Origin of the sequence: Dryocola baronae (genome assembly GCF_051297175.1) — a bacterium.
Classification (GTDB): domain Bacteria; phylum Pseudomonadota; class Gammaproteobacteria; order Enterobacterales; family Enterobacteriaceae; genus Dryocola.
In genome coordinates, this window is record NZ_JBINNY010000001.1 from 3764029 (window position 1) to 3821699 (window position 57671).

General features: G+C 57.1%; 51 protein-coding genes and 1 other annotated feature (2 of these 52 only partly in view). Of the genes, 22 read left to right on the plus strand and 29 right to left on the minus strand.

Annotated features, from left to right (window positions below; genetic code table 11):
• On the minus strand, window positions 1-289 hold the 5' end (the start) of the coding sequence (locus ACSPHG_RS17890) for an acyl-CoA synthetase FdrA (RefSeq protein ID WP_435954828.1). It extends 1379 nt beyond the left edge of the window; only the first 289 of its 1668 coding nucleotides appear in the window; the start codon lies at window positions 287-289; its stop codon lies beyond the left edge, outside the window.
• A 298-nt stretch (window positions 290-587) separates the two neighbouring features.
• On the opposite strand from ACSPHG_RS17890, the gene allD reads away from it, so the two are divergent.
• Both allD and allE read left to right on the plus strand, forming a co-directional pair.
• Window positions 588-1637 (plus strand): ureidoglycolate dehydrogenase, encoded by a 1050-nt coding sequence (allD, locus tag ACSPHG_RS17895; protein WP_435954829.1) that lies wholly within the window; start codon window positions 588-590, stop codon window positions 1635-1637.
• Between the two features lie 18 nt (window positions 1638-1655).
• Window positions 1656-2441 carry a (S)-ureidoglycine aminohydrolase gene (allE, locus tag ACSPHG_RS17900; protein ID WP_435954830.1) on the plus strand — a complete coding sequence of 262 codons (786 nt, stop codon included), beginning with the start codon at window positions 1656-1658 and terminating at the stop codon, window positions 2439-2441.
• A 468-nt stretch (window positions 2442-2909) separates the two neighbouring features.
• Here the strand turns inward: allE and glxK are convergent, their stop codons facing one another.
• From glxK to allA, 10 genes are all read right to left on the minus strand, one after another.
• Window positions 2910-4055 (minus strand): glycerate 3-kinase, encoded by a 1146-nt coding sequence (gene glxK, locus ACSPHG_RS17905; RefSeq protein ID WP_435954831.1) that lies wholly within the window; start codon window positions 4053-4055, stop codon window positions 2910-2912.
• 65 nt (window positions 4056-4120) lie between these two features.
• Window positions 4121-5482: an allantoinase AllB gene (gene allB, locus ACSPHG_RS17910; RefSeq protein WP_435954832.1), complete on the minus strand. Its 1362-nt coding sequence runs from the start codon at window positions 5480-5482 to the stop codon at window positions 4121-4123.
• A gap of 50 nt (window positions 5483-5532) precedes the next feature.
• On the minus strand, window positions 5533-6987 hold the full coding sequence (locus ACSPHG_RS17915; RefSeq protein ID WP_435956056.1) for an allantoin transporter: 1455 nt from the start codon (window positions 6985-6987) through the stop codon (window positions 5533-5535).
• Window positions 6988-7123: 136 nt separating this feature from the next.
• The gene (locus ACSPHG_RS17920) at window positions 7124-8371 is read right to left on the minus strand and encodes an MFS transporter (protein WP_435954833.1); all 1248 of its coding nucleotides are present in this window, start codon (window positions 8369-8371) and stop codon (window positions 7124-7126) included.
• A gap of 17 nt (window positions 8372-8388) precedes the next feature.
• Window positions 8389-9615, minus strand: coding sequence for an allantoate deiminase (allC, locus tag ACSPHG_RS17925; protein ID WP_435954834.1), 1227 nt, complete (start codon window positions 9613-9615; stop codon window positions 8389-8391).
• Window positions 9616-9752: 137 nt separating this feature from the next.
• Window positions 9753-10631: a 2-hydroxy-3-oxopropionate reductase gene (glxR, locus tag ACSPHG_RS17930; RefSeq protein WP_435954835.1), complete on the minus strand. Its 879-nt coding sequence runs from the start codon at window positions 10629-10631 to the stop codon at window positions 9753-9755.
• An 84-nt stretch (window positions 10632-10715) separates the two neighbouring features.
• Window positions 10716-11492 carry a hydroxypyruvate isomerase gene (gene hyi, locus ACSPHG_RS17935; RefSeq protein ID WP_435954836.1) on the minus strand — a complete coding sequence of 259 codons (777 nt, stop codon included), beginning with the start codon at window positions 11490-11492 and terminating at the stop codon, window positions 10716-10718.
• Window positions 11493-11504: 12 nt separating this feature from the next.
• Window positions 11505-13286, minus strand: coding sequence for a glyoxylate carboligase (gcl, locus tag ACSPHG_RS17940; protein ID WP_435954837.1), 1782 nt, complete (start codon window positions 13284-13286; stop codon window positions 11505-11507).
• 94 nt (window positions 13287-13380) lie between these two features.
• Window positions 13381-14199: an HTH-type transcriptional repressor AllR gene (allR, locus tag ACSPHG_RS17945; RefSeq protein ID WP_435954838.1), complete on the minus strand. Its 819-nt coding sequence runs from the start codon at window positions 14197-14199 to the stop codon at window positions 13381-13383.
• Window positions 14200-14306: 107 nt separating this feature from the next.
• On the minus strand, window positions 14307-14804 hold the full coding sequence (gene allA, locus ACSPHG_RS17950; RefSeq protein ID WP_435954839.1) for an ureidoglycolate lyase: 498 nt from the start codon (window positions 14802-14804) through the stop codon (window positions 14307-14309).
• A 218-nt stretch (window positions 14805-15022) separates the two neighbouring features.
• Between allA and allS the strand changes: the two genes are divergently transcribed.
• Window positions 15023-16012, plus strand: coding sequence for an HTH-type transcriptional activator AllS (gene allS, locus ACSPHG_RS17955; RefSeq protein ID WP_435954840.1), 990 nt, complete (start codon window positions 15023-15025; stop codon window positions 16010-16012).
• Here allS and ybbP read toward each other — a convergent pair.
• Window positions 15935-18349 carry a putative ABC transporter permease subunit YbbP gene (ybbP, locus tag ACSPHG_RS17960; RefSeq protein ID WP_435954841.1) on the minus strand — a complete coding sequence of 805 codons (2415 nt, stop codon included), beginning with the start codon at window positions 18347-18349 and terminating at the stop codon, window positions 15935-15937. The genes allS and ybbP overlap by 78 nt on opposite strands.
• A complete protein-coding gene (gene ybbA, locus ACSPHG_RS17965; protein ID WP_435954842.1) occupies window positions 18346-19032 on the minus strand; it encodes a putative ABC transporter ATP-binding protein YbbA in 687 nt (228 codons plus the stop codon). The genes ybbP and ybbA overlap by 4 nt, the downstream gene beginning before the upstream one ends.
• Here ybbA and tesA point away from each other — a divergent pair.
• The 5 genes from tesA to ACSPHG_RS17990 all read left to right on the plus strand — a co-directional run bounded on the left by tesA (window position 19000) and on the right by ACSPHG_RS17990 (window position 22905).
• Window positions 19000-19629 carry a multifunctional acyl-CoA thioesterase I/protease I/lysophospholipase L1 gene (tesA, locus tag ACSPHG_RS17970; protein WP_435954843.1) on the plus strand — a complete coding sequence of 210 codons (630 nt, stop codon included), beginning with the start codon at window positions 19000-19002 and terminating at the stop codon, window positions 19627-19629. The two genes, ybbA and tesA, sit on opposite strands and share 33 nt — an antisense overlap.
• 28 nt (window positions 19630-19657) lie before the next feature.
• Entirely contained in the window at window positions 19658-20428 is a 771-nt protein-coding gene (locus tag ACSPHG_RS17975; RefSeq protein WP_435954844.1) for an SDR family oxidoreductase, read from the plus strand.
• Between the two features lie 58 nt (window positions 20429-20486).
• On the plus strand, window positions 20487-21341 hold the full coding sequence (locus tag ACSPHG_RS17980) for a co-chaperone YbbN (RefSeq protein ID WP_435954845.1): 855 nt from the start codon (window positions 20487-20489) through the stop codon (window positions 21339-21341).
• A gap of 206 nt (window positions 21342-21547) precedes the next feature.
• On the plus strand, window positions 21548-22462 hold the full coding sequence (locus ACSPHG_RS17985) for an SPFH domain-containing protein (protein WP_435954846.1): 915 nt from the start codon (window positions 21548-21550) through the stop codon (window positions 22460-22462).
• Window positions 22459-22905: an NfeD family protein gene (locus ACSPHG_RS17990; RefSeq protein ID WP_435954847.1), complete on the plus strand. Its 447-nt coding sequence runs from the start codon at window positions 22459-22461 to the stop codon at window positions 22903-22905. The genes ACSPHG_RS17985 and ACSPHG_RS17990 overlap by 4 nt, the downstream gene beginning before the upstream one ends.
• Before the next feature lie 52 nt (window positions 22906-22957).
• Here the strand turns inward: ACSPHG_RS17990 and cueR are convergent, their stop codons facing one another.
• Complete coding sequence (gene cueR, locus ACSPHG_RS17995; protein WP_435954848.1) at window positions 22958-23359, minus strand: Cu(I)-responsive transcriptional regulator; 402 nt, start codon at window positions 23357-23359, stop codon at window positions 22958-22960.
• Window positions 23360-23468: 109 nt separating this feature from the next.
• On the opposite strand from cueR, the gene copA reads away from it, so the two are divergent.
• The 3 genes from copA to ybaK all read left to right on the plus strand — a co-directional run bounded on the left by copA (window position 23469) and on the right by ybaK (window position 27896).
• Window positions 23469-25976: a copper-exporting P-type ATPase CopA gene (copA, locus tag ACSPHG_RS18000; protein ID WP_435954849.1), complete on the plus strand. Its 2508-nt coding sequence runs from the start codon at window positions 23469-23471 to the stop codon at window positions 25974-25976.
• 431 nt (window positions 25977-26407) lie between these two features.
• On the plus strand, window positions 26408-27208 hold the full coding sequence (locus ACSPHG_RS18005; protein WP_435954850.1) for a TraB/GumN family protein: 801 nt from the start codon (window positions 26408-26410) through the stop codon (window positions 27206-27208).
• A gap of 208 nt (window positions 27209-27416) precedes the next feature.
• Complete coding sequence (ybaK, locus tag ACSPHG_RS18010) at window positions 27417-27896, plus strand: Cys-tRNA(Pro)/Cys-tRNA(Cys) deacylase YbaK (protein ID WP_435954851.1); 480 nt, start codon at window positions 27417-27419, stop codon at window positions 27894-27896.
• A gap of 106 nt (window positions 27897-28002) precedes the next feature.
• On the opposite strand, the gene ushA is transcribed toward ybaK, so the two are convergent.
• Window positions 28003-29655, minus strand: coding sequence for a bifunctional UDP-sugar hydrolase/5'-nucleotidase UshA (gene ushA, locus ACSPHG_RS18015; RefSeq protein ID WP_435954852.1), 1653 nt, complete (start codon window positions 29653-29655; stop codon window positions 28003-28005).
• A gap of 200 nt (window positions 29656-29855) precedes the next feature.
• Between ushA and ACSPHG_RS18020 the strand changes: the two genes are divergently transcribed.
• Together ACSPHG_RS18020 and ybaL are read left to right on the plus strand one after the other, a co-directional pair.
• Window positions 29856-31061, plus strand: coding sequence for an MFS transporter (locus ACSPHG_RS18020; RefSeq protein ID WP_435954853.1), 1206 nt, complete (start codon window positions 29856-29858; stop codon window positions 31059-31061).
• A gap of 235 nt (window positions 31062-31296) precedes the next feature.
• Entirely contained in the window at window positions 31297-32973 is a 1677-nt protein-coding gene (ybaL, locus tag ACSPHG_RS18025; RefSeq protein WP_435954854.1) for a YbaL family putative K(+) efflux transporter, read from the plus strand.
• A gap of 114 nt (window positions 32974-33087) precedes the next feature.
• On the opposite strand, the gene ACSPHG_RS18030 is transcribed toward ybaL, so the two are convergent.
• The 7 genes from ACSPHG_RS18030 to ACSPHG_RS18060 all read right to left on the minus strand — a co-directional run bounded on the left by ACSPHG_RS18030 (window position 33088) and on the right by ACSPHG_RS18060 (window position 40759).
• Window positions 33088-34395: an inosine/guanosine kinase gene (locus ACSPHG_RS18030; protein WP_435954855.1), complete on the minus strand. Its 1308-nt coding sequence runs from the start codon at window positions 34393-34395 to the stop codon at window positions 33088-33090.
• Between the two features lie 61 nt (window positions 34396-34456).
• A complete protein-coding gene (hemH, locus tag ACSPHG_RS18035) occupies window positions 34457-35419 on the minus strand; it encodes a ferrochelatase (RefSeq protein WP_435954856.1) in 963 nt (320 codons plus the stop codon).
• A 168-nt stretch (window positions 35420-35587) separates the two neighbouring features.
• The gene (adk, locus tag ACSPHG_RS18040; RefSeq protein ID WP_435954857.1) at window positions 35588-36232 is read right to left on the minus strand and encodes an adenylate kinase; all 645 of its coding nucleotides are present in this window, start codon (window positions 36230-36232) and stop codon (window positions 35588-35590) included.
• A 219-nt stretch (window positions 36233-36451) separates the two neighbouring features.
• Window positions 36452-38326 (minus strand): molecular chaperone HtpG, encoded by a 1875-nt coding sequence (htpG, locus tag ACSPHG_RS18045; RefSeq protein WP_435954858.1) that lies wholly within the window; start codon window positions 38324-38326, stop codon window positions 36452-36454.
• 114 nt (window positions 38327-38440) lie between these two features.
• The gene (gene recR, locus ACSPHG_RS18050) at window positions 38441-39046 is read right to left on the minus strand and encodes a recombination mediator RecR (RefSeq protein WP_435954859.1); all 606 of its coding nucleotides are present in this window, start codon (window positions 39044-39046) and stop codon (window positions 38441-38443) included.
• Window positions 39047-39152: 106 nt separating this feature from the next.
• Window positions 39153-39830, minus strand: a complete 678-nt coding sequence (locus tag ACSPHG_RS18055; protein WP_435954860.1) for an isochorismatase family protein — start codon at window positions 39828-39830, stop codon at window positions 39153-39155.
• 59 nt (window positions 39831-39889) lie between these two features.
• Window positions 39890-40759 carry a pirin family protein gene (locus tag ACSPHG_RS18060; RefSeq protein WP_435954861.1) on the minus strand — a complete coding sequence of 290 codons (870 nt, stop codon included), beginning with the start codon at window positions 40757-40759 and terminating at the stop codon, window positions 39890-39892.
• A gap of 103 nt (window positions 40760-40862) precedes the next feature.
• On the opposite strand from ACSPHG_RS18060, the gene ACSPHG_RS18065 reads away from it, so the two are divergent.
• A complete protein-coding gene (locus tag ACSPHG_RS18065) occupies window positions 40863-41774 on the plus strand; it encodes a LysR family transcriptional regulator (RefSeq protein ID WP_435954862.1) in 912 nt (303 codons plus the stop codon).
• Window positions 41775-41876: 102 nt separating this feature from the next.
• On the opposite strand, the gene ACSPHG_RS18070 is transcribed toward ACSPHG_RS18065, so the two are convergent.
• The 4 genes from ACSPHG_RS18070 to ACSPHG_RS18085 all read right to left on the minus strand — a co-directional run bounded on the left by ACSPHG_RS18070 (window position 41877) and on the right by ACSPHG_RS18085 (window position 45448).
• Entirely contained in the window at window positions 41877-42209 is a 333-nt protein-coding gene (locus tag ACSPHG_RS18070; protein WP_202302036.1) for a YbaB/EbfC family nucleoid-associated protein, read from the minus strand.
• A gap of 87 nt (window positions 42210-42296) precedes the next feature.
• Window positions 42297-44219 carry a DNA polymerase III subunit gamma/tau gene (gene dnaX, locus ACSPHG_RS18075; RefSeq protein ID WP_435954863.1) on the minus strand — a complete coding sequence of 641 codons (1923 nt, stop codon included), beginning with the start codon at window positions 44217-44219 and terminating at the stop codon, window positions 42297-42299.
• Window positions 42900-42964, minus strand: a sequence feature (DnaX frameshifting element). Its footprint overlaps the gene before it by 65 nt.
• Window positions 44220-44368: 149 nt before the next feature.
• Window positions 44369-44920 carry an adenine phosphoribosyltransferase gene (apt, locus tag ACSPHG_RS18080; RefSeq protein ID WP_435954864.1) on the minus strand — a complete coding sequence of 184 codons (552 nt, stop codon included), beginning with the start codon at window positions 44918-44920 and terminating at the stop codon, window positions 44369-44371.
• Between the two features lie 150 nt (window positions 44921-45070).
• Complete coding sequence (locus ACSPHG_RS18085; protein ID WP_435954865.1) at window positions 45071-45448, minus strand: DUF454 family protein; 378 nt, start codon at window positions 45446-45448, stop codon at window positions 45071-45073.
• Window positions 45449-45501: 53 nt separating this feature from the next.
• Here ACSPHG_RS18085 and priC point away from each other — a divergent pair, with 53 nt between their 5' ends.
• The gene (priC, locus tag ACSPHG_RS18090) at window positions 45502-46038 is read left to right on the plus strand and encodes a primosomal replication protein PriC (protein WP_435954866.1); all 537 of its coding nucleotides are present in this window, start codon (window positions 45502-45504) and stop codon (window positions 46036-46038) included.
• A 47-nt stretch (window positions 46039-46085) separates the two neighbouring features.
• Complete coding sequence (gene rsmS / locus ACSPHG_RS18095; protein WP_435954867.1) at window positions 46086-46244, plus strand: pleiotropic regulatory protein RsmS; 159 nt, start codon at window positions 46086-46088, stop codon at window positions 46242-46244.
• 9 nt (window positions 46245-46253) lie between these two features.
• Here the strand turns inward: rsmS and mscK are convergent, their stop codons facing one another.
• Window positions 46254-49613 (minus strand): mechanosensitive channel MscK, encoded by a 3360-nt coding sequence (mscK, locus tag ACSPHG_RS18100; protein ID WP_435956057.1) that lies wholly within the window; start codon window positions 49611-49613, stop codon window positions 46254-46256.
• 129 nt (window positions 49614-49742) lie between these two features.
• Entirely contained in the window at window positions 49743-50393 is a 651-nt protein-coding gene (gene acrR / locus ACSPHG_RS18105; protein ID WP_435954868.1) for a multidrug efflux transporter transcriptional repressor AcrR, read from the minus strand.
• A 143-nt stretch (window positions 50394-50536) separates the two neighbouring features.
• On the opposite strand from acrR, the gene acrA reads away from it, so the two are divergent.
• The 6 genes from acrA (at window position 50537) to ACSPHG_RS18135 (ending at window position 57512) form a co-directional block, all read left to right on the plus strand.
• Entirely contained in the window at window positions 50537-51736 is a 1200-nt protein-coding gene (acrA, locus tag ACSPHG_RS18110; RefSeq protein ID WP_435954869.1) for a multidrug efflux RND transporter periplasmic adaptor subunit AcrA, read from the plus strand.
• A 22-nt stretch (window positions 51737-51758) separates the two neighbouring features.
• Complete coding sequence (acrB, locus tag ACSPHG_RS18115; protein ID WP_435954870.1) at window positions 51759-54908, plus strand: multidrug efflux RND transporter permease subunit AcrB; 3150 nt, start codon at window positions 51759-51761, stop codon at window positions 54906-54908.
• 555 nt (window positions 54909-55463) lie between these two features.
• Window positions 55464-55838 carry an Hha toxicity modulator TomB gene (gene tomB, locus ACSPHG_RS18120; RefSeq protein ID WP_435954871.1) on the plus strand — a complete coding sequence of 125 codons (375 nt, stop codon included), beginning with the start codon at window positions 55464-55466 and terminating at the stop codon, window positions 55836-55838.
• A 31-nt stretch (window positions 55839-55869) separates the two neighbouring features.
• Window positions 55870-56088 (plus strand): hemolysin expression-modulating protein Hha, encoded by a 219-nt coding sequence (hha, locus tag ACSPHG_RS18125; protein ID WP_121265420.1) that lies wholly within the window; start codon window positions 55870-55872, stop codon window positions 56086-56088.
• A gap of 266 nt (window positions 56089-56354) precedes the next feature.
• On the plus strand, window positions 56355-56906 hold the full coding sequence (maa, locus tag ACSPHG_RS18130) for a maltose O-acetyltransferase (protein ID WP_435954872.1): 552 nt from the start codon (window positions 56355-56357) through the stop codon (window positions 56904-56906).
• A 132-nt stretch (window positions 56907-57038) separates the two neighbouring features.
• Complete coding sequence (locus ACSPHG_RS18135) at window positions 57039-57512, plus strand: YlaC family protein (RefSeq protein WP_435954873.1); 474 nt, start codon at window positions 57039-57041, stop codon at window positions 57510-57512.
• A gap of 76 nt (window positions 57513-57588) precedes the next feature.
• Here the strand turns inward: ACSPHG_RS18135 and ykgO are convergent, their stop codons facing one another.
• Window positions 57589-57671: the 3' portion of a type B 50S ribosomal protein L36 gene (gene ykgO, locus ACSPHG_RS18140; RefSeq protein WP_435954874.1), read on the minus strand. Its footprint extends 58 nt past the window's final position; only the last 83 of its 141 coding nucleotides appear in the window; its start codon lies off the right edge, out of view — the gene reads right to left on this strand; it ends in the stop codon at window positions 57589-57591.

Sequence of the window (57671 nt, forward strand, 5' to 3'; positions counted from 1 at the left end):
CGCTGCCCTGGGCAAGCGCGGCGAGCGCGCCTTCGAGCTTCTGATTGACCTGCTCGGCTATCGCCGCATCCTCGGAATGGCTGCGGATCGCGACGCAAATATCGTTCGGCGTTGCCTGCGCAAAGTCGTCGTGCCAGAAACCGGTGTTTTCCAGCAGCGATTTATTGGCCGGGGTGCCCATCATCACCGACACATCGTCAACGCCCTCTTCCTCACTCAGCTTGCGTGAAATAAGCATTAAGCTTACTGAATCCTGAAAGCATCCTTTCTTGATAAAGGCATGAATCATAATTATTCCTCGTGGCCCTTAATACACCTGTGTGATGGGCTACAGGCTAAGCGGCATGAAATAAAGTAAAGTTGACAGACGTCACACTCTATTTATTGATAAAGAGATTTGAACAGTTGGCGGTTAATTATTTAAATATCTGCCGCGCAGGCATTAATTAAAATTAGTTACAGAACCCACGCTGATTATCAAATTAATTCTAACGATGGAATTTTATTCGTCTGGATCACAATTTCAGATTATTTATTGCGTATGTTATCCGCAACAAAGCTCTTCGGGTCATAAAAAAGGAAGACAGATGAAAGTCAGTCGAGAAAAGCTTCATCAACTCATTCAGGACAAATTAACCGCGGCGGGCATTCGGGAAGAATATGCCGCGACGATGGCGGAAGTGCTGGTGTTTGCCGACGCGCGCGGCATTCATTCCCACGGCGCGGTGCGCGTGGAATATTACGCAGAAAGGATTTCCAAAGGCGGCACGAACCTGAACCCGGCGTTCCGCTTCGAACAGACCGGCCCCTGCTCTGCCGTTCTGCATGCCGATAACGCGGCGGGCCAGGTTTCCGCCAAATTGGGCATGGAACACGCCATCAAAATGGCGCAGGAAAACGGCGTGGCTATCGTCGGCGTTCGCCAGATGGGCCACAGCGGCGCGCTGTCCTACTTCGTTAATATGGCCGCGCAGGCCGGGCTTGTAGGGATTTCCGTCTGCCAGTCCGACCCGATGGTCGTGCCGTTTGGCGGCGCTGAAATCTATTACGGCACCAACCCGCTGGCCTTTGCGGCGCCGGGTGAAAACGACGACGTGGTGATCTTTGATATGGCGACCACCGTGCAGGCATGGGGCAAAATCCTCGACGCCCGTTCGCGCAACGAAGCCATCCCGGATAGCTGGGCGGTGGACGTCAACGGCAAGCCGACCACCGACCCGTTCGCCGTCCACGCGCTGCTGCCCGTCGCCGGGCCAAAAGGCTACGGCCTGATGATGATGATCGACGTGCTGTCCGGCATTTTGCTCGGCCTGCCGTTTGGCAAAGACGTCAGCTCGATGTATGAAGATTTATCCGCCGGCCGCAACCTCGGGCAATTACACATCGTTATTAACCCGGCCTTTTTCTCGGGCGGCGATACCTTCCGTAAAGCGCTGACGCAAACCATGTCCGAGCTCAACGCTATTACTCCGGCTCCGGGCTTTAAGCAGGTTTATTATCCGGGCCAGAATCTCGACGTTTATGAAAAGCAGACCGCCGAGCACGGCATCGATATCGTTGACGATATTTATAATTATTTAGTGTCCGATGATATTTATCAGCACTCTTATGAAACCAAGAACCCTTTCGCACAATAAACCAGGGAGAACTTAACTGTGGGATACCTTAATAATAATACCGGCTATATTTCAGATCTTCTTGCTTCACGCTCAATTATCAAACGCGGTAATTATGCGCTGATTACGCCGGACGGCCTGGTGAAAAATATCATTCCCGGTTTTGAAAACTGCGATACCACTATTTTATCGACGCCGAAGCTTGGCGCGACCTTTGTCGATTATCTGGTGACCCTGCACGCGCAGGGCGGCAACAGCGCGGGCTTCGGCGGTGAAGGCGTTGAAACCTTCCTGTACGTGATAGACGGTGCGATTACGGCGGGCGCGGGCGACGACAAATACAGCCTCACCAAAGGGGGTTACCTGTACTGCCCGCCGGGCGAGCTGATGACTTTTGTGAATGCGCAGGAAGCCGATAGCCAGCTGTTCCTCTATAAGCGCCGCTATGTAGCGACGCCGGGCCACGCGCCGTACCGCGTCACCGGTAATGAAAACCAGCTCGAGCGCATCGAATACGAAGGCATGAGCGACGTGATTCTGCTCGACTTCCTGCCGAAAGAGCTGGGATTTGACATGAACATGCACATTCTCTCTTTCGCGCCGGGCGCGTCCCACGGCTATATCGAAACGCACGTGCAGGAGCACGGGGCGTATATCCTGAGCGGCCAGGGCGTTTATAACCTGGATAACGAATGGATCCCGGTGAAGAAAGGCGATTACATCTTTATGGGCGCCTATTCCCTACAGGCGGGGTACGGCGTCGGGCGCGGCGAGGCGTTTAGCTATATTTATTCGAAAGATTGCCATCGCGATGTAGAGATTTGAGTTTTGTGATTTTGTCGGGTGGCGCTGCGCTTACCCGACCTACTCGAATGATTTCGTAGGGTGGATAAGCGAAGCGCCATCCACCGAAAGCAACAGTAACCGTTGTAGGGTGGATAAGCGAAGCGCCATCCACCAGAAGCAACAGTAACCGTTGTAGGGGGGATAAGCGAAGCGCCATCCACCAGAAGCAACAGTAACCGTTGTAGGGTGGATAAGCGAAGCGCCATCCACCAGAAGCAACAGTAACCGTTGTAGGGGGGATAAGCGAAGCGCCATCCACCGAAAGCAACAGCAACCGTTGTAGGGTGGATAAGCGAAGCGCCATCCACCAGAACCACCAGTACACGTTGTAGGGTGGATAAGCGAAGCGCCATCCACCAGAACCACCAGTACACGTTAGTACCCAAAGCACCAATACCCGTTACTTTAGCTAGTCGGTTTGGCCACGGTTAACCCCGTGGCCTTTTTTTATGCCGCGATAACCTGTCCGAGCTTAATGATGCGGGCGATATTACGCGCGCAATGCCGCAGGTTAATCTCCCCCTCCGCGAGCACCGCAGACAGCGGGGCCAGGCGCGGCAGGATGCTGAATACCGCATCGATGCCGTGCTGATGCACGATTTCGACGCCTTCGCCCAGCACGCCCGCCATGCCGATAACCGGCACGCCGTGACGCTGCGCCAGCCGGGCGACGCCCATCGGGGCTTTGCCGCCGACCGTCTGGCTGTCGATTCGCCCCTCGCCCGTCACCACAAGGTTTGCTCCGGCCAGCGCCTGCTCAAGGCCTACGGCGTGGATGATGATATCGATACCCGGCTTCAGCCTGCCGCCGAGAAAAACGTCCGCCGCCGCGCCCATGCCCCCGGCGGCACCGCCGCCGACGATAGCGTTGATATCCCGGCCCGTTAGCTCGCCCAGAACGCGGGCGTAGTTGGCCATTCCCGCCTCAAGCTCGTCGACCATCGCAGGCGTTGCGCCTTTTTGCGGGCCAAAGACGTGCGCCGCGCCGCGCGGGCCGGTTAGCGGGTTATCCACGTCGCAGGCGATTTCGATGCTGCACTGCGCGAGGCACGGGTCAAGATTTTGTATATCGACTTGCGCCACCCGTGCGAGCGCGGCCCCGCTGGCGTTGAGTTCCGCGCCCTGCTGGTCATAGAAGCGCGCCCCTAGGGCCTGGGCCATCCCCATTCCGCCGTCCACGGTGGCGCTGCCGCCAATGCCGAGGATGATGTGGCGTATGCCGCAGTCAAGCACGTGGCGGATAAGCTCGCCGGTTCCGACGCTGCTCGCCAGCAGCGGGTTTCGCTCGTCAATCGGCACGAGCATTAACCCGCTGGCGGCCGCCATCTCGATAACCGCGCTCCTGCCGTCGCCCGTCACGCCGTAAAACGCTTCCACCGGCGTGCCCATCGGGCCGGTCACCGTTAGCGCAAGCCGCTCCCCGCCGGTGGCGGCAATCATGGCTTCCACCGTGCCCTCGCCGCCGTCGGCAATGGGCAGGCAGACGTATTCCGCGTCAGGGAAAATTTCGCTGAAGCCCTGTTTAATCGCCTGCGCCGTGCGCTCCGCGCTCAGGCTTTCCTTAAATGAATCGGGCGCGATAACAATTTTCATCGTTTCATCCTTTTTAAAAACAAAAAACGATGCCCGTTAAAAACGAGCATCGCGGTCAGTGGAGGTTACTGCTGGTGTTTGAGAATGAATTTGCCGGTTGGCTTCGCCCCAAAGCCCCGCTCGATGTCGTAAATCACCTCGCCGCGCAGGATCGTTTTATGGATGCGCGCGCCGATGGTGCGGCCCACGTACGGGCTAACCCTGTGGCGATATTCGAGATCGTCGTTCTTCAGGACATACGCGGAGTCGGGCTGGATAAACACGAAGTCGGCGTCTTTGCCCAGCGCGATGCGCCCTTTGTGCTTCAGGCCGAAGATATCCGCCGCATTGGTCGCCATCAGCCTTGCGAACTGCGGCAGGGACATGCCGCGCTTTTGTACCGCTTCGTCAAACATCAGATCGACACAGTTTTGCAGGCCCGCAATGCCGCCCCACGCCTGCAGAATATTGCCCTCCTTCATTTCCGGCGGGCACGGCGAGTGATCGGAGCCGAGGCAGTCGATCTCGCCCTGGAACAGTTTTTCCCACATGCCCCGCTGGTTGGCCTCGTCGCGGATCGGCGGGGAGCATTTAGCCAGCGTGCCGATCTCTTCAAACTGGGCGGTGGTCAGGGCAAAGTAGTGCGGGCATGACTCACAGGTGACGTCCTGCCCGGCCCGGCGCGCACGGGTCACTTCCGCAACGCCTTCCGGGCTGCTGATGTGGCAGATGTGAATGCGGCAGCCCGCCTCTTTCGCCAGCAGCAGCACGCGGCGGATGGCTTCTACCTCGGTAAACACCGGGCGCGATGCCACGTAGTCATGGGCCGTTACCCGCCCTTCGGCCTTTGCCTCATCGCCCAGGCCGTCGCAGATTAGCGCGTTTTCACAGTGGACCAGCACCACCTGATCCATGCCCGCCAGCTGCTGAACGCCCTTGTAGAACTGGTAGTCGTTAACATCGCGGAAGTCATTGTCGACGCCGCGATCGCCGCAGGTTGCCACGAAGCATTTAAAGCCCACCACGCCGACCTCATCCAGCTCGTGCAGGCGGTCGAGGTTATAGGATACCAGGCCACCAAGCTGGGCCGCGTCGACGGTGAGCTTGCCCGCCGCCGCGTCAAACTTCATTTCGATGCTGGCGCGGTCAACGGTGGCGGGAAGCTGGTTGAGCGGCATTTCCACTATGGTGGTAATACCGCCTTTTGCCGCGGCGCGCGTTCCCGTTTCGTAACCTTCCCAATGGGTGCGGCCCGGCTCGGAAATATGGGTATGCGGGTCGACCATGCCGGGGGAAACCACCAGTCCGGACGCGTCGATAATAGTTTTGGCGTCATTTAAGTCGTCGCCTATTGCGGCAATAACGCCATCCTTAACGGCAATATTAGTCATTACCGCGTCGTGCTCTAAAATAACGGTGCCGTTTTTGATAATCAGATCGTAAGACATAATAATTTCCTTGTTGGGGTACAAAGCGTTTTTATATTGCCCGCTTAACGTCAGGCTGTTTTTTGCCGTGCGGCAACGTTAGTTCCCTCACGTTTTTTCAACAGAGAATAAAGAACGAAGGCGGTAATTACGCCGACAAACCACGAAACGCGTGATAACGGCTCAAGCAGCGGAATAAACTTGCCGCCGAGCGAAAGCACCACGACAATGAGCGTCACGGAGAAAGCCGTCACGTTAAAGCCATTTTCATAGAACTGATAATCGCCTGCCGCGGTATAAAGCGTGTCGAGATCGATAGTGCTGCGCATTACGATAAAATAGTGCGCCATCATTACGCCAATAACCGGCCCCAGCATGCCGCCGATAATATCGAGAAACAGATAAATACTGTCCTGATTCTCCATAAGCTTCCACGGGCAAATCAGCAGGCTGATAATGCTGGCAATCAGCACGCCATTTTTATAGCTCAGCTTCGACGGCGCAATGGCAGCAATTTGATAGCCGGCGGGAATAATATTACCCGTGGCGTTGGTGGAGATGGTGGTCATTAAGATCACCAGCACGGCAAAGAATGCGGCAAACAGGTTGTCCCATTTTTGCACGATATCCAGCACGTTCCAGGTGTCGACACCATAGTGAATGCTTGCTCCGGCAATGATGCACACCCCGGCGACGGCAAAAAGTATGTAAGCCACCACTAACCCTAGAGTCTGGCCGAGCGCCTGCTGGCGAAAGCTGCTCGCGTTCTGCGTAAAGTCGGAAGCGCTTACTGCGGGTGCAGCCCAGACGGCGACCACCGCGTTGATCACCACCAGCAGCAGGAAGCCGCTATTTTCCGCCTGTTCAACGCCTGTCGGCACGTAGTCCAGAATGGGGCCGATGCCGACCAGCGAAATGGCCCAAATCGCCATGCCGCCAAACACGATGTAGATGCACGGATTAAGCACGGCGGTAAACTTATTCAGCACCCCGCCGCCGCCGAAGCCAATGGCGACGTTCACGGCCCAAAAGAAGATAAAGGAGATAAGGCCCGGCAGGTTGAGGCCCAGAAGGTTAAAATCGCCGCCTAATAACAGAAAGTCCGGCCAGATTTTGCCGATCAATATTAATAGCGCCAGCGACCCGGCATAACATTGCAGTCCAAACCACATAATTGCCGCAATGCCGCCTCTTAAAATTCCCGGAAATAATGCGCCACGCACGCCGTAGGAGGCTCGCAAAATCATGGCAAACGGCACGCCATATTTTGTTCCCGCCGCGCCGTTCATCACCATGACAAAGGCGATAAAAAACGCGCTCAGAATAATAGCCAGCATGATGCCGATCGTGGACAAACCAAGAATAAAGAATCCGCCGACCATCACGTAATTCGGCACGTTGTGAACCGAGCCCATCCACAGGGTAAAGTAGTTAACGCTTTTCCAGGTTTTTTGTTCTGCTCCTTTCGGTAAGAGATCTTCGCTATATCCACGGGTACGGTATTTCTCTTTTTGCTGCTGTTCCATCCTTTCCATAACACCCTCTTATTTTCGTAACGGATAACGACTTTGGGTTTAGCTATGCGGAACACTTAATTTTATAATTTTTATGGAGAGCGCTGCGTAATAACGCGAATAACGCAGCGCCCTTATTTACGACAAATTATGCGTTAGCCAATCGATAAGACTTACGCGAAGTGACGAAGGCAAAGATAAGCGTACCGGCCACGACCAGGCAGGCGGAGATGACAAAGCTGATTTCCTTTGAACCGGTGAGGTCGGAAATAAATCCGGTCAGCGTCGGCGCAATGACCGCAGAACTCATGCCGAAGAAGTTAAACAGGCTGAATGCCCGGCCAAGCGTTTTACGCGAGGCGCGTTCGGAAACGTAGGAGATCAGAATCGGGTCGACCGCCAGCTTGCCCAGCAGGCCGTAGGCGATGAGGCTTGCCATCAGCATGGTGGAGTTCGGCGCCCAGACGGTCAGCAGCAGCATCAGCGCGGCCATGGATTCCAGAATCAGGATCATTTTCACTTTGCTGTTGCGGAACTTGTCCGACAGATTGCTGAAGAACAGCGCGCCTGGGATCCCCGACAGCGCAACCAGCGCAGAGGCAAAGCCAATCGCCCCGCCTTCAAAGCCGCGCTCGACCTGAAGGTAGGACGGCAGCCAGGTCACAATCAGGTAGTAGCCGTAGCAGGTGCAGAAGTAGAGGAAGTACACGCAGCACAGCAAAGGCGTAAACAGCGAGCCCGGCTTCTCATCCGTAGGGCTGTCGTTCACGGCCTGGCTGGCGTTGCCTTTCGCGCTGGCCGCGTCTTTCGTCGATTTTGAACGAACGATAAGCGTAAAGGTAATGAGCATCAGCACCAGGATAGCGGCGACGATGGTCAGCACCGTTTGCCAGGCCATGTGCATGTCTTTGACCAGCAGGCTGGAGCCAATCAGCCCGATCCCCATCCCCACGGCGGAGCCGCTGTTGATGATGGCGTTCGCCAGCGCGCGGCGTTCCTGCGGCACGTTCTCAGACGAGAGCGAGTAGGCCGAACTAAAGAACGAAGCGCAGCCTGCGCCCGCCATTATCGAACCGGCGTAAATCATCGTTAAGCCGGTGGCGTGGGCGATGCTTAGCGTGCCGAGAATAAACAGGCTAAAGCCGCACATCAGCATGATTTTCTGGCCGAATTTGTCGACCAGAATGCCGCAGGGGATTTGCATACTGCAGTAGGCAAAGAAGTAGAAGCTGGCGATAGCGCCGATTTGCGCGTCGCTGATGCCGCCAAGCGAGGCCTGGATTTCAGGATAAATCGGCGTCAGCACCGTGCGGTAAATCCAAATCGCCACCCAGCCGAGGCTCATGACAACAACGATTTTTTTCCAGTATTGAGAACCGCTATTTTGCGTAGTCATTTTGGTATTGCTCCCTGTTATTTATATGCCAGCTCATAAAGAACGTTTATGAGTGCTTCCACGCCCTGGACACGGTCTTTCAGCTGCGTTTCTTCCGCAGGGTTGTGACTGATACCGGCGATGCTCGGAATAAAGATCATTCCGGTTGGCACTCGGGGAGCAAAGATCTGCGCGTCGTGACCCGCGCCGCTGTGCATACGGCGGTAGTTGGCACCGGATTTAGCCAGCGCGGAGTCGATGAGGTCGGTCACCTGCGGATCCATTGGGATAGGATCTTCATCCATCCATAAATCCACCTCGCAGGCGATGCCCATTTCGGCGGTGAGTGTTTCGATATCGGCAATAATCGAGTCGCTGAATGCCACTAGCGCTTCTTTGTCCGTATGGCGGCAGTCCATGGTGAATAAAATATCGCCAGGCACGACGTTAACGGTGTTTGGCTTCGGCTCCACTTTGCCGAAGGTGAGCACCAGCGGATCGCCCAGCGCGCGGGCTTTATCGATAGACTGGTTGCATATTTTGCTGAAGGCGTAGACGGTATCTTTGCGATAGCTCATCGGCGTGGTGCCCGCGTGGTTGGCTTCGCCGTGCAGGGTAATGTTGTAGCGACGCTGGCCGACGATGCTGGTGACGAGGCCGATGCTTTTGCCTTCCGTTTCCAGCACTTTGCCCTGTTCGATGTGCAGCTCAACGAAGGTTTTAATATCTTTGCGCTGCGTGTTAGCGCCCGCGAAGTCAAATCCGCACTCGCGCATGGCGTCGACAAAACCAACGCCCTTGTTATCTTTGATGCCCTGCACGTCCGCCTGATTAGCGATGCCGAAGATGTTTTTGCTGCCCCAGAATACGTACGGGAAGCGGCTGCCCTCTTCTTCGGCCATCGACACCACTTCCAGCGTGCGGCGCGGCTTGCCGTATTTCTTATTCAGATAATCAATGGCGATATAGGCAGCCTCAATGCCAAACTGGCCGTCAAGATTGCCGCCGTTAACCACGGTATCGATATGCGAGCCCGACATAATCACCTCGTCCGGGAATTCAGTTCCCTCGAGGCGGCCGTATAAATTACCAACTTCGTCAAACCTGGCGTCCAGACCGCTGCTTTTGAATATTTCCAAAAGTTTATTTTGCGCCCCCAGCCAGCTTTCCGTGTAGAGTAAACGCGTCATGCCTTTGCCGGATGAATATCCGAAAGACGTGATTTCCCGTGAGATGTTTTCAACGCTGTGTGATAGATGTTCCATAATCCCTTCTTTCTTTATCAGCCTATTAAAATGTTTATTTACTTAGCTATTCGGAATAAGAAGAAAAGCAGCAAAACTTATAATTTTTATTAATAGCGCCGCGTGGTTATTTATTACCCGCAGCGCTTTATTATTGTTTAAGATATTTTATGATTGGCCATTAATTCTAATGACTGGACTAACGCTGAATGATCGAGCTGGCTGCCGCCGTTTGCGGCGCAGGTATTAAATAACTCCTGGCAGGTTGCGGTATTCGGCAGGTTAATCGCTAACGCTTTCGCGCTTTGCAGCGCAAGGTTTAAATCTTTCTGGTGCAGCGCAATTTTAAAGCCCGGCGCAAAGGTGCGTTTGATCATGCGCTCGCCGTGTACCTCAAGGATGCGCGAAGAGGCAAAGCCGCCCATCAGCGCCTGGCGCACGCGCGCCGGATCGGCTCCGGCTTTAGAAGCAAACAGCAGGGCTTCTGATACCGCTTCAATATTCAGCGCAACAATAATTTGGTTAGCGACTTTGCAGGTCTGACCGTCGCCGTTGCCGCCGACCAGGGTGATGTTTTTCCCCAGGATTTCAAATAATGGTTTAATGCGTTCAAATACTTCCAGCTCACCGCCAACCATAATGGACAGCGTGCCTTCGCGGGCACCGATTTCACCGCCGGACACCGGCGCGTCGAGGTATTCACCGCCCAGCTCAATAACCTTCTTCGCGAAGACTTTGGTTTCAATGGGTGAAATAGAACTCATATCCACAATCGTCTTGCCGCGAAGCGAGGTGTCCGCACAGCCTTCTTTGCCGAATAGCACCTCTTCTACCTGCGGCGTATCGGGCACCATAATAAAGATTACGTCTGATTTTTCTGTTACTTTGCGCGCAGTCCCGCTATTTTCCGCGCCCAGCTTGATTAATTCTTCCGAAACGGGGCCAATGGTGCTGACAAAAAGTTTATGTCCCGCCTGCGCCAGGCGCTGTGCCATCGGGGTGCCCATAATACCGAGGCCGATAAATCCTATATTCATTTTCTCTTCCTTTTCCTGAATTCGGGCAACAGAATGCCGCATCCTTTATTAAGGATTATTTTGTTGCCCGCTGAGTTTTAGCTATTAACGATAGCGGTTAAGCCATGCAATACCGGTTTCCGTCGTCTGTAACGGTTTATATTCACAGCCGACCCAGCCGTCATAGGCCGACTTTTCTATTACGCCGAACAGATAGTCATAATTAATTTCCCCGGTTCCCGGTTCGCCGCGCCCTGGATTATCTGCCAGTTGAATATGACCAATACGATCTAAATGTTTAGTGAGGGTATTGGCTAATTCTCCTTCCATGCGCTGCATATGATAAATATCGTACTGCAGGCGAATATTGTCGCAGCCCACTTCATCAAGAAGATCCAGCGTCTGCTGCGTGCCGGTCAGGTGGAAGCCCGGGATATCGAAATGGTTGATCGGTTCGATAACCAGCATGATGCCCTCTTTTGCCAGCGCGTTACCGGCATAACGCAGGTTGTTGACCAGCGTATTGTGGACGACATCGGCCCCGACGCCCGCCGGGGTTTTCCCCACCAGACAGTTAATTTTGCGGTTGCCTAACGCCTGCGCGTAGTGGATTGCCGCCGTCACGCCGCTGCGAAACTCCTCTTCGCGGCCCGGAATGCAGGCGATACCGCGTTCGCCTTTTTCCCAGTCGCCTGCGGGCAGGTTGTGCAGCGTGTGTTCGAGCTGGTTATCCGCCAGCTTCTCCCGCAGGGTGGCGATGCTGTAGCCGTACGGGAACATAAATTCTACGGCTTTAAAGCCCGCCGCCGCGGCGCGTTCGAAGCGGTCGAGGAAATCGTATTCCAGGAACAGCATCGACAGGTTGGCTGAGAAACGTAACATGGCCTTTTCCCCCTATTCATACTTCATGAAGCAGGTTTCGGTCGGCGCGTCCGCCGCGCTGTCCGCCGTGGCTTCGAATTCGTTGACGTTATCCAGCTCGCTGCCCATTGAGATATTGGTGACGCGCTCGAGGATCACTTCCACCACCACCGGCACGCGGTGCTGCGCCATCAGCTCTTTGGCTTTGGCGAACGCCGGAGCGAGATCTTCCGGCTTGAAGACGCGAATCGCCTTACAGCCCAGACCTTCCACCACCTTCACGTGGTCAACGCCGTAGCCGTTTACCTCGGTGGAGTTGATGTTTTCGAAGGCGAGCTGCACGCAGTAGTCCATGTCGAAGGCGCGCTGCGACTGGCGAATCAGCCCCAGGTAGGCGTTGTTAACCACGACGTGGATATACGGAATGTTGAACTGCGCGCCGACGGCCAGCTCTTCAATCATGAACTGGAAGTCGTAGTCGCCGGATAGCGCCACCACGTTGCGTGCCGGGTCAGCCACGCTTACGCCCAGCGCCGCAGGAACGGTCCAGCCCAGCGGGCCTGCCTGGCCTGCGTTGATCCAGTGGCGGTCTTTGAAGACGTGCAGCATCTGCGCCGCCGCGATCTGCGACAGGCCGATGGTCGTCACGTAGCAGACGTCGCGCCCGAACGCCTTGTTCATCTCTTCGTAGACGCGCTGCGGTTTGACCGGCACCTCGTCGAAGTGCGTTTTACGCAGCAGGGTACGCTTGCGCTGCTGGCAGTCGGCAACCCACTGCTGGCGATCCGGCAGGCGGCCCGCTTTCTGCATCTCTTCCGCGACGTCGATCAGCAGCTCCAGCGCGGCTTTTGCGTCGGAAACTATGCCTAAATCCGGGCACAGCACGCGGCCAATCTGGGTCGGCTCAATGTCGATATGGATGATTTTGCGGCCCGCGGTGTACTTCTCAATCGAGCCGGTGTGGCGGTTGGCGAAGCGGTTGCCGATGCCGAACACCAGGTCCGACGCCAGCAGCGTGGCGTTGCCGTAGCGGTGGGCAGTTTGCAGCCCGGCCATGCCCGCCATCAGCTCGTGGTCGTCCGGAATCGTGCCCCAGCCCATCAGCGTTGGGATGACGGGAACCTGCGTCAGTTCGGCAAAGCGTTGCAGCTGCGCCGCGGCATCGGCATTGATGACGCCGCCGCCGGAAACGATGACCGGGCGCTCGGCTTTGACCAGCATTTCCAGCGCCATTTCTACCTGGGCGCGTGAGGCGGCAGGTTTGTAGGCCGGCAGCGGCTCGTAGCTGTCCGGGTCGAATTCAATTTCGGCGACCTGGACGTCAAACGGCAGATCCACCAGTACGGGGCCAGGGCGGCCGGAACGCATTACGTGGAAAGCCTGTTGCAGCACGCGCGGCACCAGCGCAGGCTCCAGCACGGTTACCGCCATTTTGCTGACCGGTTTGGCGATGGCCTGGATATCGACGGCCTGGAAATCTTCTTTATGCAGACGGGCGCGCGGGGCCTGGCCGGTGATGCACAGAATAGGAATGGAGTCGGCAGAGGCGGAGTACAGCGCGGTAATCATGTCCGTACCCGCCGGGCCGGAGGTGCCAAGACAAACGCCGATATTGCCAGCTGTTGCGCGGGTGTAGCCTTCCGCCATATGCGAAGCGCCTTCCACATGACGCGCGAGGACGTGACGAATGCCGCCGTGTTGGCGCATCGCCGAGTAAAAAGGGTTGATGGCTGCGCCCGGCACGCCAAAGGCGGTCGTTACGCCCTCTTTTTCCAGTACATACATTGCCGCATCGACGGCTCTCATTTTGGCCATGGTACTCATCCTTATACATGTCATTGTTGGAAAGTTTTTCCAACTTGAAAATCATCCAAAAAAATCCCTCGCCCGCAGGCGGGGGATGACGAACCTAGCGTGCCGGAGCGTTCAGACCTAAAGCGGTACTGATGTCCTGCGCCGTTTCTCTAACCAGCTCGCCCAGGCTATCGAAGCGCTCGACCGAGAGGCGAGAGCTGGGGCCTGAAATCGAGATGGCGGCCACGACGTCCCCGGCGCTGTTGTAAATCGCCGAGGCGATACAGTTAAGCCCGACAACGTGCTCTTCTTTATCAACGACATAGCCGCGTTCCCGCGACAAAAGAAGATCTTTCTTGAGCTGGTGTAAATCCGCAAGCGTCCCTGGGGTAAAGCTTTTCAGTCCGGTTTTCACCATCAGATCCATCAGCTCTTCGTCCATCAGCGGATACAGCAAAGCCTTCCCGGCGCCGGAGGCGTGCAGCGGCAGGCGGCTGCCCAGCGGGGCGCACATTCTCACCATCGACTGGCATTCCAGCTGGCCTATCAGCACCGCTTCACCGCCGTTGCGGATCGCCACGTTCACCGTTTCGCCGGACAGCAGCATCAGGCGGCGCATAAAAGGCGCGGCGACCGAAAGCACGTCACGGTTGTGGATATACGCCGCGCCGACGTTAAAGACGCCAAGCCCGATGTGCCACCAGCCAAGCTGCGCGTCCTGGTAAATAAACTCTGCATTCTCAAGCACTTTCAGTAAACGAAAGGTGGTTGAAAGGGGCAATTCAAGATTCTCGGCAATGTCCGTTACCGAGGAGCTGCCGCCCGCTTTTGCCAGGTACTGCAAAATCGCAATGCCTCGTTCCAGGGCCTGAGCGCCTTTCTGCGCGCCCGACTCAGGCTGGCTTGGCCGCCCACGACGTCTTACTTCAGTCATTCTTAAGTTATCTCCCGCTCTCAGACTTTTCGAAAGCGCGCTGCGTCAGTGAATTAAACGCTGCCATCTTATTTAAGATGCCCTGAAGCGTCACGGTATTTGTCCGCTTAATGGTTGGCGCCGTCGCAGAGTTCAAGCTGATACGGCGGCAAATCCGCTACGTCACAGTTATTCTGACCGCCGCGGTCGACGGTTAAGAAATCCGTGGTGGTTTTCCAGGCGAACAGCGGGTGGTGCCAGACGTTACGGTTGTAGTTCACGCCCTGACGGCCGTTGGTTACAAAGGCGCGCAGCGTTTGCCTGTCGGGTTCGTCATCGCCCAGCGCAACCACGACCAGGAAGGGTTCGCCGTTCATCGGCACAAAGGCCTGCGACCCCAGCGGGTGGCGTTCCAGCAGTTTGACGGTAAGCGGAAAATCGAGCGGCTGGGCGCGGTTGATGCTGATAAGCGCGCGGTCCTGTTCGATAACGTCGATTTTCGCCAGGTCGTGGTAGCGCTCGGTTTGCCCGTCGTTGATGTGGAAGAAGTCCTTGCCGTGGGTTTCGATAACGTCGCCATAGGGCGCAAAATCGGCCTGTGTCAGAGGTAATACTTTCAGTTTCATGGTTTTTCCTTGCTGATTTCAATCCCTTTCGCTGCCCTTCCCGAGGGTTAAGCAACCTTCTGCCAGCAATCTAAAACCTAACGGGCGATCGATGCAATAATAAGTTGGAATATTTTTCCAAAAAAGAGATGCAGCCCACATCATTCCGGGAAGCCTTTTGCAAAAATAACACTAAATCATAGGGATAAAGATATCTTAACCCGATATGGGAGGCCGTAATGCTTGATCAAGAGACGATCCGCACCTTTCTGACCGTGGCTGAAACCGCCAGTTTCTCCAACGCCGCGCGCCGTTTGCATAAGACCACGGCGACCATCAGCTACCGCATCAAGCTGCTGGAAGAAAATACCGGCGTTCCCCTTTTTAGCCGCACGACGCGCAGCGTTTTTTTAACCCCCGCAGGCCAGCATTTGCTGGAGCGTTCGCGCGAGTGGCTGGCGTGGCTGGACGCCATGCCGGGGGAGCTGAGGCAGATTAACGACGGCGTTGAGCGGCAGGTAAATATCGTGGTGAATAACCTGCTTTACGAACCGCAGGCGATTGCGGCGCTGCTTGCGCACCTGGTGGCGCTTTTCCCGCTGACGCAGTTCACCTTTTCGCGGCAGATTTATATGGGCGTGTGGGATGCGCTGCTGCACGATGATTTTTCGCTGGCGATCGGCGTTTCGGGTGGAGAAACGCTGGCGGAAACCATCGAGCTTCTGCCGCTGGGTGAGATTGACTGGGTGTTTGTGATGGCGGCGCAGCACCCGCTCGCCGTGCAGGAGGGGCCGCTGACGGAGGCCAGGCTGCGGCAGTTTCCGGCCATCAATATTGAAGACAGCGCCCGCCACCTTACCAAACGCGTGGCCTGGCGGCTGGCGGGCCAAAAAGAGATTAAGGTGTCCGATCTCGACACCAAGCTTGCCGCCCACGTCGCGGGCGTCGGCATCGGCTTTTTACCGCGTTCGCTCTGCCAGCGCGACCTGGAGCGCGGCGCGCTGGTGACGCGCACGATCCCGGCGATGCGCCCGCCCTCGCCGCTGAGCCTCGCCTGGCACAGCGTGCAGAGCGGCAAGGCGGCGCTGGAGATCGTCCGGCTGTTTCAGGACAATTCCAGCACCGTTCAGGGCTTTATGGCTCCGCTTACATCAGGCCACAAACTGGCGGAAGAGCGCCTTGCCTTTCAGCAGGCGAACGCCCAGCCAGCCGCCGCAGGCCGAGAGTAGCACCGCGCCGCTGGCGGGCAGGATCAGCCATAGCCGCCAGTCCGGCTCCCACGGGAAGTCGAACACTTTGGTTTGCAGCACGCCCAGCGCGGTTTCCGCCCCGATGGCGGCCACCAGCCCGGACACCAGGCCAAGCACCGCAAACTCGCACCACAGCGTGGTACGCAGCAGACGCTTTCCGGCCCCCAGCGTGCGGTAGACCACCAGCTCCTGATGGCGCTGGCGCATGCCGACCTGCACCTGAGCCAGCAGCAGCAGCACGCCGCAGGCGGTCACCAGCACCACCATGACTTCGAGCGCGCGGCTCACCTGCCCAAGCACCTGCCCGACCTGGCGCAGGATCGCGCCGATATCCAATAGGCTGACGGTTGGGAACTCGCGGTTAAGCTGCGTCAGCAGGCCGTTCGTCCCCTCCCAGCGGAAGCTGGTCAGCCAGCTTTGCGGCTGGCCGTCGAGCGCGCCCGGCGGGAAGATAAAGTAGAAGTTTGGCCTCAGGCTCTCCCAGTCCACCTTACGCAGGCTGGACACTTTGGCCGTGAAGTCCTGCGTGTCGCCCATAAAGGTGACGGTATCGCCAAGCCCGATGTTAAGCCGCTTCGCCACGCCCTCATCCATCGATACCTCCCCCGCTTTTGGCGGCCACTGGCCTGCCAGAATCGGGTTGTGCTCCGGCCTGTGGCTTTGCCACGTCAGGTTCAGCTCGCGGTTAAGCGCCTCGTCCGGGTTGCCCTCGGTAGATTTGCCGTTGATAGCCGTCATGCGCGCGCGAACGATCGGGTAGAAGGATTCGGGGATCACCTGCTGTTCGGCCAGGAAGCCTTTCACCGGCTGAACCTGTTCGGGAGCGATGTTAAGCAGGAAATAGTTCGGGCTTTCCGGCGGGAGCTGCTGCTGCCAGCGGTCGAGCAGATCGCCGCGCAAAACCAGCAGCAGCGCCAGCAGCATGAACGACAGCGAAAACGCCGCCAGCTGGCTTAGCGTCGCCCACGGCTGGCGCAGAAGACGGTTCACCGCCAGGCGCAGCGCGAGGTTTTTCACCGTCAGCTTTTTCATCAGGCGAAGCACGCCCCAGCCGACGATGCCGCACAGCGCGGCGAGCACCAGCGTACCGGCCAGCACCGCCCACAGCAGCGTACTTCCGCCCATCAGCAGCGCCAGGAGCAGCACGACCACGGCGGTGACGATTGGTAGATAGATTTTCAGCGGCCAGACGTTGGCCACCGCATCGCGCCGCAGCACGCGCAGGGGCTGGGTCGCCAGCAGCAGACGATACGGGCGCAGCCCGACAAGCGCAGAAATCACCACCATCGAGCCTATCGCCCACAGCCACGGCCACAGGCTTGCGGGCGGCAGTTCGGCGGGCAGAACCGGCTTCAGCAGACGCATTAATATCGCTTCAAACACCATGCCGGCGGCACCGCCCGTAATCACCGCCAGCGCCAGCACCATCAGCCACTGCCCGATAATCAGCTTGCGCAGCGCGGCGCGCCCTGCCCCGAGGGTTTTCAGGATGGCAACCAAATCGTAGCGGCTGCGGCAGTAGTGGCTCATCGCCACCGCCACGGCGGCCACCGCCAGCAGCAGCGTGAGCAGCGCGGAGAGCAGTAAAAATTGCTGCGAGCGCTCAAGGGATTTGCCCAGCGCGCCTTCGTCCTGCTCCATGCCGTACCAGCGCTGTTCCGGTTTTAGCAACGGCAGGAGATAGTTTTCGTAGCTTTCGAGCTGCTGCGGCGTGCCGCCAAACTTGTAGCGCCAGGCGATGCGGCTGCCCGGCTGCACCGCGCCGGTTTTCTCGACGTCGGCCAGGTTCATCATCAGGCGCGGGGCCATCTGGAACGGGTTAAAGCCGGAGTCGGGTTCCTGCACCACTTCGCCCGCGATGCGAAGCGTGGCGTCGCCAACGTCGAGCGAATCCCCAACCTTGAGATTCAGCAATGCCATCAGGCGCGGCGCAAGCAGCACGCTGCCCGGCTCGGGCTTAAGGTGCGGCGGATTGGTTTCCAGCTCGCCGTACATCGGGTAAACGTCGTCGACCGCCTTCACGCTTGCCAGCTGCGGCGTGTCGCCCGCAAAGGTCATCGTCGCGAAGGTGAGCTGTTTACCGACCTTCAGGCCGTCTTTTCGCGCCTGCTCAAGCCATTCTTCCGGCACGGCGCGCGCGCTGCGCAGCGCCCGGTCGCCCGCCATAAAGTCGCGGCTTTGTTGATTTAGCCCCTGCTCCATGCGGTCGCTGATGTTGCCGAGCGCCAGCACGCAGGCTACCGCGAGGCTCAGCGCCAGCCAGACGATCAGCAGCGAGGGCGAGCGCCATTCGCGCCAGAACCAGCGGGCAATCATGCTTCCTCCCACAGCTTACCTTCACGCAGGCGCAGGCGGCGGTCGCAGCGGGCGGCCAGCTGTTCGTCGTGGGTGACGAGGATAAGCGTGGTGGCGAAATCGCGGTTAAGGGAAAAGAGGAGATCGGCGATGCGGTCGCCGGTTTGCCTGTCGAGGTTGCCGGTTGGCTCGTCGGCAAACAGCACGCCGGGCCGCCCGTTGAAGGCGCGCGCCAGGGCAACGCGCTGCTGCTCGCCGCCGGAAAGCTGCGCCGGGAGGTGATCCAGACGCTTGCCCAGCCCGAGCTGTTCGAGCAGGGCTTTGGCCTGGGTGCGGCTCGCCGAATCATTTTCGCCGCGCAGCAGCGCCGGAAGCTCGACGTTTTCAAGCGCGTTTAAGGTGGGCACCAGCATGAACGACTGGAAGACAAAGCCGACGTTTTTGGCGCGCAGCGCGGCCCGCGCCTCTTCGTCCATGCTGTGCAGCGGCTGTCCGCACAGGTGGACTTCGCCTTCGCTTCCGTCGTCCAGGCCTGCCAGAATCGCCAGCAGCGTGGACTTGCCCGAACCGGACTCGCCGATGAGCGCGATGGTCTGGGCAGGTTTGACAACCAGCTCAACTCCGGTAAGGATGGAAAGCTCGTGTTCTCCCTGACCCACGGACTTACTAAGATGATGAACTTCAACAATGTTTTCCGCTGGCATTTGCCCTTCCTGTTTCTGGCTTTGATGACCTTCCGCGCCGTGGCTTCCGACACGCTGTTGATTCTGGGTGACAGCCTGAGCGCCGGGTATCGCATGTCTGCGACCGCCGCCTGGCCCGCGCTGCTGGATTCGAAGTGGCAGCAGCAAAATACAAAAGTGATTAACGCCAGCATCAGCGGCGACACCGCTCCGCAGGGGTTGTCCCGCCTGCCGGGGCTGCTGAAACAGCACCAGCCGCGCTGGGTTTTAATTGAGCTTGGCGGTAACGACGGCCTGCGCGGTTTCCAGCCGCAGGCGATAGAGAAAAGCCTGCGCCAGATTATCACCGACGTAAAGGCGGCAAACGCGCAGCCCCTGCTGATGCAAATACGGCTGCCTGCAAACTACGGTCGTCGGTATAATGAATCGTTTAGCGCTATTTATCCGCAGCTTGCTAAAGAGTTTGATATTCCTCTGCTGCCCTTTTTTATGGAGGAGGTCTATCTGAAACCGCAATGGATGCAGGATGACGGCATTCACCCAAACAGTGATGCCCAGCCCTTTATCGCCGACTGGATGGCGACCCGTCTGGCTCCTTTAGTTAACCACGACTCATGAATGAACGGGGCACCCCTCGGGTAAAGTTATGCAAAAATCTATCTTAATTACAGGCTGTTCCAGCGGTATCGGTCTGGCATCCGCGCAGGCGCTGCACCGGCTGGGATACCGCATTCTGGCGGCCTGTCGTAAACCCGAAGACGTCGAACGCATGAACCAGGCCGGATTCACCGGCGTGCTGCTGGATCTGGACTCCCCGGAAAGCGTGGAGCGCGCGGCGGCGGAAGTCATCCGGCTTACCGACAATCGCCTGTATGGCCTGTTTAACAACGGCGGCTACGGCGTGTACGGCCCGCTGCAAAGCCTTTCCCGCGAGCAGATGGAACAGCAGTTTTCTACCAACGTTTTCGGCGCGCACCAGCTCACCATGCTGCTGCTTCCCGCCATGCTGCCGCACCGTGAAGGGCGTATCGTAATGACCAGCTCTGTGATGGGGCTAATCGCCACGCCGGGGCGCGGTGCCTACGCCGCCAGCAAATACGCGCTGGAGGCCTGGTCCGACACGCTACGCATGGAGCTGCACCATAGCGGCATTAAGGTAAGTTTGATCGAGCCAGGCCCGATTCGCACCCAGTTTACCGAAAACGTTAACCAGACCCGAGCTGACCAGCCCGTCGAAAACCCCGGCATCGCCGCGCGCTTTACGCTCGGGCCGGAGGCGGTGGTGGAAAAAGTGCGCCATGCTTTTGACAGCCCGAAGCCAAAATTACGCTATCCGGTGACCCTCGTCGCCCACGCCATGACGTGGTTACGCCGCCTGCTGCCTGGCGCGCTGCTGGATAAAATTTTACGTGGTTGAGTTGAAGCCTCGCCGCTTGCCCCCATGTAAAACCCAAATGCTTAACAGAGAGTGACCTATGTCCGCCCAATACATTATCGACATCAACGAAGCGAACCTGCACCAGACGCTGGAACAGTCCGTTACCACGCCAATCCTGTTTTACTTCTGGTCGGCACGCAGCCAGCACTGCGAAGAGCTTACGCCGGTGCTGGACAGGCTTGCCGCGCAGTATCAGGGGCAATTTATCCTCGCGAAGGTGGATTGCGATGCCGAGCAGATGGTCGCCTCCCAGTTCGGCCTGCGCAGCATCCCAACGGTTTACCTGTTCCAGAACGGCCAGCCGGTAGACGGCTTCCAGGGGCCGCAGCCGGAAGAGGCGATTCGCGCCCTGCTGGAAAAAGTGCTGCCGCGTGAAGAAGAGCTTAAGGCGCAGGAAGCCATGCTGCTGATGCAGGAAGGCAAGCACGCCGAGGCGCTGCCGCTGCTGAAGGACGCCTGGCAGCTTTCCAACCAGGCGAGCGAAATCGGCCTGCTGCTGGCGGAAGTGCAGATCGCCCTGAACCGCAGCGACGACGCCGAAGCGGTTTTGAAAACCATTCCATTGCAGGACCAGGATACCCGTTATCAGGGGCTGGTCGCGCAGATCGATCTGCTCAAGCAGGCTGCTGATACTCCGGAGATCCAGCTGTTGCAGCAGCAGGTTGCGCAGGATCCTGACAACGCGCAGCTCGCAAGCCAGCTTGCGCTGCAGCTGCATCAGGTTGGCCGCAACGAAGAGGCGCTGGAGCTGCTGTATACCCATCTGAAAAAGGATCTCGGCGCGGCCGACGGCCAGGTGCGCAAGATGCTGATGGAGATCCTCGCAGCGCTCGGCACCGGGGATGCCCTGGCGTCTAAATATCGCCGCCAGATTTATTCTCTGCTGTACTAATTTGTCATTCGGTAGCGTCGGGTGGCGGCTTTCGCCTTACCCGACCTACAAATTCCCGGTACTTGCGCCTTGCCCGACCTACAAAACCCCACCTTTCACGTCAAAAAACCTTATTTGCGGAAATAACCGATATCAAACACGGAAGAGACTGAATGTTTATGCTCTAGCGGTTAAACTAGCAGCAAACTAACAGGAGGTTATTTTTTATGCTTATCGTTATTCCCGTACTTATTCTCGTCGCGCTGATTATCGTCGGTGCCGGGGTAAAAATCGTGCCGCAGGGCTACCAATGGACCGTGGAGCGCTTTGGCCGTTACACCAAAACTCTGATGCCGGGCTTAAGCCTCGTGGTGCCGTTTATGGACCGCATAGGCCGCAAAATCAATATGATGGAGCAGGTGCTCGACATCCCTTCCCAGGAAGTTATTTCCAAAGATAACGCCAACGTCGCCATCGACGCGGTGTGCTTTATTCAGGTCGTCGACGCGCCGCGCGCCGCCTATGAAGTCAGCAACCTTGAGCTTGCGATCATCAACCTGACCATGACCAACATCCGTACCGTGCTGGGGTCTATGGAACTCGACGAAATGCTCTCCCAGCGCGACAACATCAACACGCGCCTGCTGCATATCGTGGATGAAGCAACCAATCCGTGGGGCATCAAAATCACCCGTATCGAGATCCGCGACGTGCGCCCGCCGGCGGAACTGATTGACGCCATGAACGCGCAGATGAAAGCGGAGCGTACCAAGCGTGCCTATATCCTTGAAGCAGAAGGGATTCGCCAGGCAGAAATCGTTAAGGCCGAAGGTGACAAGCAGTCGAAGATCCTGAAAGCGGAAGGCGAGCGCCAGTCGGCGTTCCTGCAGGCGGAAGCGCGTGAACGTAGCGCCGAAGCGGAAGCTCGCGCCACGCAGATGGTTTCCGAAGCTATCGCCAAAGGGGATATCCAGGCGATTAACTACTTCGTCGCGCAGAAATATACCGACGCGCTGCAGCACATTGGCTCGTCCAATAACAGCAAAGTGGTGATGATGCCGCTGGATGCCACCAGCCTGATGGGCTCGATTGCCGGTATCAGCGAACTTATCGCCCAAAGCGGCACCGAGCGTAAAAGATGATTGCCCTTCTGCTTACCCATCCGCACGTCTTCTGGCTTACGCTTGGCGGCCTGCTGCTGGCGGCAGAAATGCTCGGCGCAAGCGGCTATTTGCTGTGGAGCGGCGTGGCGGCGGTAGTGACCGGGCTGCTGGTCTGGATCCTGCCGCTGGGCTGGGAGCTGCAGGGCGTTTGCTTCGCCGTGTTAACTCTCGTCGCGGCTTTTCTGTGGTGGCGCTGGCTTTCCACGCGCAGGCAGCAGGAGCCGGGTGAAGTGCTTAACCAGCGCGGCCATCAGCTGGTTGGCCGCCGTTTACGGCTGGAAACCGCTTTAGTCAACGGGCGCGGGCATATCCGCGTTGCCGATAGCTCGTGGCCGGTCATGGCAGACAGCGATTTGGCCGCAGGCACCGAGGTAGTGGTGCTCGCAGTTGAAGGGATCACGCTGAAAATCAAGGCGCTTTAAGGCGATTTCGTCGGATGTCGCTGCGCTAATCCGACCTACAAAACCATGACCATTACTGGCGATGACAGCAGCCGGAGAGATTGTCGATAATCGGACAGTCGGCACCGTCGTCGCCGGGACAGGATTCCGCCAGCGCAAGCAGCTGCTGACGCATCGCCTGCAGTTCGCCGATGTGCTTTTCAATGTCGGCCACTTTTTGCAGGGTGCGGGTTTTGACATCGGCGCTGTGGCGAGCCGGGTCGTTAAACAAATTCACCAGCTCGCGACACTCTTCCAGGTTAAACCCTACCTGACGCGCCTGGCGCAGCAGGGTCAGCTCATCAAGATGCTTTTGCGTATAGGTCCGGTAGCCGTTATCCGAGCGAAACGGTGCGGTCACCAGCCCCTTCTCTTCGTAAAAACGAATCGCTTTGCTGGTCAAGCCGGTCTTTTTCGCCACGTCGCTGATATTCACTTTTCCCCCTTGACCTTCCCCTTGATGGAAGGTTTAACCTTCATTACACGTCATCGGAAACAATTTCGATGGTCAATATTTAATCTCACGATCATACAGGAGTCTAATGATGTCTCATATTATTGATCTTAACCTCGACGGCCTGACCTGCGGCCACTGCGTTAAGCGCGTCAAAGAAAGCCTTGAGCAGCGCAGCGACGTTGAGCAGGCGGAAGTGACGCAAACTCACGCCCGCGTAACGGGCAATGCCTCTGCCGATGCGTTAATTGAAACGGTCAAACAGGCAGGATACGACGCGGAAGTTGCCAGCCACCCAAAGGCTAAACCGCTGACAGATGAGTCATCCATCCCGTCGGAAGCACTGACAGCGGTCTCCCCTACGCTTCCGGCAGCAACTGATGACGATGACAGCCAGCAGCTGTTGATTGACGGCATGAGCTGCGCCAGCTGTGTGACCCGGGTTCAAAGCGCTTTACAGAACGTTCCGGGGGTCAGTCAGGCACGGGTGAATCTCGCGGAGCGCAGCGCCCTGGTGATGGGTTCTGCCTCCGCCGAGTCTTTGATTAAGGCGGTCGAGCGCGTCGGGTACGGTGCTGAAGCGATCGAAGACGACATAAAACGCCGCGAGCGGCAGCAGGAAACGGCGAACGCCGCCGCCAGGCGCTTCCGCTGGCAGGCCATTGTTGCGCTGGCCGTGGGCATCCCGGTGATGATCTGGGGCATGCTCGGTGACAACATGATGCTCACCGACGATAACCGCGCCATCTGGATGACCATCGGCGTGATAACCCTCGGCGTAATGGTCATCGCCGGCGGGCACTTCTACCGCAGCGCCTGGCGCAGCCTGATGAACCGCTCCGCAACCATGGATACGCTGGTCGCGCTGGGGACGGGAGCCGCCTGGCTGTATTCCATTACTGTGAACATCTGGCCACAGCACTTCCCGATGGAAGCACGCCATCTCTATTACGAAGCCAGCGCGATGATTATCGGCCTGATTAACCTCGGGCATATGCTGGAGCAGCGCGCCCGCCAGCGTTCCTCCAAAGCGCTGGAACGCCTGCTGGATTTAACCCCGCCGACCGCCCGCGTGGTCACCGATGAAGGCGAGAAATCCATCCCGCTGGCGGAAGTCACCGCGGGCATGACGCTGCGCCTGACCACCGGCGACCGCGTACCCGTCGACGGCGAAATCACCCAGGGCGAGGCCTGGTTCGATGAGGCGATGCTGACCGGCGAACCGGTGCCGCAGCAAAAGGCCGACGGCGATGCGGTACACGCCGGGACGGTGGTGCAGGACGGCAGCGTTCTGTTCCGCGCCACGGCCATCGGCAGCCATACCACGCTGTCGCGCATTATTCGCATGGTGCGCCAGGCGCAGAGCAGCAAGCCGGAAATTGGGCAGCTTGCCGATAAAATCTCGGCGATTTTTGTGCCGGTCGTGGTGCTGATTGCCCTGTTCAGCGCGGCGGTCTGGTACTTCGTCGGCCCTGCGCCACAGATCGTTTATACGCTGGTGATCGCCACCACCGTGCTGATTATCGCCTGCCCTTGTGCTTTGGGTCTTGCGACGCCGATGTCGATTATTTCCGGCGTAGGCCGCGCGGCAGAATTTGGCGTGTTGGTGCGTGATGCGGATGCCCTTCAGCGCGCCAGCACGCTGGACACTATCGTGTTTGACAAAACGGGTACGCTGACCGAGGGCAAACCGCAGGTCGTGGCGGTAATAACCCAGGGTGAGATGGTGGAAAGCGAAGCCGTGACGCTGGCGGCGGCGCTGGAGCAAGGCTCAAGCCACCCGCTCGCTCGCGCTATTTTAGAAAAAGCCGGCGAGGTTCAGCTTCCACAGGTGAGCGCGTTCCGCACGCTGCGCGGGCTTGGCGTTAGCGGCGAAGCGCAGGGGCATCAGCTCCTGCTCGGCAACAAAGCGCTGCTTGATGAGCAGGGCGTGGATACGCAGCCGCTGGCCGCTGACATTGAAGCGCAGGCAAGCCTTGGCTCGACGCCGGTGCTGCTGGCGGTTGACGGCAGGCTGGTTGCCCTGTTCGCTATCCGCGACCCGCTGCGGGCGGACAGCGTAAGCGCGCTTCAGCGCCTGCACCGCAACGGCTACCGTCTGGTGATGCTGACCGGGGATAACCCAACCACCGCGAACGCCATCGCCAAAGAGGCGGGCATCGACGAGGTGATTGCCGGGGTGCTGCCGGACGGCAAGGCCGAAGCGATTAAAAAGCTCCAGCAGCAGGGGCGCCAGGTGGCGATGGTCGGCGACGGTATCAACGACGCTCCGGCGCTGGCCCAGGCGGAAGTAGGCATCGCGATGGGCGGCGGCAGCGACGTCGCTATCGAAACCGCGGCGATTACGCTGATGCGCCATAGCCTGGTCGGCGTGGCGGACGCGCTGGCGATATCCAAAGCGACGCTCAGAAACATGAAACAGAACCTGATGGGGGCTTTTGTTTATAACTCGCTGGGCATTCCAATTGCCGCAGGCGTGCTCTACCCGCTGACCGGCACGCTGCTTAACCCGGTCGTCGCCGGAGCGGCGATGGCGCTGTCGTCCATTACCGTGGTGAGCAACGCCAACCGTCTGCTGCGCTTTAAGCCTAAGGACTGAGTGTCAGATGGCGCTACGCTTATCTGACCTACGGTTTAGATGCGTTTGTCGGGTGGCGCTGGCGCTTACCCGAACTACAGCACTGACCGACGGTTGGGATGCGTTTGTCGGATGGCGCTGGCGCTTACCCGAACTACAGCACTGACCGACGGTTGGGATGCGTTTGTCGGGTGGCCCTGGCGCTTACCCGAACTACAGCACTGACCGACGGTTGGGATGCGTTTGTCGGGTGGCCCTGGCGCTTACCCGAACTACAGCACTGACCGACGGTTGGGATGCGTTTGTCGGGTGGCCCTGGCGCTTACCCGACCTACGGTCTTGTAGGGCGGATAAGCGCAGCGCCATCCGCCGCAATACATTCACCTGACGCGTAAATTTGCACCTTCCCCCTCGCGGCGGTAGCATGGCTTTTTAGCCAGGGAATCTGCTATATGGGTCTGCTATCGCGAATTAGCTCATTATTTTCAAGCCTTTCCACCAAAACCTATCCCTGGCCTGCCCTTGACGTTGTGCTTCCCGGCGACCGCCATCTCCACCTGGTGGGCAGCATTCATATGGGTACGCGTGATATGGCTCCCCTTGCGCAGCCGTTGATTGAAAAGCTGCGCGCGGCGGACGCGCTGATCGTCGAGGCCGATATTTCAGAAAGCGGTTCCCCCTTCACCCACGTGGCCGAAGAGATCTCCCTCGAGCAGCGCCTTTCCCCCGAGGACTGGCAGCGGGTGACCGCGCTTGCTCAGGAGCTGGGAATATCCCTTGAAAGCATCGATAGCCAGCCCGCGTGGCAGATAGCGCTGGTGCTGCAGGCGCATCAGGCGCAGCGGCTTGGGCTACGCCCGGACTACGGCATTGATTTTCAGCTGCTGGAAGCGGCAAAGGCGATGTCGGTGCCGGTGATCGAGCTGGAGGGCGCGCAGAGCCAGATCGATCTTCTCACGCAGCTCCCCGAAGGCGGCATGCCGCTGTTGCAGGACACCCTCACCCACTGGCATACCAACGCGCGGCTGCTGCAAATGATGATCGGCTGGTGGCTGGAATCCCCGCCGCCGCAGGAGAAAATTACGCTTCCCAACACGTTTGGCGACGAGCTATACGATGTGCTTATGCACCAGCGCAACCGCCAGTGGCTGACGTTTCTGAACCAGCTCCCCGCCGGGCGCTACGTGGTGGCGGTCGGCGCGCTGCATCTTTACGGGGAAGGGAATCTACCTGAGCTGTTGAAAAATAGATAAAAAAATGGCCAATATCGCTATTGGCCCGTCAAAGAGGAATAAGTTTATTATTGTAGTTATTTCGGTCGAATTAACGACCGAAGTCGGAATTGTCGCTCAATGCGACGATTTACGCCACATTATTCATTAGGATTATAGTATCAATAAGACATATCACGCAGATTACTAATCTGTGCGATTTTGAGACACATTGACCGGGAAGGATGAAATGACGCCCGCCGTAAAACTCCTCGAAAAGAATAAAATTCCGTTTCAGCTGCACGCCTACGACCACGATCCCAACGAGACCAACTTTGGTGATGAAGTGGTTCGCAAGCTGGGGCTTAACGCCGAGCAGGTTTATAAAACGCTGCTGGTGGCGATGAACGGCGATATGAAACATCTGGCCGTGGCGGTGACGCCGGTGTCCGGGCAGCTCGACCTGAAAAAGGTCGCGAAGGCGCTGGGGGCAAAAAAAGTAGATATGGCAGACCCGACGGTCGCGCAGCGCGTAACCGGGTATCTGGTTGGCGGCATCAGCCCGCTGGGGCAAAAGAAACGCCTGCCGACGGTTATTGACGCGCCGGCGCAGGCGTTTGACGCGATTTATATTTCCGGCGGCAAGCGCGGGCTGGATATCGAGCTTGCCGCCGGGGATCTCGCGGCGCTGCTGGGTGCGACTTTTGCGGATATTGCTCGCCGGGATTAAACGAGTGAGAAGGTGGATGGCGCTTCGCTTATCCACCCTACCCTGGTATGGCGTAGGTCGGATAAGCGCAAGCGCCATCCGACATTTACCATGAAGGCCTCTGCGCCTACTGCCAGCTCACCTCGCCTTTCGGCTCGAAGGTGTTCACGTCCAGCGGCGAGTTTTGCTCGATGTACTGTTTTAGCACCTCGGCGTCCACGAAGCCGGTGTTGACGTAGCCCGGTTTTTTGTCAATGGCCGGGTAGCCGTCGCCGCCGGTGGCGTTAAAGCTAAGCGTTGCCATGCGGTAGTTTTTGGCGGGGTCGACCGGCTCGCCTTTGATCTTCAGATCCTGCAGGCCGCCTGCCGTTGCCACAAAACTTACGTTGGCGAACTGCGGATAGGCACCGGAATCCGGCGTTTTCTTCGCCACTTCGGTCAGGTACTCAGTCACCTCTTTGCCCGGCATATCCACATACGCCACCGTGTTGCCAAACGGCTGCACCTTGAGCACGTCTTTATAGGTGATATCCCCTGCTTCGATGGAGTCGCGGATGCCGCCGCCGCTCATCACGCCGAAGTCAGCGCTGGTGCGCGCGATTTGCGCCGCAAGGATCACGCGCGCGAGGTTAGTCTGTACGAAGCGAACCTTGCTGCGATCCCCTTCCAGATGCCCGTTTACGCTGCCCACTTTCACCTTCAGCTGCGCCTGGCCTTTGTTCTGGAACGGCGTAAGCAGCGAGAGCATCTGCTGGTTTTCAGAGATTTGCGGGGTGTAAAGCACGCGCTCGCTCTCGCCGTTGTCGTAGGTGATTTTCTTCTTCAGGTTGATAGGGATGAGCTGATAGCGCACCAGCTTCATTTCGCCGTTGCGGAATTCGAAGTCCGCGCGCCCCACGTATTTGCCCCACTCGTGCGCCTGCACGATCCAGATGCCGTTTTGCTTGTCCGGCGCGCACGGCGTACCCGGCACGTAATCCACCTGTTTTTTGTTTTCAGAGACCATGCAAACCGGGTTCTGCGAGTGACCGCCCACAATCATGGTCAGCGCCCCGGCTGGCAGGCTGCGCGCCATTTCGACGTCGCCCGGCGCGTTGGAGCCGTGGTCACCGTTGTCGTAGTGGCCCATATGGGTTGCGGCGATGATCACGTCAGGCTGTTCGTTGGCCTGCAGCTCCTGAATCACCAGCTTCGCCTCATCGGCGGGCTTGCGGAATTCGATATCGGTGAAGAATTCGGGGTTGCCGATTTTCGCGGTGTCGTCGGTCGTCAGGCCAATTACCGCGATCTTAATGCCCTGCGGCTTGAAGATCGCCCACGGCTTGAACAGGCGTTCGCCGGTGCTTTTCTGATAAATATTTGCGGAGAGAAGCGGGAACTTCGCCCACTTTTCCTGCTGGCGCAGCACCGACAGCGGGTTGTCGAATTCATGGTTGCCGACGGCCATCGCATCGTAGCCAATCAGGTTCATGCCGCGGAAATCAGGCTCCGCGTCCTGCAGGTCGGATTCCGGCACGCCGGTGTTGATATCGCCGCCGGAGAGCAGAAGCACGCTGCCGCCCTGCTGAGCAACCTCTTTACGCACGCTGTCCACCAGCGTTTTCTGCGCCGCCAGGCCATATTCGCCGTATTCATTGCGCCAGAAGTGACCGTGATGGTCGTTGGTGTGCAAAATCGTGATGTTATACGTTTTATCTTTTTCCCAGGCCAGCGCCGAGGCGCTGGTTAAACTCAGCGCCACCATCAGCGACGAGGCAAGCCCTTTAATTGCGAACCGCATTGAAAATCTCCATGTTCTAAACCTGATGCGCACCAATATCAGAATGTTAGCAGGATAGACAAATAAGTTTTGCGAATTGCGACTTTCTTCATATCTAGCCTGCAGGTATGTTAGCAGGGTAACAATACGCGGCGGATATTCCTGCAATCCGCTCCAACCTATTTGTTCGTACAATAATAACCAGCTCCTGACAGGTATTTATGGCAACCTCACAAACCCTCACGCCGTCGGAACCGACCAAGGCGCGTACCTCATTTGGCATTTTAGGGGCCATCAGCCTCTCGCATCTGCTTAATGACATGATTCAATCGCTGATTCTTGCGCTCTACCCGCTGCTACAGGCCGAGTTTACGCTCAGCTTCGTGCAGATTGGGCTTATCACCCTTACCTTCCAGCTCGCCTCATCGCTATTGCAGCCGGTGGTGGGCTACTACACCGATAAATACCCGATGCCGTGGTCGCTGCCGATCGGCATGTGCTTTACGCTGTGCGGGCTGGTGCTGCTGGCGATGGCGGGGAGTTTCCATATGGTGCTGCTTGCGGCGGCGCTGGTGGGGACGGGCTCGTCAATCTTCCACCCTGAATCCTCGCGCGTGGCGCGTATGGCTTCCGGCGGACGTCACGGGCTTGCGCAGTCGCTGTTCCAGGTGGGCGGCAACTTCGGCAGCTCGCTCGGGCCTTTGCTTGCCGCGCTGATTATTGCGCCTTACGGCAAGGGCAACGTGGCGTGGTTTGTATTAGCCGCGTTGCTGGCGATTGTGGTGCTGTTGCAGGTGAGCCGCTGGTACGCCGCGCAGCATCTGATTGCCAAGGGCAAGCCGAAAGCCGCGGTGGTCAACCCGCTGCCGCGCAATAAGGTTATCCTCGCGGTTTCTATTCTGCTGATGCTGATTTTCTCGAAGTACTTTTATATGGCGAGCATCAGCAGCTATTACACCTTCTATCTGATGGACAAGTTTGGCCTGTCGGTGCAGAACGCCCAGTTCCACCTGTTTGCATTTCTGTTTGCCGTCGCGGCGGGCACGGTCATCGGCGGCCCGGTTGGGGACAAAATTGGCCGTAAATACGTCATTTGGGGCTCAATTCTCGGCGTAGCGCCGTTTACACTGGTTTTACCCTACGCCACGCTTTACTGGACGGGGATTTTAACCGTCATCATCGGCTTTATTCTCGCCTCCGCTTTTTCGGCGATTCTGGTGTATGCCCAGGAGCTGATGCCGGGGCGTATCGGTATGGTTTCCGGGCTGTTTTTCGGATTTGCCTTTGGCATGGGCGGCCTGGGGGCGGCGGTGCTGGGACTGGTTGCTGACCACACAAGTATCGAGTTGGTCTACAAAATCTGTGCCTTCCTCCCTCTGCTGGGTATTTTGACCATATTCCTGCCTGATAATCGTCATAAATCGTGACTTTAACCGGCCAAAGCATTGCCTTGGCCGGTTGTTATCCCCATATTCCGCTATACCTTCCCCGCTATAAGTGGCTGAAACGCTGCTCCGCGTGTTTTTTTTGTCGAAATGCGCTTTTTATTAAACATTCAACAATTATTCATAAACGCCGATAAAGAAATTGTCATAAACTATTACTGTGACATATGGAGTTTCAGCCTGATTTTTGGACCCAACGCTTACGAAAGGAGACGGAATGCATCACGCTACACCGCTTATTACCACCATTGTCGGCGGCCTTGTGCTCGCTTTTTTACTGGGTATGCTCGCCAACAAGCTGCGCATATCGCCACTGGTGGGCTATTTGTTAGCAGGAGTGCTTGCGGGTCCTTTTACGCCAGGGTTTGTCGCTGACACCAAATTAGCCCCCGAACTGGCAGAGCTGGGCGTTATTCTGCTGATGTTCGGCGTCGGGCTGCACTTTTCACTGAAGGATTTAATGGCGGTAAAGACCATCGCCATCCCCGGAGCGATCGCACAGATAGCCGTGGCGACGTTACTGGGCATGGCGCTTTCCGCACTGATGGGCTGGTCGCTGATGACCGGCATCGTCTTTGGTCTGTGTCTTTCCACAGCGAGTACCGTGGTTTTACTGCGCGCGCTTGAGGAACGGCAGCTAATAGATAGCCAGCGCGGACAAATCGCCATCGGCTGGCTGATCGTAGAAGATTTGGTGATGGTGCTGACGCTGGTGCTGCTGCCTGCGGTGGCGGGCATGCTGGAGAAAGGCGACGTCGGCCTGGCCTCGCTGTCCCTTGATATGGCGCTGACCATCGGTAAAGTCGTGGCGTTTATCGCCATTATGCTGGTCGTGGGCCGCCGCCTGGTGCCGTGGATTCTGGCACGCAGCGCGGCAACCGGTTCGCGCGAGCTGTTCACGCTGTCCGTATTAGCCCTGGCGCTGGGCATTGCTTTCGGCGCGGTCGAGCTGTTCGACGTTTCCTTTGCGCTGGGCGCGTTCTTCGCCGGCATGGTGCTGAACGAATCTGAGCTAAGCCACCGCGCGGCGCACGATACGCTGCCGCTGCGCGATGCGTTTGCGGTGCTGTTCTTTGTTTCCGTCGGCATGCTGTTCGACCCGATGATCCTTATTCAGGAGCCGCTGGCGGTCGTCGGCACGCTGGCCATTATCGTCTTCGGCAAGTCCGTCGCCGCGTTCGGCCTGGTGCGCCTGTTCGGCCACTCGCAGCGTACGGCGTTAACCATCGCCACCAGCCTCGCGCAGATCGGTGAGTTCGCGTTTATCCTCGCGGGCCTCGGCATGGCGCTCAATCTGCTGCCGCAAAACGGCCAGAATCTGGTGCTGGCAGGGGCGATTCTGTCGATTATGCTCAACCCAATCCTGTTCGCGGTGCTCGAGCGCTACCTGTTAAAAACCGAAACCCTCGAAGAGCAGACGCTGGAAGAGGCAACCGAAGAAGAGAAGCAAATTCCGGTGGATATCTGCAACCACGCGCTGCTGGTCGGCTTTGGCCGCGTCGGCAGCCTGCTGGGCGAGAAGCTGATGGCGCAGGGCATTCCGCTGGTGGTGGTGGAAACCTCCCGCAGCCGCGTGGACGAGCTGCGCGAGCGCGGCGTGCGTGCCGTGCTGGGGAATGCGGCCAATGAAGAGATCATGAATCTCGCCCATCTGGACTGCGCCCGCTGGCTGCTGCTGACCATTCCTAACGGCTACGAGGCCGGGGAAATCGTCGCGGCGGCGCGGGCGAAGTGCCCGAATATCGAAATCATCGCCCGCGCGCACTATGACGACGAGGTGGATTACATTAGCGAACGCGGTGCGAATCAGGTGGTGATGGGCGAGCGGGAAATCGCCAATACGATGCTGGGGCTGTTGGATAAGCCTTTGGCGCAGGAAGTGGTGACGGGGTAGTTTTGTGCTGAGCGTCGGATGAATTGTGTCGGGTGGCGGCTTTCGCCTTACCCGACCAACGCCAGGTTAAAGAGTGGATAAGCGCTAGCGCCATCCATCTTTCACATCAAAGAATTAGCGATCCCAATAAGACTCTTCGAGGCTATCTTCACGCTCCGGCAGCCCGCGCGTCAGGCGTGGGGAGTGCTGATTTAGCACCTGATAGCTCACGCGGTTTGCGTATTTGCACACCTGCGCCAGCGACGAATAGGTCAGCCAGGTGAACTGGTGCTTGCTGGAGTTCGGCACGTTGGAGCGGTGATAGTTGTTCGCGGTGATATCGTGCAGCAGGGCCGCCAGCGCGCCGTCGCCCGCGCCGTTGGTGTTCATTATCTTCTCCGGCCCGCCCATATACGGGGCGATATGCGAGAAAATGCGCTTCGGCTGCTGGCAGTCTTTGTGACGCATCGCGCGGCTGAACTCATACTGGTTAAATTCGGGAATCGCGCCCGGCAGCAGCGGATGCTGCGTGGTGCGTTTCGCCGTTTCTTCCGTAAAGCCCGCCATATACAGCCCAACCGGCCCGGCGGTGCAAAGTACCAGGTCAACCCAGTCCAGCGCCCGGTCGGCGGCGAGCAGCGGATCGCTTTCGCCGGTCAGCGCCAGCCCCTCTTCCTCGTTCATCGCCAGAATCGACACGTGTTCTTTGAGAAACGCCTGCCACCACTCCGGGTTTTCGGCAATCACATATTTGGTGCCCAGCGTCAGCACCACCGGCACGTTGTGCTTTTTGGCATAGGCGATGGCCTGCATCGTGGCTTCCGGCATCGGCTCGCCCGGCTTGCAGCGCACCAGGTACGAGGTCAGCACCAGCGCGGACGCCCCGGCAATCACCTCTTCCGGAATGCTTTCCGCGCGCAGCTGGTTCATGTGCCCAGGGCTTATGGCAAAGGTACGTTCGCCCTGCTCGCCGATAAGCGTAAAGCAGCGGCCAATCGCGCCGTCAACGCCCTGCAGATAGTTGAGGTCGGTGCGGCTGGAGGTATTGCACAGGTAGCGGTAGGCGTAGCTGCCGATTTCGATATTGCTGCACATAACGCCGAGCAGCACCGAGCGGTCGTCGGCCAGCACGGAGTAGTTGTGCATGGTATTGCCGATGGTGCCACCGGCAAACTGATGGGTAATCAGCTGTTTTTGCACCAGTTCCTGATACAACGCCTCGGCGACGTGATCTTCAATGACCAGAGAGTGCCCGAAGCTTAGGCCGTAGCGCTCGACGAACTCGTCGTCCACTTTGGCTTCGATATCTACCAGGGTTTGATCGATGCCGACAATCCATGAAGCGCCGGTTTCGTTTTCAGCCTGTGCGACCTGCGTTAACAGCGGATCGCGAGCGCTGACGGGAAAATAGTGTTTGGATTTACGTTTACCGGGAAATTTCATGATGTCGGGGCCGTGGCTAATCAGGCCGCGAATGGTAGCACATTCACGGCCCGTGGCGCGATTAGCGATAGCGTGCGACCAGGCTGGCCATCATCTCGATATGGGCAGGATCGTCATTGAGCGCGGGAATGTACTCATACTTTGTGCCGCCCGCTTCGATGAACACCTCGCGGTTTTGCACCGCCATTTCTTCCAGCGTTTCCAGGCAGTCCGCCGAAAAGCCAGGGCACATCACCTGGATGTGTTTTACGCCTTTTTCCGCCAGCATTTTCAGCGTTTCGTCGGTGTACGGCATCAGCCACGGCTCGCGGCCAAAGCGGGACTGGAAGGTCATCATCACTTTTTCCGGCGGCAGCTCCAGCGCCGACAGCAGCTCGCGCGTGGTGTCGCGGCAGCGCTGCGGGTAGTCGTCGCCTTCGTTGGCGTAACGCTGCGGAATGCCGTGGTAGGAAAGCAGGAGCAGGTCCGGCTCGCCGTGCTTTGCGAACGAACGTTTTACCGAGTCCGCGAGCGCGTTGATGTACGCCGTGTCTTCTGCGTAGTCGCGAATCAGTGAGATCGACGGCATGCTGCGGTAACCGGCAAAAATCCGCCCCAGCTCGTCCCACACCGCGGCGACGGTGGAACAGGAAAACTGCGGGTAAAGCGGCAGTACCACAATCTGCGTGACGTTATGAGACAGCAGCTCATCCACCGCGCTTTTCAGCGAGGGGTTGCCGTAGCTCATGCCCAGCGCAACGGGGGTGTCGGGCAAGCGGGCGGCCAGCGCCTGCTGTTGACGACGGCTGTAGACCATCAGCGGCGAGCCTTCATCCATCCACACGGACTGATAGAGCTTTGCCACGCGCGGGGAGCGCAGCGGCAAAATCACGCCGCGCAGCAGCGGCCACCAGAGCAGGCGCGGCGTATCAACCACGCGTTTATCGCTCAAAAACTGACGCAGATAGCGATTGACCGCCGCCGGAGTGGGCGCATCGGGGGTTCCAAGGTTTGCCAATAAAACGCCAATTTTTTCCTGACTCATTACCACTCCTTATCAACAAAGTGCCGATAATTGTAACTTAAAAGCGCAATGGGTGAACCGATTACAGCGAAAGGGTAAAAAATGGGCAAAAAAATACCAGGAACCTGTCCTGGTATTTATCGCTGGGGCAGCGGATGGCAGTACGTTTATCCGCCCTACAAACCCCGTTTAGCCGAGGATTTTTGCCAGCTCGGCGCTGACTTCGGTCACTTTACGGGTGCCGTCGATTTTCACGTATTTGGTGTTGCCCGCTTCAGCTTCTTTGCTGTAGTAGGAGATCAGCGGTGCGGTCATCTGATGGTATTCCACCAGGCGCTTGCGCACGGTTTCTTCCTGATCGTCTTTACGCGTGGTCAGCTCTTCGCCGGTCACGTCGTCTTTGCCTTCAACTTTTGGTGGATTGAAGGTGACGTGGTAAACGCGGCCAGACGGCGCGTGCACGCGGCGGCCAACGATACGTTCAACGATCAGCTCGTCAGGAACGGCGAATTCCAGAACCACGTCCACATTGATGCCGGCTTCTTTCATGGCGTCAGCCTGTGGGATGGTGCGCGGGAAGCCATCAAGCAGGAAACCCTTACGGCAATCTTCCTGAGTAATACGCTCTTTCACCAGCGCGATAACCAGCTCATCGGTCACCAGCTTGCCGGCGTCCATGATGTCTTTAGCCTGTTTACCCAGTTCTGAACCAGATTTAACCGCAGCACGTAACATATCACCGGTGGAGATTTGCGGAATGCCGTATTTCTCCATGATGAACTGTGCCTGAGTCCCTTTACCTGCGCCCGGAGCGCCGAGCAGAATGATACGCATTGCGTAATTCCCCATACGTTTGGATTTTGTATTCGATCTGAGGCGATGACCTTACCATTAAAGGCGTCTTCATCTCAAGAAAGCAAGGCGGTGGCGGCGGACAAAGGGAAGAAAGGTGGATGGCGCTGAGCGCTTATCCACCCTACATTTACCGATTCAGTCGTAGGTCGGGCAAGCGCAGCGCCACCCGACAATTACCCCCGCCTTTCACCGGAGAGGTCAGGACACCAGCAGCTGGTTCATACGACGAATAAACTGGTTCGGATCTTCAAGCGTACCGCGTTCAGCCAGCAGCGCCTGGTCAAGCAGCAGCTCAACCCACTCGCCGAACTGCGCTTCGTCCTGCGTATCCGCCGCACGTTTTACCAGCCCGTGCTCCGGGTTCAGCTCGAAGATGTACTTCACTTCCGGCACGGCCTGGCCCGCGGCGGCAAACAGTTTTGCCATCTGGGTGCTCATGTCGTTGCTGTCGGTGGTAACAATCGCAGGCGTGTCGGTCAGACGGTGCGTAAGACGCACTTCTTTTACGCGGTCGCCCAGCAGGGTTTTGACGCGATCCACAAACGGCTCCAGCGCTTTTTCAGCTTCTTTCGCTTCTGCGGTTTCTTCGTCGGCCAGCTTTTCCAGCGATTCGTCGGTTTTGCTCACGGACTGGAACGCCTTGCCGTCGAACTCGGTCAGGTAGCTCATCATCCATTCGTCGATGCGGTCGGAAAGCAGCAGCACTTCGATGCCTTTCTTACGCAGCAGCTCCAGGTGCGGGCTGCTCTTCGCCGCCGCGTAGCTGTCGGCGGTGATGTAGTAAATCTTCTCCTGCCCTTCTTTCATGCGCGACACGTACTCTTCCAGCGACACGGTTTGTGCGGAGGAGTCGGTATGCGTGGTCGCAAAGCGCAGCAGCTTAGCGATAGCTTCCTGGTTGGCGCTGTCTTCCGCCGGGCCTTCTTTCAGCACCAGGCCGAAGTTCTTCCAGAAGGTCTGGTATTTTTCGCTGTCGTCTTTCGCAAGCTTATCCAGCATCTGCAGAACGCGTTTGGTCAGCGCGCTGCGCAGGTTCTGGGTCACGCGGCTGTCCTGGAGGATTTCACGCGAGACGTTCAGCGGCAGATCGTTGGAGTCAATCAGGCCGCGCACGAAGCGCAGGTAGTTCGGCATGAACTGCTCGGCGTCGTCCATGATAAACACGCGCTGCACATACAGCTTCAGGCCGTGTTTATGGTCGCGGTTCCACATGTCCCACGGCGCCTGCGACGGGATATACAGCAGGCTGGTGTATTCCTGCTTCCCTTCCACGCGGTTGTGGCTCCATGCCAGCGGGTCGGTGAAGTCGTGGGCGATGTGCTTGTAGAACTCGTTGTACTCTTCGTCTTTGACTTCAGACTTGTTGCGGGTCCACAGCGCCTGGGCCTTGTTAATTTTTTCCCAGCCGAGGATGGTTTCGCCATCTTTCTCTTCGCGGGTTTCGATTTCAACCGGCAGCGCGATGTGATCGGAGTACTTGCCGATGATAGAGCGCACGCGCCAGTCGTCGAGGAATTCGTCTTCGCCTTCACGCAGGTGCAGGGTGATTTCGGTACCGCGATCGGCTTTGGTGATGTCCGCTACGGTGTATTCGCCCGCGCCTTCGGATTCCCAGAACACGCCTTCGTCAGCGGAAGCGCCCGCCGCACGGGTGCGCACGGTGACTTTGTCCGCCACGATGAACGCGGAGTAGAAGCCGACGCCGAACTGGCCGATAAGCTGGCTGTCTTTCGCCTGGTCAGAGCCCATGGATTCGAGGAAGGCTTTGGTGCCGGATTTGGCGATGGTACCCAGGTGATCGATAACTTCGTCACGGGTCATACCAATACCGTTGTCGGCAAGGGTCAGGGTGCGTTTTTCTTTATCAAAAGAGACGCGCACACGCAGCTCGCCGTCACCCTCGTACAGATCTGGCTGGGACAGCGCGCGGAAACGCAGCTTGTCCGCCGCATCCGAGGCGTTGGAGATCAGTTCACGCAGGAAGATTTCTTTATTTGAATAGAGAGAATGGATCATCAGGTGCAGAAGCTGTTTCACTTCAGACTGGAAGCCACGGGTCTCTTGTCCTTTCATGGTCATTGATACCTCAACAAAATCAAAATACGTAGGTGATGAAAACGCTGAGTGTGAAATGGGGATAGCGGGAGGGGTTTTCAAGCGGGGAGATGAACATCTCCCCGTGAGTGATTAGAAATTAATCTTGTGGCGTCCTGCCAGGGAATGCGACAGCGTGGTGCCGTCGACCATCTCTAATTCGCCGCCGACCGGCACGCCGTGGGCGATGCGGCTGGCGTCTACGCCGTACTGCCCGCAAAGTTCAGCGATGTAGTTAGCCGTCGCCTCACCTTCCACCGTCGGGTTGGTGGCGAGGATAATCTCTTTGATGGATTCGCTGGATAAGCGCTCTTCCAGGCGGCCAAGGCCGATGTCGTCCGGCCCGATGCCGTCTAGCGGCGAAAGGTGGCCCATCAGCACGAAGTAGCGCCCGGAGAACTGCCCGGTGGCTTCGATGGCGTGGATATCCGCCGGGGTTTCCACCACGCAAATCTGGCCGTTTTCCTGGCGGCGCGGGTTGGCGCAGATGGCGCACACTTCCTGTTCGGTAAAGGTGCGGCAGTCCGCACAGTGGCCGATTTCAGACATGGCGCGGGTCAGCGCCTGGGCAAGACGCATGCCGCCGCTGCGGTCACGCTGTAAAAGGGCAAAAGCCATACGCTGGGCGGACTTAGGGCCGACTCCCGGCAGGCAGCGCAGGGATTCCATAAGGGCGGTAAGTAAAGGACTGGTTTGCATCGCTCAGGCTTCTAAAAAAACAGTGGGGCATAGCCTAACATTAGCGCCAGCGGCGGGCATAGAAAAAGATATCCCCCCTGCGCGATGCCTCGCACAAGGGGAATTTTTAGGCGCGCTGCGAGTCCAGCTTCTCCTGGTTTGTCACCACGTCTTGTGCCTTCTGGTAGCTTTCGCTCAGCAGGCCGTATTCGGTGAAGACGCTGCCCCACAGCTCGGCCCATTCCATCGCGTCGTCGCGATTCCAGGTCTGCTGGATTTCTGCGGTCACGGCGGCGGTATCAAGCGGCACGACGCCCGCCTGAACGACGCGTGCCAGGGTAACTTCCTGGGCCATTTTCGAGTAGGTGCCGGACGCATCGATGACGGCAAACACTTTATATCCTTCGGCCGCGGCGCTGATGGCCGGGAAGGCCATGCACACGCTGGTCACCGTACCGGCAATTATCAGCGTTTTGCGCCCCGTCGCTTTCACCGCCGCCACGAAATCAGGGTTATCCCATGCGTTGATTTCGCCCTTGCGTGGGATGTACTGGGCGTGGGGAGCAAAGGTGTGGATTTCAGGGATCAGCGGCCCATTTGGCCCCTGCGGCACGGAAGCGGTGGTGATCACCGGGATTTTCGCCAGCGTGGCGATTTTAGCCAGCACGGTGGCGTGGGCGCGTAAAGTGGTCATCGGCATGTCGTGAACCAGCTGGAACAGGCCGCTCTGGTGATCGATAAGTAGCAACACCGCGTCGCTGACGTCAATCATCGGTTTTTGTCCGTTAAAATTTGCAGGTGTCATATTTTTCGTCCTCTTTAGGGGTGAAAATTAACGGCTACCGGCGCGGTAGCCGCTAACGCTTACTCTGTCGTTTGGCCAAAGCGGCCCTGGTTGAAGTCGTCGATGGCTTCTTTAATTTCTTCGCGGGTGTTCATCACAAACGGCCCGTAGCCGACCACCGGCTCGTTCAGCGGTTCGCCGCTAAGCACCAGTACGGCGGCCTCGTTGTTGGCTTCGATGACGACGTTTTCGCCCTTCGCATCCAGCACCACCAGCTGCGCTTCACGCGCCACTTCCTGACCGTTAACCTCTACCGTGCCTTTGAGCACCACCAGCGCGGTGTTCCAGCCGTCGGGCAGATTCAGGTTCGTCACGCTATGCGCGTTCAGCTTCAGGTCGAGAATGCGCATCGGCGAGAAGGTTTTTGCCGGGCCTTTGTGGCCGTCCATTTCCCCGGCGATAACCCGTGCCGTCCCTGCGTTTTCAGGCAATTCCACCACCGGAATGCTGGCATCGGTAATCGACTGGTAGCCAGGCGGCGTTGATTTATCTTTGGCGGGCAGATTCACCCACAGCTGAACCATTTCCAGCGTGCCGCCCTTCTCGCTAAAGGCCGGCGAATGAAACTCTTCGTGCAGGATGCCGCTGCCCGCCGTCATCCACTGCACGTCGCCCGGGCCTATCACCCCGCCGCTGCCGGTGGAGTCGCGGTGGGCCACTTCGCCTTTATAGACGATGGTGACCGTCTCAAACCCGCGATGCGGATGCTGGTCAACGCCGCGCTGGCCTTTGTTGCTCGGCTTAAACTCCGCCGGGCCCGCGTAGTCGAGCAGCAGGAACGGGCTGAGCTGGCTGGCGAACGTCGAGTAAGAAAACAGCGAGCGGACCGGGAATCCATCGCCCACCCAGTGGGAGGCCGGTGCCGAGTAAACGCCAAGAATTGATTTCATCGTTATCTCCATTGAGTGTCGATTGCTATGGGATAAAGCTTACCCACAAGACGCTGCGTCCGGTAGACTGACAAAATGAACTCAGCGTTCCATTAACAGGACAATGCAGATGCAGGATCTCAACGATTTGTGGTATTTCGTGCAGGTGGTGGATAACGGCGGTTTCTCCCCCGCTAGCCGCGCGATTGGCATTCCCAAATCTCGCCTTAGCCGCCGTATCGCGCTGCTGGAAGAGCGGCTGGAAACGCGGCTTATCCAGCGCTCCACGCGCAGCTTTACCGTGACGGAAGCCGGGCAGATTTTTTATCGCCACTGTAAGGCAATGATGATTGAGGCGGAGGCGGCCCAGGAGGCCATTGATTCGCTGCGGGCCGAGCCGCGCGGGCTGATACGCCTCACCTGCCCAATTACGCTGCTGCACGTGCATATCGGCGGGATGCTGGCGCGGTTTATGGCGCTGTATCCGCAGGTGACGGTGCAGCTTGAGGAAACCAATCGCCAGGTGGACGTGCTCAATGAAAACGTGGATATCGCGATACGCGTGCGCCCGCTGCCGCTGGACGATAGCGATCTTGTGATGCGCAAGTTTGCCGACCGCAGTATGTGCCTGGTCGCAAGCCCGGCGCTGGTGGCGTGGTTTTCCCAGCCCGAGTCCCCTGGGGATATCCAGCACTGGCCAAGCCTCGCGTTGTCAAAACCGCAGCAGGTCTACCGCTGGTGCCTGTATGGCCCGGATAATCAGGAAGTGGTTCTGCACCATAAGCCCCGGTTTATCACCACCGACATGATTGCCTTGCGCAGCGCGGCAATCGCGGGCGTGGGGATCGTCCAGCTGCCGATGCTGATGCTAAAAGATCAGATAGCCTCCGGTGAGCTGATGCATTTGTTGCCGGACTGGCGCACCCGCCGCGAGATAATCCACGCGGTTTTTCCATCGCGGCGCGGGCAGCTTCCGGCCGTCAGGGCCTTGATTGATTTTCTTGCGGAGTGTTACGGGACGTTTGAGGAGGAGTGATACGGTTTCAGGAAATTAAGTCGGGTGGCGCATACGCTTACCCGACCTACAGCGTAGCCAATTCGTAGGGCGGATTAGCGCAAGCGCCATCCGCCGAACGCATTAGAATGGCATTTTAAAGCCCGGTGGCAGCTGCATGCCGCTGGACACGCCGGCCATTTTCTCTTTCTGCGCTTCGCCGATACGACGAGCCGCATCGTTGAAGGCCGCGGCAACCAGGTCTTCAACCATCTCTTTGTCGTCTTCCATCAGGCTTGGGTCGATTTCCACACGGCGGCAGTTGTGCGCGCCGTTAATGGTGACTTTGACCAAGCCCGCGCCAGATTCGCCAGTGACTTCCATCTGCGCGATCTCTTCCTGCGCCTGGGCCATTTTTTCCTGCATCTGCTGGGCTTGCTTCATCAGGTTACCCAGACCACCGCCTTTTCCAAACATAATCTTCTCTCTTTCGCTCGGGCCGCCGACGCGCACAATACGGTTAGCGGCTATCAGGGTTTACAACAAGCCGGTCAAACCGGTCTGTCAAATAGGGCGAATACTGTCTTCATCGAGATCCGCGTCAAAGAATCGACGCAGGGTCTGGATGTTGTTATCAGTACTCATTGATTCTCGTGCCTGCGCCAGCTTCTCTTCATAGATGGCCTGACGCCATTCCAGCGGCGTACGTTGCGCCTGATTATCATCTTCAATAATAGTCAGTTCAACGGTTTCACCGCAGAAGGTACTCATTGCGTCCGTCAAAGCCTTAAGCGCCGCCGGGGAATTCAGGTGGCGCTGGCTGGAGCGCAGGTGCAGACAAACCCGGTTGCCGTCCTGCTCTTTCCAGGCGTTCAGCGCCAGCTGCTGCACAAGCTTCGGCAGCACCAGCTGATTGATTTCAGCCGCCCAGGCATCACGCTCGATCGCTTCCAGGGCAAGCTTCTGGGCAAGCTCCGGCGTTTTTTCGTGTTCCAGAGCGCGCTTCAGGGCTTTTGGCGTCGCCACCGGCTCTATCACCACTTCGGTCACGTTTTGTGACTTCCAGCGATAGGCTTCGGGCTTTGCCTCGGGCTTTTCTTCAGCGGCCGCCGACGCGCGGCTTTGTACCCGCTCGGTGACCGATGCCAGACGCTCCAGTGCGGTGTTCTTTGCCGGCCGCGCTAGATTTGGCGCTGCCGGCTCACTCTTTTTTGCTTTGTTGGCTCCCTGCTGGCGCATCAGCTGTGTGCGCGCCTGCAGCACCTGGCTTGTGGTGTCCGGCAACGGGGTTTCGCTTATGCCCGGGGGCGGCGGAACCTGCTGTCGCGGCGGAGGTGAACCTGGGTTGATCACCGGAATGCTCGCCGTCTGACGCGGCCGCTCCGGCTCCGGCATCGGCTTGCGCGGGTGGAACGCCAGCGCGCGCAGCAGGGTCATTTCGATCCCCATGCGGCGGTCAGGCGCCCAGGAAAGCTCTTTGCGGCCGATGAGCAGCGTCTGGTAATAAAGCTGAACGTCGCCCGGCGGTACGGTGCGGGCAAGCTCGCGTATCCGCTGTTCAATAGCCGCCATATCGCTGCCCAACGCGGACGGAGACAGCTGAACCATCGCCACGCGGTGCAGCAGGCTGAGCATTTCGACCAGCAGCGCCTCCCACTCGACGCCACGCGCGGCGGCATCGTTTAGCAGCGCCATTACACGCTCGCCGTCAGCGCCAACCATCGCTTCAATGAGCGACAGCGCCTGATCGTCGTCGAGCGTGCCGAGCATGGCGCTCACCGACGCGGTGGTCACCTGCCCGTCGCCGCTGGCAATAGCCTGATCGGTGAGGCTTAACGCATCGCGCAGGCTGCCGTCAGCGGCGCGAGCCAGCAGCTGTAACGCACGCGGCTCGCTGGTGATTTTTTCTTCCCCGAGCACGTGCTCCAGCTGATGGCGGATTTGTTCGACGTCCAGCGCTTTCAGGTGGAACTGCAGGCAGCGGGAAAGAATGGTGACCGGCAGCTTCTGCGGATCGGTCGTGGCCAGCAGGAATTTAACGTGCGCAGGCGGCTCTTCCAGCGTTTTCAACAGCGCGTTGAAGCTGTGGCGGGAGAGCATGTGCACTTCATCGATGAGATAAACTTTGAAGCGGCCGCGCGCCGGGGCGTACTGGACGTTATCCAGCAGGTCGCGGGTATCTTCTACCTTGGTGCGCGAAGCGGCATCGATTTCAATCAGGTCGACAAAGCGGCCCTGTTCGATTTCACGGCAGTTATCGCACACGCCGCACGGGGTGGCGGTGATGCCGGTTTCACAATTCAGCCCTTTCGCCAGCAGGCGGGCAATGGAGGTTTTCCCCACGCCGCGCGTTCCGGAAAAGAGATAAGCGTGGTGGATTCGGCCCAGCGACAAACCATTAGCCAGCGCGGTCAGCACGTGTTGCTGGCCGACAACATCAGCAAAAGTTTGTGGGCGCCATTTGCGGGCTAAGACCTGGTAGCTCATTCTCAGATAGGCTTCTTGATCGCGGGAAAGGTGAATTTGGGGGTAATGCTAACATAAGCCTCACCCGATGGGCGAGGCTTCTGTGATGCGGGACCTGGGGCCGTTGGGTGGACAGGCGAATGCGCCATCCACAGGCTTTAGTCTAAAACTCAGTGGCCCGGGAAAGGCACGAGGCAGTAGCTTTTCACGCCCATTTTTTCAAGGCGCTGTTCGCCACCGATATCAAACAGATTGATGATAAAGGCCGCGTCGGTCACTTCCCCACCCAGGCGACGGATAAGCTTCACGGTCGCTTCGATGGTGCCGCCGGTCGCCAGCAGATCGTCTACTACCAGCACGTTGTCGCCGGGTTGAATGGCATCAACGTGGATTTCTAACTGATCGGTGCCGTATTCCAGCTCATAGCTCTCGGCGATGGTTTCGCGCGGCAGTTTGCCCGGCTTACGTACCGGTACAAAGCCAACGCCCAGCGCCAGCGCAACCGGTGCGCCGAACAGGAAACCACGTGCTTCGGTACCTACCACTTTTGTCACGCCGGTGTCTTTAAAGCGCGCTACCAGCAGCTCGATACTGGTGGCGTAGGCTTTCGGATCTTCCAGCAAGCTGGTAACGTCACGAAACAGGATCCCCGGTTTTGGGTAATCAGGGATGCTTTTGATGCTATTTTTCAGATACTCAAGCTGCTGCGCAGTCGCGGTCATAAGTTAATGCCTGCTAAAAACATGAAACTCACAGAGCGCGTTGCAGGTTCAGGTTGAACCGCTGTTTATCAATTAACCAGCCGCCCCCGTGCTCGAAAACGGTCGAATTTACTGGCTGCGGCCAACATTTGCAACCATCGCCCGCGCCCTTCACTCTTTTTGTTGCTTTTCGTCAATCACCGGCATGCGCCACATAAAGATCAGCAGGGCGCACATCATCATGATTAAGAGTAGCCGCACCCACAGGATGTTGACCAGATAGAGTGAAACGGCGAACGTAATCACGATAAAAATCATTGCCCTGGGTTTGGCGCCCGGCGGCATTGCCCGGTACTTTTGCCAGTGCCGCAGGTAGCCGCCAAACCAGGAGCGATAAAGCAGCCAGTGGTGAAAGCGAGGGCTGGAGCGCGCAAAGCACCAGGCCGCCAGCAGTAAAAATGGCGTCGTGGGCAACAGCGGTAGCACCACGCCGAGCGTCGCAAGGACTACCGCCAGCCAACCGATGATGATTAAAATAGTCCGTTGCATACCCAACCCTGAAATAATCTGGCGCGAAGGCGCTGCCACCGGAGAGTTATTTTGTGAAAACCGCTTCGCTCTTACAAGCCCTTGATGCACGCGTCGCGGAACTGGCGGCAGCCATTGAACCGCTCTCTTTGCAGCGCGCCTCGCAGGCACGTTTCGATAAAAAGCTGTTTACCACCCACAGCACCCAGCTTAAAGACTACCTGGCCGAGGCGCAGGCCAATCTCGCTCAGCTTCAGCTTAGCGTGAAAACCGGTAAAACGGAGCAGGTTGCCTTTGTGGCCGAAAAGCTGGTCGCGCAGATTGCCGCGCTGCAACGTGAGCTGGCGACGTGGAAGATGCGCGCGAACGAGCCGCAAAAGCCCGCGCCGGAAAACCTTTACGAGAAGCTTTCCACGCACCAGGACTACGAACGTCGCCTGCTGTCGATGATTAGCGATCGTGAAAGCAGGCTCGCCACGCAAACCACGCTTGCTGCCCAGCAGCAGCTTCAGCGCGAGATAGCAGCCCAGGAAGGCCGCCTGCAGCGCTGCCGCCAGGCTATCGCCCGCATCGAACGCGCCATCGAACGCCGGGAGCGTGGACTGGGTTAACTATACTGATTACCCTGTCCCAAATTCCTCCATAACGGATGCCCTAAATGTCGCTTGAAAACGCCCCGGATGAGGTCAAACTGGCCGTCGATTTGATTATGCTTTTAGAAGAGCACGCGCTGCCCACGGCGACCGTGCTTAGCGCGCTGGAAATAGTGCGGCAGGATTTTCTGCGCAAGCAGCGGGAAGAAGACCCTTCCCGCTAGCCTGCTTCTTTAGACAGGAGCGGCGTCCGGCCCGCCGCGCTGGACGTTTTCACGCTTCACTTCCGTAAACTCATCGCCCTTTTCATTGCGCAGATGCACTTCCAACTGGTTAAACGCGATATTGATATTATTTTCGCGGCAAAGCCGGTCTATGGAGCGGTTTAGCTCGTCTACCGTGTAGCTGCGGTCGCGAAGTTCGCGCACGTAAAGGCGCAGCTCGTGGTCCAGCGTGCTCGCGCCGAAGGTGGTGAAGAACACGGTTGGCTCCGGATCGTGCATCACTTTCGGGTGCTCATGCGCCGCTTTGAGCAGGATCTCGCGCACCTTTTCCAGATCCGACCCGTAGGCCACGCCCAGGCGGATCACCACGCGGGTAATGGTGTCCGACAGCGACCAGTTGATCAGCCGCTCGGTAACAAACGCCTTGTTCGGGATGATCACCTCTTTGCGATCGAAGTCGGTGATGGTGGTCGCGCGAATGCGGATCTTGCTGACGCTGCCCGAGAAGGTGCCGATGGTGACGGTGTCGCCGATGCGCACCGGGCGTTCGAAGAGGATGATCAGGCCCGAAACAAAGTTCCCGAAGATCTCCTGTAAGCCAAAGCCAAGGCCGACCGACAGCGCCGCCGCGAGCCACTGTAGCTTGTCCCACGACACGCCGAGCGAGCCGAAGACGGTCATCGCGCCTATCACGATAATCGCGTAGTTCATGATGGTGGTGATGGCGTACGAAGCGCCCTGCCGCATCTTGAGGCGCGACAGAACCAGCACCTCAAGCAGGCCGGGCAGGTTGCGGATCAGCGCCCAGGCGACCATAAAAGCGACCACCGCGAAGAGCAGGCTGCCCATGGTGACGTTTTTCACCACCGCGGCCCCTGCTTCGCTGCCGTTGTAATGCCAGAGCACGATGCTGTCGAGATAGGCAAAAACGGTAATTAAATCAGACCAGATGGCGTAGAACACCACGCCAAACAGCGCAAACATCAGCAGCATGGTCAGACGCATGGTTTGCTGGTTTATCTGGTCGAGCGCCAGCGGCGGCTCTTCGACCGGCTCGGAACCTTCGGCTCCCTCTTTCACCAGGTTTTGACGCCTTGCCAACGCACGGCGATAGGCAATACGACGGGCCGCAACGCTTAGCCCACGGATCACGGTTTGGTGCAGCAGGTTCCAGATAATGACCAGATAAACCGTGTCGATCCAGCGGTTCGCCAGGCGCAGCGTGGTGTAGAAATAGCCGGTCACCGTCAGCACCAGCAGGGCAACCGGTACCAGCGAAAGGACGGTTACGGTGACCAGCCGCAACGTGTGCGATTCTTTGTCGCGCCAGTTGTCGCGGCACATGGGGATTGCCAGAGCGGCGATCAGCAGCAGGTTGAGGAAGATAATAAACTGGCCGAGCACGTCGTCCATCAGGTGCAGCGGCGAATGCTCGCCCACCACCGACCAGTAAAGCAGCGGCAGCAGCGCAAGGCTGATGCGGACGATCTGGCGACGGTAGTGACGGGTCAGCTGTTCGGACATGTTGAAATGCGTCACCGCCATGCCTTTTGGCGACAGCACGCGCCACGTCAGCCCAAACACCAGCCAGAACAGCGCCAGCTCTTTCGCGAAGCTCCACAGCAGTTCGCTGACGCTGGTTTGCATAAACAGCGCCACCAGTCCGACCGCCAGAATAGCAAGCGTAAGCGGCAGTATCTTGATGAGGTTGAGGAGGATCGCTTTTGGCGTGTTGAGCTGGCTGTCGTTGCGCAGCTGGCCGACGTCGCCCGCAAGCTCCGCCAGCTTTTTATCCACCCATTTAAACCGCCAGCGGATAAGGCCGGCAATCAGCAGCAGCGGCAGCGCGGTAAACAGCGACACGAATAGCGCATCGAGCACTTTGCGCCAGGTGAAGTCGATCTTCATGCTTTTGATTTGGTCATGCAGCGCGCCGGGGAAGGATTTCACCCACTCCCAGTTCATCGGTTTGTTGCTGTTGACCCAGAAGATTTGCTGGGTGAGCATTTTTTGCAGATTGCTGCTAACGCTGACCAGCTGCTGCTGGTTTATCTGCAGGTTGATGGCCATCATCAGCTGGTTGCCAAGCTGCTTGTTGAGCTGGTCGAGCAGCTCGCGGCGCATATCCACGACCTGCAGCAGGGCGTCGTGAACGTCGTCGTTAACTTCGGCTTTGTGGCCTTCTTCGATTTTATCGACGAACGCGTCGCTCTGGAAAAGGGTGTCGCGCTGCTGGTTGACGTCGAACTGCTCAAGGCGCAGATCCGCGATGCGGTTGGTCATGTCCTCCAGCTCGTCCGCAGACGGCAGGGTTTGCTGCTGCTGATACAAAATACGCGACAGCAGCAGGCTGCCTTTGAGCACCGAGATTTGCTCTTTGAGGTTGCTTTCGGACTGGAGCGCGCGGTCGAGCCAGTTCTTGACGCGAATGTTGCGCTGCACCAGCTCATTGCCGCTTTGGGTGGCGTCAATCAGGCGCTGGCTAAGCTGATGGTTGACCTCCAGCTCCTGGCGAACCAGCGGATTATTTTGAATGCTGCTGGCTTCGTCCGGCGTGACGGCTTCCTGCGCGGTTTTTTCCGTCAGCGTCAGGCGCTTGCTGTTTACCGCTTCCTGCAGCAGCTGCAGGGAATGTTCGAGCTGGTTGATGTGCGCGGTGGTGTAATCGCGCTGCTTTTGCAGGGTATCCTGCAGGACGGTGTTGCCTTCCAGGCTTTTGCGCTGCTGCTCGAGCTGCGCGTTCAGCAACGCCTGCTGCACCAGCAGCAGATTTTGCTGGCTTGGCCGCAGCGCCGCCTCGCCTGGCGAGGTGCCGTTCAGGCGGTTGCGGATTTGCTGTAGCTGCTGCGAGGCGTTGTACATCGCGTTCTGTACGCGTTCGGGCTGCGTCTGGAGCGATACAAGTTGGCTGTTGAAGGTCGAGAGATCGGTTTGCGCCGCCTGCAGATCGTCCAGCACGGAGGTGACTCGCGTTTCAAGCTGGCGCAAAGAGAGCGCGGTTAACGTCTGGCGCGTGGTGGCGTCGTCGTTGTCGGTACCGATCGAGTTCAGGGCATCCGTCGCCTGGCGAAGCTTGTCGGGCGCCTGCGCCACCTGGGTTTTTAACGCCGCGGTTTCCTGCTTGATGCGGACAATTTTATCCAGCGTTTCGAGGGTTTCCGTCAGATCCTGCTGCACCAGCTTTTCGTCCGGCGTCAGCACCTTTTGTTTGTTCAGGGCATCAAGCTGGCTTTGCACGTCCGCGCGGGAGGGAATATCCGTGCCGGTTTGCGCCTGCGCCACGGACAGCGGCAGCAGCGAGCTAAAAAATAAAAAGAAAAACAGGATTGCTGCGGAAAACGGGGTCCGCGATGGGAAAGTTTGCTGCATAGTCATGTGTGCAAATTTACTGGGCGTGAGCCAAGCCAGCCGACAGGGAGAGCACGCAGAATAGCACGCCTTCAGCGGGCCGAATAGCGGACGCTGCAGGGCGAAATCTCAAATCCTTATGCGCGGCGTTTAGCCCGAAACGGCGGCGTTATTGCGCATCGTTGGACAGAACTGGAAAGCTTCCAATAAAACAGCAACATGGTCTTTTGCCTGGCCATATAAATCAAAGCTGTCCGGGGCCACCAGCCAGTTTTCGATAAGCCCGGTAATATAGCTGCGCAGCATAATAACCGCGTGGGAGATCCGCAGGTTTCCGGGTAGAGAACCCGCGTCGACACAGCGCTGGAGGCTCATCTCAATGCGTTCGTTGCCTTCCATGTACAAAACGCGTCTTGCCTGCTGCAAAACCGCCATTTCGCCAACGAACTCACATTTGTGAAAAATGATTTCCGTCATTAAGCGACGTCTTTCTTCTGTAACCGTTGCCTGAAGTATGTAAATAAGCAACTCTCTCACAACTGAGAGTGGATCGTCGGGATATTTTGCCCGATACTCAGTCTCTAGATCCCCAATACTGGATTCGGTTAGCTCCCAGATTTCATTAAATAAATCCGACTTATTTTTGAAATGCCAATAGATTGCACCACGGGTGACCCCAGCCGCTTTGGCAATGTCTGCCAGCGACGTAGCGGAAACGCCCTGTTGTGAAAACAAGCGAATAGCCACATCGAGGATGTGCTGCCGGGTTTCAAGCGCTTGTTGTTTGGTTTTTCGTGCCATATGTCGGTGAATTTACTGGAGTCAGATTTACATACATTTGTGAATGTATGTACCATAGCACGACGATAATATAAACGCAGCAATGGGTTTGTGGACAAATGATCCATTGAACAACTTTGAAATCGGACACTCGAGGTTTACATATGAACAAAAACAGAGGGTTTACGCCTCTGGCGGCCGTTCTGATGCTTTCAGGCAGCTTAGCGCTTACAGGATGTAACGATAAAGAGACCCAGCAGAGTGCGCCGCATGCCCCTGAAGTGGGTGTAGTGACGCTCAAAAGCGCGCCTTTACAGATCACAACAGAGCTTCCTGGCCGTACTAGTGCTTACCGCATTGCAGAAGTTCGCCCACAGGTTAGCGGTATCATCCTGAAGCGTAACTTTGAAGAGGGAAGCGAAATAAAAGCGGGTGTCTCGCTTTATCAAATCGATCCTGCAACCTATCAGGCTGCTTACGACAGCGCTAAAGGCGACCTCGCCAAAGCGCAGGCAAGCGCCAATATCGCTCAAGTAACGTTGAAGCGTTACCAGAAACTTCTGGGAACTAAGTACATTAGTCAACAAGACTACGATACCGCGCTTGCCGATTCCCAACAGGCAAACGCTGCCGTGACCGCTGCGAAAGCCGCAGTTGAAACGGCTCGTATCAACCTGGCCTACACCAAAGTCACCTCCCCTATCAGCGGTCGTATTGGCAAATCTTCCGTAACCGAGGGCGCACTGGTCACCAGCGGCCAAACTAACGCGCTGGCAACCGTGCAGCAGCTTGACCCGATCTATGTCGACGTGACCCAGTCCAGCAATGATTTCCTGCGTCTGAAACAGGAATTAGCGGACGGCAAACTGAAGCAGGAAAACGGCAAGGCCAAAGTGAAGCTCATGACCTCTGACGGCATCAGCTATTCACAAGAAGGTTCACTGGAGTTCTCTGAAGTCACCGTCGATCAGACCACCGGCTCCATCACGCTGCGTGCCATCTTCCCGAACCCGGACAAAACCCTGCTGCCAGGCATGTTTGTTCGCGCTCAGCTTGAAGAAGGGACAAACCCTGATGCGCTGCTGGTTCCACAGCAGGGTGTGACCCGTACCCCGCGTGGCGATGCTTCCGCGATGGTGGTTGGCAAAGACGACAAGGTTGAAGTTCGTGAGCTGAAAACTTCACAGGCTATCGGCGACAAATGGCTGGTGACCGAAGGGCTGAAGAATGGCGATCGCGTTATTGTAACCGGTTTGCAAAAAGTGAAACCCGGTGTTCAGGTAAAAGCGCAGGAAGTGGCGGCGGAAAATAACGCCCAACAGCAACAAGCCGCAGGCGCTCAGTCCGAACAAACGAAGTCTTAACTTAAACAGGAGCCGTTAAGACATGGCTAAGTTTTTTATCGATCGCCCCATTTTTGCCTGGGTAATCGCCATCATTATTATGTTGGCGGGGGGGCTTGCGATCATGAAATTGCCAATCGCGCAGTATCCAACTATTGCGCCACCGGCAATCACGATCTCTGCAACCTATCCTGGTGCAGATGCGAAGACGGTACAGGATACCGTTACACAGGTTATCGAACAGAATATGAACGGTATCGATGGCCTGCTGTATATGTCCTCAACCAGTGATTCTTCTGGTACCGTTCAGATAACCATTACCTTTGACTCCGGCACAGACGCCGACATCGCGCAGGTGCAGGTTCAGAACAAACTGCAGCTCGCAATGCCGCTTCTGCCGCAGGAAGTTCAGCAACAGGGTGTTAGCGTTGAGAAGTCTTCCAGTAGCTTCCTGATGGTACTCGGTATGATCAATACCGACGGTTCCATGACTCAGGAAGATATTGCCGACTACGTTGGCGCGACCATCAAAGACCCGATCAGCCGTACCAACGGCGTAGGTGACGTGCAGCTGTTCGGTGCGCAGTACGCGATGCGTATCTGGATGGATCCGAACAAACTCAACAACTTCCAGCTCACGCCGGTTGATGTCATTGCCGCTATCAAAGCGCAGAACGCCCAGGTAGCAGCAGGTCAGTTAGGCGGCACGCCTCCGGTTAAAGGCCAGCAGCTTAACGCCTCTATCATTGCCCAGACCCGTCTGAAATCCGCCGATGAGTTCAGCAAAATTCTGCTGAAAGTGAATCAGGATGGCTCACGCGTTCTGCTCAAAGATGTGGCAAAAGTTGAGCTTGGCGGTGAAAACTACGACGTTATCGCTCGCTATAACGGCCAGCCTGCGTCTGGTTTAGGGATTAAACTGGCAACGGGTGCTAACGCCCTGGATACGGCGGAAGCGGTTCGCGCGACGGTTGAAAAACTGCAGCCTTACTTCCCTGCCGGTCTGAAAGTGGTTTATCCGTACGACACGACACCGTTCGTTAAAATCTCCATCAACGAAGTGGTGAAAACCCTCGTTGAAGCGATCGTGCTGGTGTTCCTGGTTATGTATCTGTTCCTGCAAAACTTCCGCGCAACGTTAATCCCAACGATTGCGGTGCCGGTAGTTCTGTTAGGTACGTTCGCCATCCTTGCCATCTTTGGCTATTCGATAAACACCCTGACGATGTTCGGTATGGTGTTGGCGATAGGCCTGTTGGTTGATGACGCCATCGTAGTGGTGGAAAACGTCGAGCGTGTGATGGTGGAAGAAGGTCTGCCACCGAAAGAAGCCACGCGCAAATCGATGGAACAGATTCAGGGCGCGCTGGTCGGTATCGCCATGGTGCTGTCGGCGGTATTTATCCCGATGGCCTTCTTCGGTGGTTCAACCGGTGCTATCTACCGTCAGTTCTCCATCACCATCGTATCCGCAATGGTGCTGTCAGTACTGGTAGCGATGATCCTGACCCCGGCACTTTGCGCCACCATGCTCAAGCCGGTACCTAAAGGTCACCACGCCGAGAAGAAAGGCTTCTTCGGCTGGTTCAACAACATGTTCGAGAAGAGCACGCACCACTACACCGACAGCGTAGGCAACATTCTGCGCAGCACCGGTCGTTATCTGCTGCTCTATCTGCTGATTGTTGTCGGTATGGCGCTGCTGTTCGTTCGTCTGCCAAGTTCATTCTTGCCGGATGAGGACCAGGGCGTATTCCTGACCATGGCACAGCTTCCGGCGGGTGCAACCCAGGAACGTACTCAGAAAGTGCTCAATGAAGTCAGCGATTACTATCTGAAAAACGAAAAGGCCAACGTTAACTCCGTGTTTACGGTTAACGGCTTCGGCTTCTCGGGTCGTGGGCAGAACACCGGTCTGGCGTTCGTCTCCCTGAAAGACTGGGGTGACCGTCCGGGCGAAGAAAACAAGGTTCCGGCAATTGCAGGTCGTGCAAGCGCCCACTTCGCTCAGATTAAAGATGCGATGGTATTTGCGTTCAACCTGCCGGCGATCGTCGAGCTGGGTACCGCAACCGGCTTCGACTTCCAGCTGATTGACCAGGCAAACCTTGGCCATGACAAACTGACCCAGGCACGTAACCAGCTGTTCGGTGAAATCGCTAAACATCCAGACCTGTTAGTGGGCGTGCGTCCAAACGGCCTGGAAGATACGCCGCAGTTCAAAGTTGATATCGACCAGGAAAAAGCGCAGGCGCTGGGGGTATCCATTTCGGATATCAACACGACGCTGGGTGCCGCCTGGGGTGGTAGCTACGTCAACGACTTCATTGACCGTGGACGTGTTAAAAAGGTTTACGTGATGGCCGACGCGCCGTTCCGTATGCTTCCACAGGATATTAATGAGTGGTACGTCCGTGGTTCTGAAGGGCAGATGGTTCCATTCTCCTCCTTCTCCACCGCGCACTGGGAATATGGCTCGCCGCGTCTGGAACGCTACAACGGTCTTCCTTCAATGGAAATCCTCGGACAGGCAGCGCCTGGCAAGAGTACCGGTGAAGCGATGAACATGATGGAAGAGCTGGCAAGCAAGCTGCCTACGGGTATTGGCTATGACTGGACGGGCATGTCCTACCAGGAACGCCTCTCCGGTAACCAGGCCCCTGCTCTGTATGCCATCTCGTTAATCGTGGTGTTCCTGTGTCTGGCAGCGCTGTACGAGAGCTGGTCGATTCCGTTCTCGGTCATGCTGGTTGTTCCACTTGGGGTATTCGGTGCGCTGCTGGCCGCCACCTTCCGTGGTTTAACCAACGACGTGTACTTCCAGGTAGGCCTGCTGACAACCATTGGGCTGTCGGCGAAGAACGCGATACTTATCGTTGAATTCGCCAAAGACCTGATGGAAAAAGAAGGCAAAGGCCTGATTGAAGCGACGCTCGAAGCCGTACGTATGCGTCTGCGTCCAATCCTGATGACGTCACTGGCGTTTATCCTCGGGGTAATGCCACTGGTTATCAGCTCAGGTGCAGGCTCCGGCGCACAGAACGCCGTAGGTACTGGCGTAATGGGCGGGATGATTACAGCGACCGTGCTGGCAATCTTCTTCGTGCCGGTGTTCTTTGTGGTGGTTCGCCGCCGCTTCAGCCGCAAGACTGAAGACATTGAGCATACGCATCCGGTAGAGCATCACCAGTAACTCGCTCATGAGTTCCTAAAAGGCCGCGCAAGCGGCCTTTTTTATGCCTATTAACCTTATAGGAGATATGCCAATATATAAGCATTGCTGGGCTATACTCTGCCGATTGATTTCAAAATGTTGCTGAATGCTTTATTTCTAACATAAAAATATTAAGAGACTTTAATCTTAAATTTTCTTTTGCGGAGTTTTAAATCCGGGACCATACTTATTAATTAAGATAATTCTTAAGCAGCAATCTGGTTGGATTAAATTTAACAATTGCGGATACCCCCCCTTAACTCCATGATATTGGGCCAGGTTAACGCCTGCATTAAGACTATCCGCATCGTTGAAAAAGCCTAAATTCATACAGAAGTATTAACAGACAGCGCGTTAGCCAGACGAATAGCCTATGAATTGTAATTTTTAGTAATAGCGCGAGGAAATCTTTTGCAGATTGATTTATAGTTAAGGCATATGGAATAATCGTTGTAAATGATCTCACCTCCTCAAGGTGTGTCCACCCCGGCGCGTTATGTTTATCATTTTTTCACCGATAAAAGGGGATGCATTATGGACGAATACTCACCAAAACGGCATGATATAGCGCAGCTTAAATTTCTCTGCGAAAACCTGTATCATGATTGCCTGACCACCCTTGGTGAGAGCAATCATGGGTGGGTCAACGATCCTACATCAGCCATTAACTTACAGTTAAATGAATTGATTGAACACATTGCTGCCTTTGCGCTTAATTACAAGATTAAGTATGACGACGAAAGCAAATTGATTGAACAAATAGACGAATACCTGGATGACACCTTCATGCTTTTCAGCAACTACGGCATCAATGCGCAGGAGCTGCAGAAATGGCGTAAGTCGGGGAATCGGTTGTTCCGGTGTTTCGTCAGTGAGAGCCGCGCTAACCCGGTCAGCCTCTCTTTTTAAAAAAACTATTACAAACACTTAAGGTGAATTTATGACAACTAAACCCTTAACGAAGACCGATTATTTGATGCGTCTGCGACGTTGCCAAACAATTGATACGTTAGAACGCGTAATTGAAAAGAATAAATATGAATTATCTGACAATGAACTGGCGGTATTTTATTCAGCAGCCGATCATCGTCTTGCCGAACTCACAATGAATAAGCTTTACGATAAGATACCACCTTCAGTATGGAAATTTATTCGCTAATACCCCAATCCCTTATTGTTTACTTTTAGTACGCTGGCCCGGTTCTTCTGGTTGCCATGTTCAGGCGAAGCGACCCCTACGTTTGGTTGTTTCACTTCGTCCACATGGCCAACATTCTTTCGGTAGCCACCCTCTTTCGTTTTTCTGGAACTCGGCCCAGGCCGCAAAATGTGATCTCATACACAGAGAGGGAACGTTCCCAATCACGGCGGCGTATTTTCGTTTACGGTATTAGCTTCCTTCTCCAGAACAAACTGAGTGCCACTATGAGTGAAGAAAAACGTAAGATGATTGCAGGCGAGCTGTATCGCCCCGGCGACGAACAGCTGCATGATGACCGCGTAAAAGCCCGACATCTGGTGCATCGCTATAACCATACCGCGCCGGATGAAAAAGCCGTGCGTCAGGAACTGCTCTCACAGCTGCTTGGCAGCAGCAACGGTGCCTATATCGAACCGTCCTTCCGCTGCGATTACGGCTATAACATTTATCTCGGCAATAACTTCTACGCCAACTTCGACTGCGTGATCCTTGACGTCTGCGAAGTCCACATTGGCGACAACTGCATGCTCGCCCCTGGCGTACACATCTATACCGCAACCCATCCGCTGGACGCCCAGACGCGCAACAGCGGCGTTGAGTTCGGCAAACCGGTCACGATTGGGCACAACGTGTGGATTGGCGGACGTGCGGTGATTAACCCAGGCGTGAATATTGGCGATAACGTGGTGATAGGCTCTGGCGCTGTGGTAACAAAAGATATTCCGGCCAACAGCGTGGTCGCCGGTAACCCCGCGCGAATTATCAAAACGCTGTAAGCGCGAGGCGGCGCGGTTAACTGTTATGGTTAATTTTGACTAATCTGTTACTTTTTTGCCGGGTGGCGGCTTCTTAAAATAGGGGCGTCACCTTTGTGACATTTGTCGCTACCAGAAATCAGAAGGCTCCCCATGACCGAAATCCAGCGCCTGCTTAACGATACGATTGAACAACTGAACGTCGCCGAGAAGCGAGATAATCGCCCGCGCTTTAGCATCAGCTTTATTCGTAAACATCCTGGCCTGTTTATCGGCATGTGGGTGGGCTGGTTCGCCACGCTAATCGTCATGATGCAGTCCGAAACCCTGGCAGGCTCGGTGTGGCTGCTGGTGGTGCTGTTTGCCCTGCTGAACGGGTTCTTCTTTTTCGACGTTAACCCCCGCTACCGCTACAGCGATATCGACGTGCTCGATCTACGGGTTTGCTACAACGGCGAATGGTACAACACGCGTCACGTCCCGCCGACGCTGATAGAAAATATCCTGCAATCCCCGCGCGTGGACGAAGAGCAAAAATCGCTGCTGCACAAAATGATTGGCCGCAAAGGCGAGCTGTCGTTTTACGATGTGTTTTCGCTGTCTCGCGAGACGGCTAAGTCGTCGTAAGCGGATCCCTCCGCCGTGAAACAGGTGGGTTGGGGTGAGGTTCCCGGAGGAACGCCTCGCCCCGAATATCTCAGATTTACCTTTTCTTCTTCCTGCCCTGCACCGCTTTAAACCGCGGGTTGCTTTTGCAAATCACATACACCCTTCCCTTGCGCTTCA

Bases quoted from the DNA above. Each gene is read 5' to 3' on its own strand.
- ACSPHG_RS18065 (WP_435954862.1), top strand. From the start codon at position 40,863: ATGCAGATGCAGGATCTCAACGATTTGTGGTATTTCGTGCAGGTGGTG.
- hha (WP_121265420.1), top strand. From the start codon at position 55,870: ATGACAACTAAACCCTTAACGAAGACCGATTATTTGATGCGTCTGCGA.
- ACSPHG_RS18085 (WP_435954865.1), bottom strand. From the start codon at position 45,448: ATGCAACGGACTATTTTAATCATCATCGGTTGGCTGGCGGTAGTCCTT.
- ACSPHG_RS18135 (WP_435954873.1), top strand. From the start codon at position 57,039: ATGACCGAAATCCAGCGCCTGCTTAACGATACGATTGAACAACTGAAC.
- ACSPHG_RS18030 (WP_435954855.1), bottom strand. From the start codon at position 34,395: ATGAAATTTCCCGGTAAACGTAAATCCAAACACTATTTTCCCGTCAGC.
- ACSPHG_RS17990 (WP_435954847.1), top strand. From the start codon at position 22,459: ATGATTGCCCTTCTGCTTACCCATCCGCACGTCTTCTGGCTTACGCTT.
- ACSPHG_RS18005 (WP_435954850.1), top strand. From the start codon at position 26,408: ATGGGTCTGCTATCGCGAATTAGCTCATTATTTTCAAGCCTTTCCACC.
- copA (WP_435954849.1), top strand. From the start codon at position 23,469: ATGTCTCATATTATTGATCTTAACCTCGACGGCCTGACCTGCGGCCAC.
- ACSPHG_RS18020 (WP_435954853.1), top strand. From the start codon at position 29,856: ATGGCAACCTCACAAACCCTCACGCCGTCGGAACCGACCAAGGCGCGT.
- ybaK (WP_435954851.1), top strand. From the start codon at position 27,417: ATGACGCCCGCCGTAAAACTCCTCGAAAAGAATAAAATTCCGTTTCAG.
- allC (WP_435954834.1), bottom strand. From the start codon at position 9,615: ATGGAACATCTATCACACAGCGTTGAAAACATCTCACGGGAAATCACG.
- acrA (WP_435954869.1), top strand. From the start codon at position 50,537: ATGAACAAAAACAGAGGGTTTACGCCTCTGGCGGCCGTTCTGATGCTT.
- allS (WP_435954840.1), top strand. From the start codon at position 15,023: ATGCTTGATCAAGAGACGATCCGCACCTTTCTGACCGTGGCTGAAACC.
- rsmS (WP_435954867.1), top strand. From the start codon at position 46,086: ATGTCGCTTGAAAACGCCCCGGATGAGGTCAAACTGGCCGTCGATTTG.
- ybbA (WP_435954842.1), bottom strand. From the start codon at position 19,032: ATGCCAGCGGAAAACATTGTTGAAGTTCATCATCTTAGTAAGTCCGTG.
- allB (WP_435954832.1), bottom strand. From the start codon at position 5,482: ATGTCTTACGATCTGATTATCAAAAACGGCACCGTTATTTTAGAGCAC.
- allA (WP_435954839.1), bottom strand. From the start codon at position 14,804: ATGAAACTGAAAGTATTACCTCTGACACAGGCCGATTTTGCGCCCTAT.
- ACSPHG_RS17915 (WP_435956056.1), bottom strand. From the start codon at position 6,987: ATGGAACAGCAGCAAAAAGAGAAATACCGTACCCGTGGATATAGCGAA.
- mscK (WP_435956057.1), bottom strand. From the start codon at position 49,613: ATGCAGCAAACTTTCCCATCGCGGACCCCGTTTTCCGCAGCAATCCTG.
- glxR (WP_435954835.1), bottom strand. From the start codon at position 10,631: ATGAATATAGGATTTATCGGCCTCGGTATTATGGGCACCCCGATGGCA.
- hemH (WP_435954856.1), bottom strand. From the start codon at position 35,419: ATGAGTCAGGAAAAAATTGGCGTTTTATTGGCAAACCTTGGAACCCCC.
- acrB (WP_435954870.1), top strand. From the start codon at position 51,759: ATGGCTAAGTTTTTTATCGATCGCCCCATTTTTGCCTGGGTAATCGCC.
- htpG (WP_435954858.1), bottom strand. From the start codon at position 38,326: ATGAAAGGACAAGAGACCCGTGGCTTCCAGTCTGAAGTGAAACAGCTT.
- ACSPHG_RS17980 (WP_435954845.1), top strand. From the start codon at position 20,487: ATGTCCGCCCAATACATTATCGACATCAACGAAGCGAACCTGCACCAG.
- maa (WP_435954872.1), top strand. From the start codon at position 56,355: ATGAGTGAAGAAAAACGTAAGATGATTGCAGGCGAGCTGTATCGCCCC.
- glxK (WP_435954831.1), bottom strand. From the start codon at position 4,055: ATGAAAATTGTTATCGCGCCCGATTCATTTAAGGAAAGCCTGAGCGCG.
- ACSPHG_RS18060 (WP_435954861.1), bottom strand. From the start codon at position 40,759: ATGAAATCAATTCTTGGCGTTTACTCGGCACCGGCCTCCCACTGGGTG.
- gcl (WP_435954837.1), bottom strand. From the start codon at position 13,286: ATGGCCAAAATGAGAGCCGTCGATGCGGCAATGTATGTACTGGAAAAA.
- ACSPHG_RS18055 (WP_435954860.1), bottom strand. From the start codon at position 39,830: ATGACACCTGCAAATTTTAACGGACAAAAACCGATGATTGACGTCAGC.
- ACSPHG_RS17975 (WP_435954844.1), top strand. From the start codon at position 19,658: ATGCAAAAATCTATCTTAATTACAGGCTGTTCCAGCGGTATCGGTCTG.
- ushA (WP_435954852.1), bottom strand. From the start codon at position 29,655: ATGCGGTTCGCAATTAAAGGGCTTGCCTCGTCGCTGATGGTGGCGCTG.
- allR (WP_435954838.1), bottom strand. From the start codon at position 14,199: ATGACTGAAGTAAGACGTCGTGGGCGGCCAAGCCAGCCTGAGTCGGGC.
- acrR (WP_435954868.1), bottom strand. From the start codon at position 50,393: ATGGCACGAAAAACCAAACAACAAGCGCTTGAAACCCGGCAGCACATC.
- ybaL (WP_435954854.1), top strand. From the start codon at position 31,297: ATGCATCACGCTACACCGCTTATTACCACCATTGTCGGCGGCCTTGTG.
- apt (WP_435954864.1), bottom strand. From the start codon at position 44,920: ATGACCGCGACTGCGCAGCAGCTTGAGTATCTGAAAAATAGCATCAAA.
- dnaX (WP_435954863.1), bottom strand. From the start codon at position 44,219: ATGAGCTACCAGGTCTTAGCCCGCAAATGGCGCCCACAAACTTTTGCT.
- ACSPHG_RS18070 (WP_202302036.1), bottom strand. From the start codon at position 42,209: ATGTTTGGAAAAGGCGGTGGTCTGGGTAACCTGATGAAGCAAGCCCAG.
- tesA (WP_435954843.1), top strand. From the start codon at position 19,000: ATGATGAACTTCAACAATGTTTTCCGCTGGCATTTGCCCTTCCTGTTT.
- ybbP (WP_435954841.1), bottom strand. From the start codon at position 18,349: ATGATTGCCCGCTGGTTCTGGCGCGAATGGCGCTCGCCCTCGCTGCTG.
- hyi (WP_435954836.1), bottom strand. From the start codon at position 11,492: ATGTTACGTTTCTCAGCCAACCTGTCGATGCTGTTCCTGGAATACGAT.
- allD (WP_435954829.1), top strand. From the start codon at position 588: ATGAAAGTCAGTCGAGAAAAGCTTCATCAACTCATTCAGGACAAATTA.
- adk (WP_435954857.1), bottom strand. From the start codon at position 36,232: ATGCGTATCATTCTGCTCGGCGCTCCGGGCGCAGGTAAAGGGACTCAG.
- ACSPHG_RS17985 (WP_435954846.1), top strand. From the start codon at position 21,548: ATGCTTATCGTTATTCCCGTACTTATTCTCGTCGCGCTGATTATCGTC.
- recR (WP_435954859.1), bottom strand. From the start codon at position 39,046: ATGCAAACCAGTCCTTTACTTACCGCCCTTATGGAATCCCTGCGCTGC.
- tomB (WP_435954871.1), top strand. From the start codon at position 55,464: ATGGACGAATACTCACCAAAACGGCATGATATAGCGCAGCTTAAATTT.
- ACSPHG_RS17920 (WP_435954833.1), bottom strand. From the start codon at position 8,371: ATGACTACGCAAAATAGCGGTTCTCAATACTGGAAAAAAATCGTTGTT.